General features: G+C 66.3%; 53 protein-coding genes and 1 tRNA gene (2 of these 54 cut by a window edge). 32 read left to right on the plus strand and 22 right to left on the minus strand.

The features are described 5' to 3' along the window. Together EV665_RS11855 and EV665_RS11860 are read left to right on the plus strand one after the other, a co-directional pair. A protein-coding gene (locus EV665_RS11855; protein WP_133034281.1) for an ABC transporter permease crosses the window boundary here: on the plus strand, positions 1 to 185 show its end. 541 nt of this gene lie to the left of the window's left edge; 185 of the gene's 726 nt are visible here — the last part of the coding sequence; its start codon lies beyond the left edge, outside the window; the stop codon is at positions 183 to 185. Then, the gene (locus EV665_RS11860; protein WP_133034282.1) at positions 178 to 969 is read left to right on the plus strand and encodes an ABC transporter ATP-binding protein; all 792 of its coding nucleotides are present in this window, start codon (positions 178 to 180) and stop codon (positions 967 to 969) included. Before EV665_RS11855 ends, EV665_RS11860 begins: the two co-directional genes overlap by 8 nt. Before the next feature lie 85 nt (positions 970 to 1,054). Here the strand turns inward: EV665_RS11860 and EV665_RS11865 are convergent, their stop codons facing one another. Further along, entirely contained in the window at positions 1,055 to 1,921 is an 867-nt protein-coding gene (locus tag EV665_RS11865; RefSeq protein ID WP_133034283.1) for a MurR/RpiR family transcriptional regulator, read from the minus strand. Positions 1,922 to 2,116: 195 nt separating this feature from the next. On the opposite strand from EV665_RS11865, the gene EV665_RS11870 reads away from it, so the two are divergent. The 11 genes from EV665_RS11870 to EV665_RS11920 all read left to right on the plus strand — a co-directional run bounded on the left by EV665_RS11870 (position 2,117) and on the right by EV665_RS11920 (position 14,534). After that, on the plus strand, positions 2,117 to 3,376 hold the full coding sequence (locus EV665_RS11870; protein WP_133034284.1) for an NAD(P)/FAD-dependent oxidoreductase: 1,260 nt from the start codon (positions 2,117 to 2,119) through the stop codon (positions 3,374 to 3,376). Positions 3,377 to 3,400: 24 nt separating this feature from the next. Then, positions 3,401 to 4,597 carry an amidohydrolase family protein gene (locus EV665_RS11875; protein WP_133034285.1) on the plus strand — a complete coding sequence of 399 codons (1,197 nt, stop codon included), beginning with the start codon at positions 3,401 to 3,403 and terminating at the stop codon, positions 4,595 to 4,597. A 45-nt stretch (positions 4,598 to 4,642) separates the two neighbouring features. Next, a complete protein-coding gene (locus tag EV665_RS11880; RefSeq protein ID WP_133034286.1) occupies positions 4,643 to 5,482 on the plus strand; it encodes a transporter substrate-binding domain-containing protein in 840 nt (279 codons plus the stop codon). Between the two features lie 72 nt (positions 5,483 to 5,554). Then, positions 5,555 to 7,054 (plus strand): amidohydrolase family protein, encoded by a 1,500-nt coding sequence (locus tag EV665_RS11885; protein ID WP_133034287.1) that lies wholly within the window; start codon positions 5,555 to 5,557, stop codon positions 7,052 to 7,054. 151 nt (positions 7,055 to 7,205) lie between these two features. After that, the gene (locus EV665_RS11890; protein ID WP_133034288.1) at positions 7,206 to 8,561 is read left to right on the plus strand and encodes an FAD/NAD(P)-binding protein; all 1,356 of its coding nucleotides are present in this window, start codon (positions 7,206 to 7,208) and stop codon (positions 8,559 to 8,561) included. 63 nt (positions 8,562 to 8,624) lie between these two features. Continuing rightward, positions 8,625 to 9,089: an RrF2 family transcriptional regulator gene (locus EV665_RS11895; protein ID WP_064329128.1), complete on the plus strand. Its 465-nt coding sequence runs from the start codon at positions 8,625 to 8,627 to the stop codon at positions 9,087 to 9,089. Between the two features lie 69 nt (positions 9,090 to 9,158). Next, the gene (locus EV665_RS11900) at positions 9,159 to 10,472 is read left to right on the plus strand and encodes an FAD/NAD(P)-binding protein (RefSeq protein WP_162853043.1); all 1,314 of its coding nucleotides are present in this window, start codon (positions 9,159 to 9,161) and stop codon (positions 10,470 to 10,472) included. 243 nt (positions 10,473 to 10,715) lie between these two features. Beyond that, positions 10,716 to 11,741, plus strand: a complete 1,026-nt coding sequence (locus EV665_RS11905; protein ID WP_064329130.1) for a sulfate ABC transporter substrate-binding protein — start codon at positions 10,716 to 10,718, stop codon at positions 11,739 to 11,741. Positions 11,742 to 11,746: 5 nt separating this feature from the next. Continuing rightward, entirely contained in the window at positions 11,747 to 12,613 is an 867-nt protein-coding gene (cysT, locus tag EV665_RS11910) for a sulfate ABC transporter permease subunit CysT (protein WP_064329131.1), read from the plus strand. After that, positions 12,603 to 13,463 carry a sulfate ABC transporter permease subunit CysW gene (gene cysW / locus EV665_RS11915; RefSeq protein WP_133034290.1) on the plus strand — a complete coding sequence of 287 codons (861 nt, stop codon included), beginning with the start codon at positions 12,603 to 12,605 and terminating at the stop codon, positions 13,461 to 13,463. The genes cysT and cysW overlap by 11 nt, the downstream gene beginning before the upstream one ends. An 18-nt stretch (positions 13,464 to 13,481) precedes the next feature. Beyond that, positions 13,482 to 14,534: a sulfate/molybdate ABC transporter ATP-binding protein gene (locus EV665_RS11920; protein WP_064329133.1), complete on the plus strand. Its 1,053-nt coding sequence runs from the start codon at positions 13,482 to 13,484 to the stop codon at positions 14,532 to 14,534. Between the two features lie 165 nt (positions 14,535 to 14,699). On the opposite strand, the gene EV665_RS11925 is transcribed toward EV665_RS11920, so the two are convergent. From EV665_RS11925 to EV665_RS11940, 4 genes are all read right to left on the minus strand, one after another. Then, positions 14,700 to 16,103 carry an amidohydrolase family protein gene (locus EV665_RS11925; protein WP_133034291.1) on the minus strand — a complete coding sequence of 468 codons (1,404 nt, stop codon included), beginning with the start codon at positions 16,101 to 16,103 and terminating at the stop codon, positions 14,700 to 14,702. A gap of 107 nt (positions 16,104 to 16,210) precedes the next feature. Further along, positions 16,211 to 17,068, minus strand: coding sequence for a LysR substrate-binding domain-containing protein (locus tag EV665_RS11930; RefSeq protein WP_133034292.1), 858 nt, complete (start codon positions 17,066 to 17,068; stop codon positions 16,211 to 16,213). Positions 17,069 to 17,185: 117 nt separating this feature from the next. Then, complete coding sequence (locus EV665_RS11935; RefSeq protein ID WP_133034293.1) at positions 17,186 to 18,424, minus strand: saccharopine dehydrogenase family protein; 1,239 nt, start codon at positions 18,422 to 18,424, stop codon at positions 17,186 to 17,188. A 36-nt stretch (positions 18,425 to 18,460) separates the two neighbouring features. Further along, positions 18,461 to 19,561, minus strand: a complete 1,101-nt coding sequence (locus EV665_RS11940; protein ID WP_064329136.1) for a carboxynorspermidine decarboxylase — start codon at positions 19,559 to 19,561, stop codon at positions 18,461 to 18,463. 533 nt (positions 19,562 to 20,094) lie between these two features. Here EV665_RS11940 and EV665_RS11945 point away from each other — a divergent pair. Then, positions 20,095 to 22,344, plus strand: coding sequence for a heavy metal translocating P-type ATPase (locus EV665_RS11945; protein WP_133034294.1), 2,250 nt, complete (start codon positions 20,095 to 20,097; stop codon positions 22,342 to 22,344). Next, entirely contained in the window at positions 22,341 to 22,910 is a 570-nt protein-coding gene (locus EV665_RS11950; protein WP_133034295.1) for an SCO family protein, read from the plus strand. Before EV665_RS11945 ends, EV665_RS11950 begins: the two co-directional genes overlap by 4 nt. A 6-nt stretch (positions 22,911 to 22,916) precedes the next feature. Here the strand turns inward: EV665_RS11950 and EV665_RS11955 are convergent, their stop codons facing one another. Continuing rightward, complete coding sequence (locus EV665_RS11955; RefSeq protein ID WP_064329140.1) at positions 22,917 to 23,333, minus strand: MerR family transcriptional regulator; 417 nt, start codon at positions 23,331 to 23,333, stop codon at positions 22,917 to 22,919. Positions 23,334 to 23,808: 475 nt separating this feature from the next. On the opposite strand from EV665_RS11955, the gene EV665_RS11960 reads away from it, so the two are divergent. Further along, complete coding sequence (locus EV665_RS11960) at positions 23,809 to 24,744, plus strand: L,D-transpeptidase family protein (RefSeq protein ID WP_133034430.1); 936 nt, start codon at positions 23,809 to 23,811, stop codon at positions 24,742 to 24,744. 14 nt (positions 24,745 to 24,758) lie between these two features. Continuing rightward, complete coding sequence (locus EV665_RS11965; protein ID WP_133034296.1) at positions 24,759 to 25,481, plus strand: L,D-transpeptidase family protein; 723 nt, start codon at positions 24,759 to 24,761, stop codon at positions 25,479 to 25,481. Positions 25,482 to 25,644: 163 nt separating this feature from the next. Here EV665_RS11965 and EV665_RS11970 read toward each other — a convergent pair whose 3' ends face one another. Next, the gene (locus EV665_RS11970; RefSeq protein ID WP_133034297.1) at positions 25,645 to 28,206 is read right to left on the minus strand and encodes a GcvT family protein; all 2,562 of its coding nucleotides are present in this window, start codon (positions 28,204 to 28,206) and stop codon (positions 25,645 to 25,647) included. A gap of 365 nt (positions 28,207 to 28,571) precedes the next feature. Next, a complete protein-coding gene (locus tag EV665_RS11975; RefSeq protein ID WP_133034298.1) occupies positions 28,572 to 29,141 on the minus strand; it encodes an XRE family transcriptional regulator in 570 nt (189 codons plus the stop codon). A 400-nt stretch (positions 29,142 to 29,541) separates the two neighbouring features. Between EV665_RS11975 and EV665_RS11980 the strand changes: the two genes are divergently transcribed. Next, entirely contained in the window at positions 29,542 to 29,688 is a 147-nt protein-coding gene (locus tag EV665_RS11980; protein ID WP_064496051.1) for a DUF1127 domain-containing protein, read from the plus strand. A 588-nt stretch (positions 29,689 to 30,276) separates the two neighbouring features. Here the strand turns inward: EV665_RS11980 and EV665_RS11985 are convergent. Both EV665_RS11985 and EV665_RS11990 read right to left on the minus strand, forming a co-directional pair. Further along, on the minus strand, positions 30,277 to 30,465 hold the full coding sequence (locus EV665_RS11985) for a YegP family protein (RefSeq protein ID WP_064329144.1): 189 nt from the start codon (positions 30,463 to 30,465) through the stop codon (positions 30,277 to 30,279). A gap of 105 nt (positions 30,466 to 30,570) precedes the next feature. Next, positions 30,571 to 30,644: transfer RNA gene (locus EV665_RS11990), tRNA-Gln, on the minus strand. A 237-nt stretch (positions 30,645 to 30,881) separates the two neighbouring features. On the opposite strand from EV665_RS11990, the gene EV665_RS11995 reads away from it, so the two are divergent. The 3 genes from EV665_RS11995 to EV665_RS12005 are packed head-to-tail and all read left to right on the plus strand — an operon-like array spanning position 30,882 to position 33,549. Beyond that, a complete protein-coding gene (locus EV665_RS11995) occupies positions 30,882 to 32,432 on the plus strand; it encodes a Ppx/GppA phosphatase family protein (protein ID WP_133034299.1) in 1,551 nt (516 codons plus the stop codon). After that, positions 32,429 to 33,166, plus strand: a complete 738-nt coding sequence (locus tag EV665_RS12000; RefSeq protein ID WP_064329158.1) for an RlmE family RNA methyltransferase — start codon at positions 32,429 to 32,431, stop codon at positions 33,164 to 33,166. Before EV665_RS11995 ends, EV665_RS12000 begins: the two co-directional genes overlap by 4 nt. Next, the gene (locus EV665_RS12005) at positions 33,166 to 33,549 is read left to right on the plus strand and encodes a VOC family protein (protein WP_064329159.1); all 384 of its coding nucleotides are present in this window, start codon (positions 33,166 to 33,168) and stop codon (positions 33,547 to 33,549) included. The genes EV665_RS12000 and EV665_RS12005 overlap by 1 nt, the downstream gene beginning before the upstream one ends. Before the next feature lie 34 nt (positions 33,550 to 33,583). Here the strand turns inward: EV665_RS12005 and EV665_RS12010 are convergent, their stop codons facing one another. Continuing rightward, a complete protein-coding gene (locus tag EV665_RS12010) occupies positions 33,584 to 34,993 on the minus strand; it encodes a DHA2 family efflux MFS transporter permease subunit (protein ID WP_064329160.1) in 1,410 nt (469 codons plus the stop codon). Positions 34,994 to 35,305: 312 nt separating this feature from the next. On the opposite strand from EV665_RS12010, the gene EV665_RS12015 reads away from it, so the two are divergent. Next, a complete protein-coding gene (locus EV665_RS12015) occupies positions 35,306 to 36,301 on the plus strand; it encodes an MBL fold metallo-hydrolase (RefSeq protein WP_064329162.1) in 996 nt (331 codons plus the stop codon). A gap of 69 nt (positions 36,302 to 36,370) precedes the next feature. Here EV665_RS12015 and EV665_RS12020 read toward each other — a convergent pair whose 3' ends face one another. Continuing rightward, complete coding sequence (locus tag EV665_RS12020; RefSeq protein WP_064329163.1) at positions 36,371 to 36,679, minus strand: DUF1476 domain-containing protein; 309 nt, start codon at positions 36,677 to 36,679, stop codon at positions 36,371 to 36,373. Between the two features lie 280 nt (positions 36,680 to 36,959). Here EV665_RS12020 and guaB point away from each other — a divergent pair, with 280 nt between their 5' ends. The 4 genes from guaB to EV665_RS12040 all read left to right on the plus strand — a co-directional run bounded on the left by guaB (position 36,960) and on the right by EV665_RS12040 (position 40,470). Next, positions 36,960 to 38,456, plus strand: coding sequence for an IMP dehydrogenase (gene guaB / locus EV665_RS12025; RefSeq protein ID WP_133034300.1), 1,497 nt, complete (start codon positions 36,960 to 36,962; stop codon positions 38,454 to 38,456). A gap of 147 nt (positions 38,457 to 38,603) precedes the next feature. Further along, positions 38,604 to 38,963: a hypothetical protein gene (locus EV665_RS12030; RefSeq protein ID WP_064329165.1), complete on the plus strand. Its 360-nt coding sequence runs from the start codon at positions 38,604 to 38,606 to the stop codon at positions 38,961 to 38,963. A gap of 129 nt (positions 38,964 to 39,092) precedes the next feature. Next, positions 39,093 to 39,512 (plus strand): MAPEG family protein, encoded by a 420-nt coding sequence (locus tag EV665_RS12035; RefSeq protein ID WP_064329166.1) that lies wholly within the window; start codon positions 39,093 to 39,095, stop codon positions 39,510 to 39,512. 82 nt (positions 39,513 to 39,594) lie between these two features. Then, on the plus strand, positions 39,595 to 40,470 hold the full coding sequence (locus EV665_RS12040; RefSeq protein WP_133034301.1) for a dienelactone hydrolase family protein: 876 nt from the start codon (positions 39,595 to 39,597) through the stop codon (positions 40,468 to 40,470). 22 nt (positions 40,471 to 40,492) lie between these two features. Here EV665_RS12040 and EV665_RS12045 read toward each other — a convergent pair whose 3' ends face one another. Together EV665_RS12045 and EV665_RS12050 are read right to left on the minus strand one after the other, a co-directional pair. Then, a complete protein-coding gene (locus tag EV665_RS12045; RefSeq protein ID WP_210234629.1) occupies positions 40,493 to 41,065 on the minus strand; it encodes a GNAT family N-acetyltransferase in 573 nt (190 codons plus the stop codon). Further along, positions 41,062 to 42,015, minus strand: a complete 954-nt coding sequence (locus EV665_RS12050) for a LysR substrate-binding domain-containing protein (protein WP_064332411.1) — start codon at positions 42,013 to 42,015, stop codon at positions 41,062 to 41,064. The genes EV665_RS12045 and EV665_RS12050 overlap by 4 nt, the downstream gene beginning before the upstream one ends. A 275-nt stretch (positions 42,016 to 42,290) precedes the next feature. Here EV665_RS12050 and EV665_RS12055 point away from each other — a divergent pair, with 275 nt between their 5' ends. Further along, entirely contained in the window at positions 42,291 to 42,587 is a 297-nt protein-coding gene (locus EV665_RS12055; RefSeq protein WP_064329168.1) for a DUF1127 domain-containing protein, read from the plus strand. 176 nt (positions 42,588 to 42,763) lie between these two features. Next, positions 42,764 to 43,249 (plus strand): GNAT family N-acetyltransferase, encoded by a 486-nt coding sequence (locus EV665_RS12060; RefSeq protein WP_133034303.1) that lies wholly within the window; start codon positions 42,764 to 42,766, stop codon positions 43,247 to 43,249. Between the two features lie 42 nt (positions 43,250 to 43,291). Here EV665_RS12060 and EV665_RS12065 read toward each other — a convergent pair whose 3' ends face one another. From EV665_RS12065 to EV665_RS12090, 6 genes are all read right to left on the minus strand, one after another. Then, positions 43,292 to 44,137, minus strand: coding sequence for a DUF937 domain-containing protein (locus EV665_RS12065; protein ID WP_133034304.1), 846 nt, complete (start codon positions 44,135 to 44,137; stop codon positions 43,292 to 43,294). 83 nt (positions 44,138 to 44,220) lie between these two features. After that, positions 44,221 to 45,594 carry a glutamate--cysteine ligase gene (locus tag EV665_RS12070; protein ID WP_064329171.1) on the minus strand — a complete coding sequence of 458 codons (1,374 nt, stop codon included), beginning with the start codon at positions 45,592 to 45,594 and terminating at the stop codon, positions 44,221 to 44,223. 164 nt (positions 45,595 to 45,758) lie between these two features. Further along, a complete protein-coding gene (locus tag EV665_RS12075; protein WP_133034305.1) occupies positions 45,759 to 46,496 on the minus strand; it encodes a 16S rRNA (uracil(1498)-N(3))-methyltransferase in 738 nt (245 codons plus the stop codon). A 10-nt stretch (positions 46,497 to 46,506) separates the two neighbouring features. Beyond that, on the minus strand, positions 46,507 to 48,009 hold the full coding sequence (locus tag EV665_RS12080) for an inorganic phosphate transporter (protein ID WP_133034306.1): 1,503 nt from the start codon (positions 48,007 to 48,009) through the stop codon (positions 46,507 to 46,509). A 241-nt stretch (positions 48,010 to 48,250) separates the two neighbouring features. Beyond that, the gene (locus EV665_RS12085) at positions 48,251 to 48,754 is read right to left on the minus strand and encodes an NUDIX hydrolase (protein ID WP_064329174.1); all 504 of its coding nucleotides are present in this window, start codon (positions 48,752 to 48,754) and stop codon (positions 48,251 to 48,253) included. Between the two features lie 81 nt (positions 48,755 to 48,835). Next, positions 48,836 to 49,630, minus strand: a complete 795-nt coding sequence (locus tag EV665_RS12090) for a FadR/GntR family transcriptional regulator (protein ID WP_064329175.1) — start codon at positions 49,628 to 49,630, stop codon at positions 48,836 to 48,838. Between the two features lie 142 nt (positions 49,631 to 49,772). Here EV665_RS12090 and EV665_RS12095 point away from each other — a divergent pair, with 142 nt between their 5' ends. Further along, positions 49,773 to 51,050 (plus strand): DUF3422 family protein, encoded by a 1,278-nt coding sequence (locus EV665_RS12095; RefSeq protein WP_133034307.1) that lies wholly within the window; start codon positions 49,773 to 49,775, stop codon positions 51,048 to 51,050. 92 nt (positions 51,051 to 51,142) lie between these two features. Here the strand turns inward: EV665_RS12095 and EV665_RS12100 are convergent, their stop codons facing one another. After that, positions 51,143 to 51,655: a hypothetical protein gene (locus tag EV665_RS12100; protein WP_133034308.1), complete on the minus strand. Its 513-nt coding sequence runs from the start codon at positions 51,653 to 51,655 to the stop codon at positions 51,143 to 51,145. A gap of 142 nt (positions 51,656 to 51,797) precedes the next feature. Next, positions 51,798 to 52,694, minus strand: a complete 897-nt coding sequence (locus tag EV665_RS12105; RefSeq protein ID WP_064329178.1) for a LysR family transcriptional regulator — start codon at positions 52,692 to 52,694, stop codon at positions 51,798 to 51,800. Positions 52,695 to 52,798: 104 nt separating this feature from the next. Between EV665_RS12105 and EV665_RS12110 the strand changes: the two genes are divergently transcribed. The 3 genes from EV665_RS12110 to glcF form a co-directional block, all read left to right on the plus strand. Further along, entirely contained in the window at positions 52,799 to 54,235 is a 1,437-nt protein-coding gene (locus tag EV665_RS12110) for an FAD-linked oxidase C-terminal domain-containing protein (RefSeq protein WP_133034309.1), read from the plus strand. After that, positions 54,232 to 55,431, plus strand: a complete 1,200-nt coding sequence (locus EV665_RS12115; protein WP_133034310.1) for an FAD-binding protein — start codon at positions 54,232 to 54,234, stop codon at positions 55,429 to 55,431. The genes EV665_RS12110 and EV665_RS12115 overlap by 4 nt, the downstream gene beginning before the upstream one ends. Before the next feature lie 180 nt (positions 55,432 to 55,611). After that, positions 55,612 to 56,136, plus strand: partial view of a glycolate oxidase subunit GlcF gene (gene glcF, locus EV665_RS12120; RefSeq protein ID WP_133034311.1) — the 5' end (the start) only. 774 nt of this gene lie beyond the right edge of the window; 525 of the gene's 1,299 nt are visible here — the first part of the coding sequence; its start codon is at positions 55,612 to 55,614; the stop codon falls past the right edge of the window.

Genomic DNA, 56,136 nt, shown 5'->3' on the forward strand with positions numbered 1-56,136 from the left:
GCCTTGCCGCAAAGCTCATCTCGCAGTCCTACCGGGCCGTGGAGGTCTTCGTCGTCGCGGGCCTCATCTATCTCGTGCTGAACTTCGCCATCACGCGCCTTATCGCGCTCATCGAATGGTGGCTGTCGCCCCATCTGCGCCCCGCCCCAACCGTGTCTTCCGGAGCTGCGTTGCACCATGCTTGAACCTGCGCCCCTTACCGCCGCCACCACGCCGGCCGTCTCCGTCCGCAACCTGCGCAAGAGTTTCGGCGCGCTGGAGGTGCTGAAGGGCATTTCCTTCGACGCGCGGGAGGGCGAGGTCATTTCCGTGCTCGGCTCGTCCGGCTCCGGCAAGTCGACCATGCTGCGCTGCATCAACATGCTGGAAGTGCCGAGCGAGGGCGAGGTCCGCATCGCGGGCGAGGCGATCCGCCTGAAGGACGGCCGTCACGGCCGCCAGCCCGCCGACAACAGACAACTGAGCCGCCTGTGCACGAATGTCGCCATGGTGTTCCAGAGCTTCAATCTCTGGTCCCACATGACGATCCTCGAAAACGTCATGGAAGCGCCGGTCCATGTGCAGAAGCGGCCGAAGGCGGAATGCCGGGAGGAAGCGCTGGACCTGCTTGCCAAGGTCGGCATCGCCGACAAGCGCGACTTCTACCCGAGCCATCTTTCCGGCGGCCAGCAGCAGCGCGCGGCGATCGCCCGGGCGCTTGCCATGAAGCCGAAGGTCATGCTGTTCGACGAGCCGACCTCGGCGCTCGATCCGGAACTGGTCGGCGAGGTGCTGCGCGTCATGCGGGCGCTGGCGGACGAGGGGCGCACCATGCTCGTCGTCACCCACGAAATGGCCTTCGCCCGCGACGTCTCCAACCGCGTCATCTTCCTGCACCAGGGCCTGGTGGAGGAGGACGGCGATCCGGCCGACGTCTTCACGGCGCCGCGCTCGGACCGCTTCCGCAAGTTCATCTCGTCCCATGGCTAGAGCAATTCCAGCAAAAGTGCGCAACGGTTTTCCGTCCGGAATTGCGCTGAAACAACGCGCTAGGGCATCGCGGGCGATGATGCCGCTATTTCGGACCCCGGCTGTAGCCGACGAAGCTCTCGTAGAGGCTGGCGACGCTGTTCAGCCGCTCCTCGACCGAAGGCCCCCGGTGGGCGAAGACGCTGTTGAGCAGCAGCTGCATCAGCGTCCACATGCCGGAGGTCGCGTCCCAGAAGAGGTTGAGGTCCGTCGGCACGGCGAAGACCTCGTCGCCGTAGCTTGCCGCCCAGTCGCAGTAGAGGTCGGTGACGATGGTGATCGGCATGCCGCGCTCGGCCGCCTTGGCGGCCAGCAATTGCGACTGGCGGGAATAGCGCCGGGCATCGATCAGCACCAGCGTGCAGCCGGCGGGATCCGTCAGCAGCACCTCGGCGAAGTTGCCGCCGGCAATGTCGACCAGTTGCACCTCGTCGCGCAGGTAGCGCAGCATGTGCACGAAGGCCTCGGCGAGGCCCCGTTCGGTCTGGAAGCCGGCGACGAACACCCGGTCGGCCTCCGCGATGCGCTTGGCCGCGCGGTTCCAAGCCTCGGTATGGGCGTGTTCGTAGACGCGCACGACCGAGGCGACGGCAAGCTCCAGGCTGCGGGCGAGGGCGGCGTCGGTGCTGCTCTTCTGCTGCAGGTCGCGCAGCCGGTCGCCGATGAGCCAGGGGCTGTCGCTGATGTCGTCCTTCAGCCGCTCCTTGAGGTCCTTGAGCCCGTCATAGCCGATCGAGCGGCAGAAGCGGCCGACGGTCAGCTCGCTGACGCCCACCTTGTCGGCGACGCTGCGCGAGGTTTCGAAGGGCAGGCTGCTGATATTGGCCAGCATGAAGTTCGCCAGCGCCTTGCCGGAGGCCGAGGCCTCCGTGAGTGCCGCGGTGAGCCGCTGCCGCACCGAGCTGTTGTCCATCCAGTTCTCGTTCCGCATGTCGCGCCCGTCCGCCCTTCGTCACCGCCTGTTCCCCGAATAGCACGATGCGCGGCAAGGTCCAGCACGGCCCGCGGCCTTCGTAGGAGGCCGGTTTCGGAAATGTTATATAGTTGACTTTTAATGAAATAAAGTCAGAAAACTAACATTTCTTCCCCTCCAGAACGGATTGCTGCCATGACCCCGACAGATCGCCCCGACAAAGACGTGCTCGTGCTTGGTGCCGGCATCATCGGTGTTTGCGTGGCCCTGCATCTGCAAAGGCGCGGAAAGTCCGTGCTGCTCGTCGATCGTCGCGCGCCCGGCGAGGAGACGAGCTACGGCAATGCCGGCCTCATCGAGCGGGCGAGCGTCATTCCCTACGGCTTTCCGCGCGAGATCCCGACGCTGCTGAAATATGCGACGAACCGCTCCGCCGACGTGCGCTTCCGCTGGACCTTCCTGCCGAAGCTCTTGCCCTGGATCGCCCGTTTCTGGCGCGAATCCTCCAGCCGCCGCCTGCGCCGGGCGGCCATGGACATGCTGCCGCTGATCGAGCGCTCCGTCGTCGAGCATACGGACCTGATGGCCGAGGCGGGCATCCTGCACCGCGCCCGCCGCACCGGATGGATGGAGGCCTACCGCACGGAAAAGGCCTTCGCCGCCGCCAAGGCTGCCGCCCGCGCGCTGGACGAATTCGGCATCCGCTACGATTTTCTCGGGCCGAAGGAACTGCAGGCGCGTGAGCCGCATCTTGCCGGCAGCTTCGCCGGGGCCGTGCACTGGCTCGATCCCGTGACGCTCGCCGATCCCGGCGGGCTGGTGAAGGACTATGCCGGCCTCTTCCAGCGCAAGGGCGGCGAGATTATCGAGGCCGATGCGGCGACCCTTGCCGAGGGCGAGGGCGGCTGGAGCATCCGCGCGAAGGGCGGCGAGGTGCGCGCCCGCGAGGCCGTGGTGGCGCTCGGCCCCTGGTCGGATGCGGTCTATCGCCGGCTCGGCTATCGCGTCCCGCTCGCCGTCAAGCGCGGCTACCACGTGCATATCGAGCCGGCGGGCGATGCCGTGCTCAACCATCCCGTCGTCGATGTCGAGCGCGGCTACCTGCTGGCGCCGATGACGAAGGGCATCCGCCTGACCACCGGCATCGAGTTCGCCGAACGCGACGAAGCCCCGACGCCGGTCCAGGTCGACCAGACCGAGCCCCATGCCCGTGCGATCTTTCCGCTCGGCCGGCGCGTCGAGCCGGCGCCATGGATGGGCGCGCGGCCCTGCCTGCCCGACATGCGCCCGATCATCGGCCCGGCGCCGCGCCACAAGGGCCTGTGGTTCGCCTTCGGCCACAATCACCACGGCCTGACGCTCGGCCCGGCCACCGGGCGGCTCCTGGCGGAAATGATGACGGACGAAAAGCCCTTCGCCGACCCGGCACCCTACGCAATGAGCCGGTTCGGCTGAATTTTCGGAGATTAGGAGACAGCAATGCGGGAAGACTTCGTTCTCATCAATGTGCGGCCGAATGGCGAGGCGGCGAAGGATGTCGTCGTCAGGGACGGGCGTTTTGCCGACATCGTCGCGCACGGCTCCCGCGCCTTCGACGGGATGCGCGTGGTGGACGGCGAAGGGCTCCTGCTGCTGCCCGGTCTCGTCGATGCCCATACCCATCTCGACAAGACCCTGCTCGGCATGCCCTGGTATCGCAACGATGTCGGCCCCGAACTGATCGATCTCATCGAGAACGAGCGCCGCATGAAGCGCGCGCTCGGCATCGATCCGCAGCGCCAGTCCGCCGCCCAGATCGAGCGTTCCGTCGCCAACGGCACCACCCATATCCGCACCCATGTCGATATCGACACGGAATACGGCCTTGCCGGGCTCGAAGGCGTGCTGGCCTCGCGCGAGCGTTACCGTGACATTGTCGACATCGAGATCGTCGCCTTCCCGCAGAGCGGCATGCTGATCCGCCCCGGCACGGTGGAACTGATGGACCGGGCGATGCGCGAGGGAGCGGACGTGGTCGGCGGGCTCGACCCGTCCGGCGTCGATCGCGACCCGAAGGGCCATCTCGACACGGTCTTCGCCCTTGCCGAACGCTACGGCAAGCCGGTCGACATCCATCTGCACGAGCCCGATTCGCTCGGCGCCTTCGCGATCGAGCTGATCGTGGAGCGCACGAAGGCACTCGGCATGGCGAACCGGGTGACGGTCAGCCACGGCTTCTGCCTCGGCATGCTCGCCGACAAGCCGCTGGCAAGGCTCGGCGGCATGATGGCCGAGGCCGGCGTGCACCTGATGACCAAGGGCGGTGCGGCAAGCCCGCGCCCGCCGGTGCTCGATCTCACCGAGATGGGCGTCAACATCGCCTCCGGCTGCGACGGCGTGCGCGATACGTGGCAGCCCTTCGGCAATGCCGACATGCTCGACCGCGCGGCGATCGTCTCCCAGCGCAACGATTTCATCAACGATGTCCACATCGAGCTGGCGCTTCGCCTCTGCACCTATGGCGGCGCGACGATGATGGCCATCGACGGCTACGGCCTTTCGGCCGGCTGCGATGCGAGCTTCGTGCTCGTCAGTGCCGAGACGCCGGCCGATGCCGTGGCATCCCGCCCGGTTCGCCGGACGGTCTACCGGAAAGGGGTTCCGGTTGCCCGGGACGGCGCGCTCGTCGCCGCCTGAGGCAAGGGGAAGGTTTTGGAACATAGGCTAGGAGGAACTGCCATTATGTTGAAGTCGCTTGGTAAGACAGTCATCGCCCTCGGGGTGATCCTCGGCGCATCCGCGGCGCAGGCCGAGGAGCGCACGATCACGATCGCGACGGAAGGCGCCTATGCGCCGTGGAACTTCACGGAGGCCGGCGGCAAGCTGGCGGGCTATGAGATCGACATGCTGGAGGATCTCTGCCCGCGCATGAAGGTCAAGTGCGAGATCGTCGTGCAGGACTGGGACGGGCTGATCCCGGCGCTGAACGCCGGCAAGTTCGACGCCATCGTCGCCGGCATGCTGCAGACCGAGGAGCGGGAAAAGGTCATCACCTTCTCGCGCAACTACGGCACCGGCTCGGCCGCTTTCCTGGTGCGCAAGGATTCGCCGCTCGCCGATATGCCGGTCGGCAAGCAGGTCGACATGGGCAAGGACAAGGAGGCCGCCAAGGCCGCCGCGGCGGAAATGCTGCCCTTCATGGACGGCACCGTCATGGGTGGCCAGGGCGCGACGACGGCCGGCCAGATCATGGCCGAGCTGTTTCCGGGCGTCGAGTTCCGCGAATACAAGTCGACCGAGCAGCATGACCTCGACCTCGAAGCGGGCCGCATCGACGGCGTGATGGCCTCGCCCGTCGCGCTCGACCGCACGCTGGAGAAGATCGGCGCCGACCAGGTGGTCTTTGCCGGCACCGAGTTCACCGGCGGCCCGCTCGGCGGCGGCCAGTCGGTCGGCCTGCGCAAGGCCGATACCGAGCTGAAGGCGATGTTCGACGCGGCGATCAACGCGGCGATCGACGACGGAACGCTGTCGCGCCTCGCCGTCAAATGGTTCAAGCGGGACATCTCGCCGAAGAAGTAATTCGGCATGGAAAGACCGGGCCGCGCGAAAGCGCGGCCCGCGCATGATCGATAGAACGATAGGACGAGCACCATGACGAGACTTCCCGTTTCCGGCCGCATCGACGGCCCGGTCCTTCTCACCGCCCGCTGGGTCGTCGGCCATCGTGATGGCCGCCATGTGATCTATGACGACGGCGTCGTCGTCTTCGAGGGCGACGAGATCGTCTTCGTCGGGCACGACTATCCGGGCGCGGTCGCCGAGCGCATCGACTACGGCAATGCCATCCTGTCGCCCGGCTTCGTCGATCTCGACGCGCTCTCCGATCTCGACACGACGGTGCTCGCCTTCGACAACCAGCCGTCCTGGAAGAAGGGCCGGGTCTGGCCGAAGAGCTACATGGACCGCGCCTACGAAATGTACACGCAGGAAGAGCTCGCCTTCCAGAAGCGCTACGCCTTCGCCCAGCTCATCCGCAACGGCATCACCACCGCGCTGCCCATCGCCTCGCTGTTCTACCGCGAATGGGGCGAGACGGATGCGGAATTCTCCGCCGCCGCCGATGCCGCGCATGAGCTCGGCCTGCGCGTCTATTTCGGCCCGGCCTACCGCTCCGGCAACAGCTATGTCGACGAGAACGGCAAGATCGCCTTCTTCTACGACGAGGAGCGCGGCTTCCGCAGCCTTGCCGAATCGCTCGCCTTTGCCGAGCGCATCGAGGGGCTGGCCTCGCCGCTGGTGCGCGCCATGCTGGCGCCGGACCGCCTCGAGACCAACACGCCGGACCTTTTGCGCCGCACGGCGGATGCCGGCCGCGATCTCGATATCCCGATCCGCCAGCATTGCTGCCAGTCGGGGCTCGAATTCGACCGCATCACCGGCGCCTACGGCATGACGCCGCTGGAATGGATGGATTCCCTCGGCGTGCTGAACGAGCGCATGCTGTTGCCGCATGGCGAATATGTCGCGGGCACGCGCAATGTCGATCGCCCCGGCCGCGACCTGGATATCCTGAAGAATGCCGGCGCGACGCTGGTGCATTGCCCGGTCGTCTCGGCCCGCCACGGCGGCTTCATGGACAGTTTCTCGAAGTTTCGCGACATGGGCGTGCGCATCGGCCTCGGCACGGATACCTGGCCGCCGGATTTCATCCAGAACATGCAGATCGGCATCTTGCTTTCGCGGGTGACGGACGGCTCGATCGAGAGCGTGCGCGCGGAACACTATTTCGACGCCGGGACGCTCGGCGGCGCCGATGCCCTGAGACGGCCCGATCTCGGCCGCCTGCAGGCCGGCGCGAAGGCCGACATCATCGTCATCGACATGGGCCACGACCGCATCGGCCATGTCATAGACCCGATCCAGACGCTGATGATGTCGAGCTCCGGCCGCGACGTCACCAATGTCGTCATCGACGGCAGGTTCGTCATGGTCGATGGCCGGATCCCCGGCTTCGATGCCAAGGCGGAACAGGCGCGGGCGCAGCGCCAGTTCGACGGCCTCGTCGCCCGCTATCCCGAGCGCACCTACGGTCATCCTCCCGTCGAGGAGATTTTTTCCTCCGCCTATCCGCGCCTCGGCCGGAAGGGATGAGGCCAATCCCAGGTTCCGGCGGGAGGAGAGCCGCCGGAACCTGCGCCGCATTCCGGCCGTTTCCCTTTGCGCACCGTGCTTGATAATAGTCTATAGATTTACTGGATAAATCTCGCTAGAGTGTCGGCACGGTCTTCGCAGGAGGAAATGCATGACGCTGCAAACGGATGTGGCCATCATCGGCTCGGGTTACTCGGCTGTCGCTTTGGCGCTGAATCTCGTCGATCTCCTGCCGCCGACGGCAAAGGTCAGCCTGGTCGGCAAGGCGGCCGGGCAGGGCCGGGGCATTGCCTATGCCACCAAGGCGGAATGCCACCTCCTCAACGTGCCGGCCGGCCGCATGAGCCTTTTTGCCGACCGGCCGAACCATTTCCTCGCCTGGCTCGCCGGGCAGGGCTATCCCTGGTCGGCCGACGATTTCGTGCCGCGCCGCATCTACGGCACCTATGTGCGCCATTGCCTCGACGAGACGATGAAGCGCACCGGAAACCGCGCCGCGCTCACCCTTGTCGACGCCGAAGCGCTGGGTGCCGAGGCCTTGCAGGATGGCGGGCTCGTCTTCACGCTTTCCGACGGGGAACGGCTGTCGGCCCGCGTCTCGGCGCTCTGCACGGGAGCCGGCACGCGCCGTCTGCCGCTGCCGGAGGCGGCGATCCCGGCCGCGGCGCGGCCCTTCGTCGTCGAGGATCCCTGGGCCGATGCCTGGTGGGAGCGTCTGCCGGCGGATGCGGATGTGCTCTTCGTCGGCACGGGCCTCACCACAATCGACCAGTTGCTGCTGCTGAAGCGCCGCGGCTTTCGCGGCACCATGCATGCCCTGTCGCGGCACGGCCTGTTGCCGCAGCCGCATCTCGCCCACCGGGCCGATCCGGTGGAGACGGTGCTCGTTCCGGGTGGGGGCGAGGTCAGCGCGATGCTCGCGGCCCTGCGCAGGCAGGCCGAGGGAGCGACGGACTGGCGCGCCGTCATGGATGGCCTGCGGCCAGTCACGCAGGATCTCTGGAAGGGCTGGACCGCCGCCCAGCGCAGCCGTTTCCTGCGCCATGCCGCCTCCTTCTGGAATGTCCACCGCCACCGCATGGCCCCGGCCGTCGCCGAGGAGATCGAGGCCTTGCGCCGGTCCGGACAGCTCGTCATCCACCGTGGCCGGCTGGACGCGCTGCGCCTTGCGGACGGACGGCTTGCCGCCGTTCTGCGCGACGGTACGCCGCTGGCGGCCCATCTGGTCGTAAACTGCACCGGTCTCGACCGATGTACGGTTGCCGCCTCGCCGCTGCTGACGAGCCTTGCCGATCGCGGCCTCCTCCAGCCCGATCCGCACGGCCTCGGCATCCGCGTCGATGACGCGGCGGCGGTTCGTGCCGGCGAAGGCGTCGGCAGGACACGCCTCTACGCCCTCGGCCCGCTCACCGCCGGCCATAGCTGGGAGATCACGGCCGTTCCCGATATCCGCGTCCAGGCGCGCGCCGTCGCAGCAAGCATCAATGCCGAGGTCGTCGCCGGATGACGAAGGGCTCCGGCGCCCCGAGCGGCGTGCCGGTTCCGCGCCTTCAGCGCGCGGCCTGACGCCATGATCGCGCTGAAATCGAAATACGCCCTGCGTGCGCTCATCGCGCTGGCGCGCGCCGGTCCGGGCGAAACCCTGCAGATCGGCACCATCGCCGCGCGCGAGGCGATCCCGAAGAAGTTCCTCGAACAGATCCTGCTCGACCTCAAGCATGCCGGCCTCGTCGCCAGCCGCAGGGGCCAGCACGGCGGCTATCACCTGCTGCGCGCGCCGCAGGAGATCGCCTTCGGCGAGGTGCTGCGCATCCTGGAAGGCCCCTTCGTGCCGCTCGCCTGCCTTGCCAATGGCGGGCACCGGCGCTGCGCCGATTGCCGCGACGAGCGCCTTTGCGCCGTGCGCCGCGTCTTCGCGAAGGTGGCCGCCGCATCCGGCGAAATCCTCGACGGCACGACGCTGGCGGATGTCCTGTCCGACCCTGCCGAAAGGCCGGACGGCGAGCGGCCGTCAATTATTCTAGTAAAAAGGTAGAAAATTATCGGACGCTACGCTATCATGGCGATCGGGCGTCTCGGATCATCGAGAGGGAAAGGACAGCGCATGTTCTTCGAAAGGGCCGTCAGGGAAGAGGGCGCGCGGCCGGCAGGCCTGCCGGTCATGCGCATCGCTGTCATCGGCGCCGGCCCGTCCGGCCTTGCCACGACCATCGCGCTGATGCGGCGGTTCCATCGCCCCTTCGAGGCCTGGCTGATCGATGCCGAGGATGCGCCGGGCGCCTTCGCCGACGGCGCGGCCGGCCGGGCGCTGACGACGGAACCGGCGCGCGATCTTTCCGTCGTGCCGGATCGTCCGGACGATTTTTGCGACTGGCTGAAATCGGGCCTGCTTTCCGGCGGCGCCGTTGCGGCGCTGCGCGGGGCGCAGGACCTGCATGTGCCGCGCAGCCTGTTCCGCGACTATGTCATGGCCCGTTTCGCCGAGGCGCTGAGCTTGCGCCGGGACGTGTGCATCCGTACCTTCCGCGGCACCGTGCGCCATATCGGCGATTGCGCGGAAGGGCTGCGCATCGGTTTTCGCGATGGGGAATGCGCAGATTTCGACCATGTCGTCGTCGCCACCGGTTTCGGCATCGCCCAGCGCGAGGCGGCCTCCTGGCGTAGTGCGCGGGCCGCCGCCGAACGGCTGTCGCAGGCAGAGGTCCCGCCGCCGCTGACGCTGGTCGGCAACGGTCCGCGCCTTGCCGCCATCCTGCTCGATCTCAGGGCCGAGGGTTATGCCGGCGATATCCATGTCGCGGCCGCCGCGGGCCGCCTGCCGCAGCCGCACGGCCAGGGTGAAGGCGGCATGACGCTCGGTGTGCCGCCCGCCACCCGCTCCCTGAAGGACGCCTTCCGCTATATCCGCAAGGAGTGTAGCGCCGCGGAGGCGCAGGGCGGCGGATGGCAGACCGTCGTCGACGCCGCCTCCGCTCGCCTTTCCGTCGTCTGGCGCCATCTGCCCCAGGCCGAGCGCAACCACTACCGACGGCATCTCCTCGGCCTGCACCGGCACTTTTCCATCCGCATCGCCCGTGACATCCATCGCCGCCTTGCCGGCGAGTTCGAGACCGGCCGCACCCGCTTCGTGCCGCCCTGCGATCCGAAATCCTCCGGCGAAAACACCATAGACTGTCGCGAGATACCGTCGGCCCGCGCGCTCGCCGGCTTGCTCGGCCGCGATGCCGCGGCGCTCACCGTCGATGATTGCGGCCGTCTCGTCAGCCATGAGGAGGTGCTGTGCGGCCTGTCCGTCGTGGGCGCCGTCGCCTCCAGCCTGCGGCCCGGCCCGTTCACCTTTGCCGAAACGGTGCGGCAGGCCTATCGGGCCGTGCTGGATATCCAGACGCAGGGCCTTGCCCGCGTCTCGCAGCGCTGAAGACGTGTTCGCCGCGAAAAAAGCTTCGGCGAGATGGCAAATCCGGTGGTTTTTCGCGGATGCATTTTGCTTGCGGGGGCGGATTAGCCGGATGAAATATTCGTCCTTTGCGGGATTCCACAGGTCTTCCGTTGCGTGCTTCCGGCCTGTTTGAAACCCGTTTTGCAAGTTGCAGAGGCGTTGTTGACTAACTCTACTAATTCACTAGGGTTTGTGTGGGATAAAAATCCAAGGAGGTTGGAGATGTCGATATTGGCCAAACGGTTCGGGGCTTTGATCGTGGGTGCCGGGCTTGCGCTCGGCGGGGTGACGGGGGCGTTCGCACAGACGACGCTGCTCAATGTCTCCTACGACCCGACGCGTGAGTTCTATAAGGAATACAACGAAGCCTTCGCCAAGCACTGGAAGGCGGAAACGGGCGAAGACGTCACGATCCAGCAGTCGCATGGCGGTTCGGGCAAGCAGGCGCGCGGCGTGATCGACGGCCTGGAGGCCGACGTGGTGACGCTGGCGCTCGAAAGCGACATCAACGCGATCGCGGAAAACACCGACAAGCTCGCCAAGGACTGGCGCGGCCGGCTGGCGAACAATTCCTCGCCCTATACCTCGACCATCGTCTTCCTGGTGCGCAAGGGCAATCCGAAGGGCATCAACAACTGGGGCGACCTGGTGAAGGACGACGTGCAGATCGTCACCCCGAACCCGAAGACCTCGGGCGGCGCCCGCTGGAACTACCTGGCGGCCTGGGCCTGGGCGAATGAGGAATTCTCCGGCGACCAGGACAAGATCAAGGCCTACATCGCCGAACTCTTCAAGCGCGCGCCGGTTCTCGATACGGGTGCCCGCGGGTCGCTCACGACCTTCGCGCAGCGCCAGATCGGCGACGTGCTGCTTGCCTGGGAAAATGAGGCCTATCTCGCAGGCGCCGAGTTCGGCGCGGATTCCTTCGACATCGTCTGGCCGCCGATCTCGATCCTCGCCGAGCCGCCGGTCACTGTGGTCGACGGCAATGTCGACGCCAAGGGCACCCGCAAGCAGGCGGAAGCCTACCTGGAATACCTCTACTCGGACGAGGGCCAGAATCTTGCGGCCAAGCACTACTATCGCCCGTCCAAGCGCGATGTGGTGGCGCCCGAGTTGCTCAAGCAGCTTCCCGACATTAAGCTGGTCACCATCGACGACCCGATCTTCGGCGGCTGGGTGAAGGCACAACCCGAGCATTTCGGTGACGGCGGCGTCTTCGACCAGATCTACAAGCCGGGGAACTGATACCTTTGACGACTTCTGCTGCTGCTTCTTCCGGGCGGTGGCGACTGAGACAGCCGAGCGTTATTCCGGGTTTCGGACTGACGCTCGGCTTTTCGCTCGCCTATCTGACCCTCATCATCCTCATCCCTCTGGCCGGCCTCGTCTGGCGCTCGGCCGGGCTATCGGGCGCGGAATTCCTCGCCATCCTTTCGGACCAGCGCACCCTCAATGCGCTGAAGGTCTCCTTCGGCACGGCCTTCATTGCCGCGCTCGTCAATGTCGTCTTCGGCGTCATCGTCGCCTGGGTCATCGTGCGCTACGAGTTCCCCGGCCGGCGCATCGTCGATGCCATCGTCGATTTGCCGTTCGCACTGCCGACGGCCGTCGCCGGCATCTCGCTTGCCGCGCTCTACGCGCCGAACGGCTGGATCGGCCAGGTCCTCAACCTCTTCGGCATCAAGGCGGCCTTCAATCCGACCGGCATCGTCATCGCGCTCATCTTCATCGGCCTGCCCTTCGTGGTGCGCACGGTGCAGCCGATCATGGAGGAGATCGACCGCGAGGTGGAAGAGGCGGCCGCGACGCTCGGCGCGGGCCGTTTCCAGACCATTTCCCGGATCCTGCTGCCGGGTCTCTCCCCGGCGATCCTGACGGGATTCGCGCTCGCCTTCGCCCGCGGCGTCGGCGAATACGGTTCGGTCATCTTCATCGCGGGCAACATTCCCTACGTCTCGGAAATCGCGCCGCTGCTCATCGTCATCCGCCTGGAAGAGTTCAACTACGGCGCGGCGGCGGCCATCGCCACCATCATGCTGGGGCTCTCCTTCGCCATGCTGCTGTTCATCAACCTCGTCCAGGCCTGGAACCGCCGGAGGTACGGCCATGGCGCATAGGTCCTTTCGCCTGCGCTCCCCGACGACGGAGGCGCCGCTTGCACGCTATACGCTGATGGCGGTCGCCTTCCTCTTTCTGGCGCTCTTCCTCATCCTGCCGCTCGTCGCCGTGTTCATCGAGGCCTTCCGCAAGGGCGCGGGCGAGTTCTTCCTCTCGCTCGACGATCCCGATACGCTGGCCGCGATCCGCCTGACGCTCACCGTCGCCGGCATCGCCGTGCCGCTCAACCTCGTCTTCGGCGTGGCGGCGGCCTGGGCCATCGCCAAGTTCGAGTTCAAGGGCAAGGCGTTCCTGACGACGCTGATCGACCTGCCGTTCTCCGTCTCGCCGGTCATTTCCGGCCTGGTCTATGTGCTGCTCTTCGGCGCCGGCAGCGCGCTCGGGCCCTGGCTCAAGAGCCACGGCATCGAGATCCTGTTCGCCGTGCCGGGCATCGTGCTCGCCACCGTCTTCGTCACCTTTCCCTTCGTCGCGCGCGAGCTGATCCCGCTGATGCAGGAGCAGGGCACGGGCGACGAGGAGGCGGCTTTGTCGCTCGGCGCCTCCGGCTGGCAGACCTTCTGGTACGTGACGCTGCCCAACATCAAGTGGGGCCTGCTCTACGGCGTCCTGCTCTGCAATGCGCGCGCCATGGGCGAGTTCGGCGCGGTCTCGGTGGTCTCCGGCCATATCCGCGGCCTCACCAACACGATGCCGCTGCATGTCGAGATCCTGTACAACGAGTACAATTTCGTCGCCGCCTTCGCGGTGGCCTCGCTCCTCGCCGCGCTCGCCCTCGTCACGCTCGTCGTCAAGACGGTGCTCGAACTTCACTACGGCGCGGAAATCGCCGCCGGCCGCAAGCATTGACCTGAAAGGCACGCCCGTATGGACGTCAGTGTAAAAAACATCCGCAAGGAATTCGACCGATACCCGGCGCTCAACGATGTCTCGCTCGACATCCGCTCCGGCGAACTCATCGCGCTTCTCGGCCCTTCCGGCTCCGGCAAGACGACGCTCCTGCGCCTCATCGCCGGCCTTGAGCAGCCGACCCTCGGGAAGATCTATTTCGGCGCCGAGGACGCCTCGCACCGGACGGTGCAGGAACGCCATGTCGGCTTCGTCTTCCAGCATTATGCGCTCTTCCGCCACATGACGGTCGCAGACAACATCGCCTTCGGCCTCACCGTGCGCCCGCGCGGACAGCGGCCGGACAAGGCGGAGATCCGCCGCCGCGTCGGCGAGCTCCTGGAGATGGTGCAGCTCTCGGGCCTCGAAAAGCGCTATCCGAACCAGCTTTCCGGCGGCCAGCGCCAGCGCGTGGCGCTCGCCCGCGCCATGGCGATCGAGCCGAAGGTGCTGCTGCTCGACGAGCCTTTCGGCGCGCTCGATGCCAAGGTGCGCAAGGAGCTGCGCCGCTGGCTGCGCGAGTTCCACGATCGCACCGGGCACACCACGGTCTTCGTCACCCATGACCAGGAAGAAGCCCTCGAACTTGCCGACCGCGTCGTGGTGATGAGCCAGGGCGCGATCGAGCAGGTCGGTTCCTCGGACGATGTCTATGATCGTCCGAACTCGCCCTTCGTCTTCTCCTTCATCGGCGACAGCGCCAGCCTTCCCGTCACCGTGACGGACGGCGCGATGCTCTTCCAGGACGAACCGATCGGCATTGCCCCGAAGCCGCGCGACATCCAGGGCGGCAACGGCACGCTCTTCTTCCGCCCGCAGGACGTCGCCCTCGTCGCCGATCCGGCAGCCCCCGCGCTCGAAGGCCGCGTGGCCACCTCCCGCCGCCTTGCCGGAACCCGCATCGCCGATCTCGACATCGGCAAGCCCGGCGAGGCGCACCATGTCGAGATCGAGGTGCCGCTGGAAGCGTCGGCTGCGACCGGCACGGTGCTGCGCTTCCGCCCGACGCGCTGGAAGACCTTCGCGGAATGAAAGAAGGCCGGCGCAGGACGCCGGCCTTTTTGTGCGGATCAAGTCCGCCAACCTCTCCTCCGTCATCCTCGTCCTCGGGTTCAACCCGAGGACGAGGATGACAATGGTGGATGGGGCGAGGGTGTGTGCGCAATCCGGGGGCGGCGCCAACCTCGATCCCGGTCGTCAGCTCGATGCCTTCCCCACGCCGCCGGAAACCAGGCGCCCCTTGTGGAACGTCGCGGTGCGGGCGGGCAGGCGGGCGACGGCTTCGGCCGAGCAGCTTGCCGTGGTCAGCGAGAAGCCGGCCTCGTCGCCGGGCTTCGGCCAGGCGCGGTTGCCGTCCTCGTCGAGCGGCAGCACGCCGCCGGTCGAGATAGCGAGTGCGCGCGACAGATGGTACTCGTCCGAGCCGCGATAGAGCTGGGCGTAGAGATAGGCCTTTTCCAGCATGTCGCCGCTGCCGAAGGGCGACCAGTGGTCGATCACGCTGTCGGTGCCGGTCATGACGAAGACGCCGGCCCTGGAAAGCTGCGGCAGCGGCATCATCAGCCCGCCGATCGGCACGGTCGAGGCGATGGTCATGCCGTTCGCCGCAAGCCGGGCCGCCGTCTCCTCCAGCTTTTCCGGCGACAGCGTCGTCAGCGCGAAGGCATGGCTGATCGTCACCTTGTCCTTCAGCGCCGGGTTCTTCTCCACCGTGTCGATCATGTAGTCGATCGCCGCGACGCCCGCCGGGCTCGTCTCGTGCAGGTGGATGTCGATGCCCTTGCCGGTATCGAGTGCGATCTGGAACATGGCGTCGAGCGACGTTTCCATGGCGCCGTCGACATTGGTCGGGTCGAGGCCGCCGACATAGTCGACACCCAACTGCATCGCCTCGCGCATCAGCCCGTCCACCTTGGAATGCAGGAGCCCGTGCTGCGGGAAGGCGACGATCTCGCAGGTAAAGTCGTCCTTGTGCTTTTCCAGCGCCAGCATCAGGTGTTCGAGGCTTTTCAGGCCGCTGACCGGATCGATGTTGCAATGGCTGCGGGCGATCGTGCTGCCCTTGGACTGCACGAGGGCGATGAGGCCCTCGGCGCGCTCGACGGAGGTCGGCAGCAGTTGGGGCAGCAGCGTCTCTTCGAGCGCGATCATGTCCATGATCGTCTTGCCCTGGCGCGGGCGCGGGGCCTGCCAGGGACCGCCATAGAAGGTCTTGTCGAGATGGATGTGCATGTCGCGCATGGTGGGCAGCGCCAACTGGCCGTTCGCCTGGTAGGTCGGCAGGCCCGCCGGCAGGCTCGCGCCGGCGCCGTGCAGCGCGGCGATCCTGCCGTCCTTGATTTCCAGCGTGTGGAGCGCCGTGCGGGTGGCGACGATCACGTCGCCGTCCTTCTCGAAACCCTCCTCCAGCCGCACGTCGGCGATGAGGTAATGGCTGTCTTGCACAGACGTCACGGTGTTCTCCTGACCGCAATCGGTCGTCTTGGCTGCGGCGTCACGGCTCACGCCGCCGGTCAAGCCGGCGACGGCGGCCGCGGTGGTGAGCTGGCCTGTGCGGCTCAGGAAGGCCCTGCGGCTCTGCGATACGGCGTGTTGCAACATCGTCTCCTCGTCAAGCATGGAATGGATGGTGCCATTCTAGGAAACGCGGCCGCCTGATGGCAGCGACATTTGAAAATGCTGGCTATTCGATTTCCCACTGGCGGGGCTCAGCGCACCAGCCCGCAGAAAGCGATGAGCCGTTCGGCAAGGTCCAGCGCCACGGGCGTGGCGGTGTCGCGGTAGAACAGCGCGAGTTCGAAATCCTTGACGGGCGGCAGGCGCTCGGCAGCGCCGAGCACGCGGTGCGAGGGCAGGCGGCAGCTTGCCGGCAGCAGGCTGATGCCGAGCCCCGCGGCGGACGCCGCGGCCAGTGCCGCGAGGCCCCCGCCGCTGTAGCTGACGCGCCAGCGGATGCCGAGCCTGTCGAGCGCACCGCACAGTTCCTCGCGGTAAAGGCCATTCACCGGGAAGACCGCGATCGGCACCGGCGACTGCTCGATGGCGGGATGCGCCTTGCTGTCGAGCCAGAGCAGCGGCTCCGGCCGCGCGGCGCGCGGCAGGTGCACCCGGCGCTGCTTGACGAGCACGAGGTCGAGCTCTTCCTGTTGGTAGGCGCGGTGAAGATCGGGGCTGAGCCCGCTCGTCACGTCGAGCCGCAGATGCGGATGTTCGCGCTTGAAGGCGGCGAGCAGGTCCACCGTCGGCACGGTGAAATCCTCGGGCATGCCGAGCCGCAGCACCCCGTCGCGCCACGGGCCGGTCAGCGCGTCATGCGCTTCCTCGTTGAGCGCGATGATGCGGCGGGCATAGCTGAGCAGCTTGATGCCTTCCTCGGTGAGATGCACTTCATGCGAGGTGCGCTCGAACAGCGCCCTGCCGAGCAGTTCCTCCAGCCGGCGCACCTGCTGGCTGACGGTCGATTGCGACAGCGACACCCGGTCGGCCGCACGCGTGAAGCTCGCGGTTTCGCAGACCGCCACGAAGCTGATCAGAAGCTGCGGGCTGAACATGGGGTAACGATTCATTCTTCCGCCGCCGCCGGTTGGTCCTGGCTCTTCGTAGCCGGTCGGCGCGCGTTCCACAACGACCGGGTCGTGCGGAGGGGCCGGCCGCGCGAGAGGAGGCGCGGCCGGTCTTGATGCTTAGAAGCTGACGGCGCGGTCGCCGTCCTCGTCCTTTATGCGGGTCGGCAGGCCGATCCGGTTCAGCAGGTTGATGAAGGGCTTCGGCGGCAGTTCTTCCACGTTGGCCATCTTCTTCACGTCCCATTCGCCGGTGGCCACGAGCATCGCGGCGGCGACCGGCGGCACGCCGGCGGTATACGAGATGCCCTGCGACCCGACTTCCTCATAGGCTTCCTTGTGGTCGGCCACGTTGTAGATGAAGACGGTCTTTTCCTTGCCGTCCTTCAGGCCCTTCACATAGTCGCCGATGCAGGTCTTGCCTTCATAGCCGGGGGCGAGCGACGCCGGATCCGGCAGCACGGCCTTGACGACCTTGAGCGGCACGACTTCGAGGCCCTCGGCGGTCTTGACCGGCTGCTCGGAGAGGAGGCCGAGGCTCTTCAGCACGGTGAAGACATTGATGTAGTGGTCGCCGAAGCCCATCCAGAAGCGTACGTTCGCGCCGTCCATGTTCTTGGCCAGCGAATGCACCTCGTCATGGCCGCAGAGATAGGCGCGGCGCGTGCCGACGACCGGCAGGTCGTAATCCTTGCCGATCTCGAACATCTTGTTCGTCTGCCACTGGCCGTTCTGCCAGGAATAGACGACGCCGGTGAATTCGCGGAAGTTGATTTCCGGGTCGAAGTTCGTGGCGAAGTATTTTCCATGGCTGCCGGCATTGATGTCGACGATGTCGACGTCGGTCACCTTGTCGAGATATTCGTCCTTGGAGAGCTTGGCATAGGCGTTGACGACGCCCGGGTCGAAGCCGGCGCCGAGGATGGCGGTGATGCCCTTCTCCTCGCATTCGGCCGCGCGCTTCCACTCGTAGTTTCCGTACCACGGCGGGGTCTCGCAGATCTTGCCCGGCTCCTCGTGGATCGCGGTGTCGATATAGGCGACGCCCGTATCCATGCAGGCGCGCAGTACCGACATGTTGAGGAAGGCGGTGCCGACATTGATGACGATCTCGGACCTGGTGGAGGTGATCAGCGCCTTGGTCGCTTCGATATCGAGGGCGTCGAGCGCATGGCCTTCGAGCACGCCGGCCTCTTTCATCGCCTTCTTCTCATGGACCGACGCGATGATCTTGTCGCACTTCGCCTTGGTGCGCGATGCAATGTGGATGTCGCCGAGCACGTCGTTGTTCTGGGCGCATTTGTGCGCCACGACCTGTGCGACGCCGCCGGCGCCGATGATGAGCACGTTCTTCTTCATTTCGGGTTATATCTCCTTCTACCCGTTCAGGACGCCTCAGGAGAGGCTTTCTTCATAGTCCGCGTAGGTGAATTCGCGGACGGTTTTGATCTCGCCGTCCAGTTCGCGGATGGCGATCGCCGGCATTTTCACGCCATTGAACCAGTTCTTCTTGACCATCGTATAGCCGGCCGCATCCTGGATGGAGATGCGGTCGCCGACCTTCAGTTCGTTCTCGAAATCGAACTCGCCGAAGATGTCGCCGGCCAGGCACGACTTGCCGCAGATCATGTAGCGGTGCGGCCCGGTGTTCGGGGAAAGCTTGGCCTTCTCCCGGTAGATCAGCAGGTCCAGCATGTGGGCCTCGATCGACGAGTCGACGATGGCAAGGTCCTTGCCGTTGTTCAGAAGGTCGAGCACCGTCGTTTCGAGCGTGGTCGACTTGGTGATCGAGGCTTCGCCCGGCTCCAGATAGACCTCGACGCCGTATTCGCCGGCAAAGCGCTTCAGCCGCTCGGCGAATTTTTCCAGCGGATAGGTTTCACCGGTGAAGTGGATGCCGCCGCCCAGACTCACCCATTCGGCCTTCTTCAGGAGCGGCGCGAACTTCTCCTCGATTACGCCGAGCATGCGGTCGAACAGGTCGAAATCGCCGTTCTCGCAGTTGTTGTGGATCATGAAGCCGGAAATGCGGTCCATGACCGGCTCGACCTTGTTCACATCCCATTCGCCGAGGCGCGAGAAGGGGCGGGCCGGATCGGCGAGATCGAAGCTCGAGGAGGAGATGCCGGGATTGAGCCTGAGGCCCCGGACGATGCCGGCGGCCTTGTCGGCAAAACGGTCGAGCTGGGCGATCGAGTTGAAGATGATCTTGTCGGCGTGGCTGACGACCTCGTCGATCTCATAGTCCGCATAGGCGACGGAATAGGCATGCGTCTCCTTGCCGAAGCGCTCGTGGCCAAGGCGCACTTCGTTGAGCGAGGAGGAGGTCGTGCCGTCCATGTAGTCGCGCATGAAGTCGAAGACCGACCAGGTGGCGAAGCACTTCAGCGCCAGCAGCGCCTTGGCGCCGGAGCGTTCGCGAAGAAGCGCGATCTTTTCCATGTTGGCGAGCAGCTTCGACTTGTCGATCAGATAATAGGGTGTCGTCAGGGACATGCTGGACCTGTCTTCTTGGAGTGTGCCGGCCGCCGGCAAAAGCCGGCAACGCGATAGAAACGCGAGGCGAGGGAGGCGCAGACCTCCCGCTCTCGCGTGGATTTCGGAAAGGGAGCCGGAAGTTACGGTATCGTCGTGCGGACACGGCGATATGACAGCGCTTTCGCGCTGTTGCCCCGCTCGCGGTGTCTCGTCGGGAAAAGAGCAGGCAGGCGCGGCGTCTTGACCGGCCGCACGGGGCGGGTCGGCGCAACGGCGTCAAAGCCAGAGCGTGCCGCCGGGGCACACATCGAAAAGCGTTCTTCCGTTCGGGGGGCGTCGACCGAGCCCATCCCCGATTGGAAGAGGGCGTCGCAAGACATGGCGTCCTCCCCAACCAGCAGATGAAACCTGCAATAAGTGGGGGCTCTGTAGCACAGCGCGGCCATGGATTTCAATGCACCTCTTTTTGCGCGATTTCGCGTTTTTCGCTCTTGCACCTCTAGTCGCTAGAGGTCGTAGAACCTCTTCACGAGACGAAAGAGGAATCTACGATGTCCGATGTGAAAGAGACCCGGTTCCGGGTGGGCGGCATGGATTGCGCCTCCTGCGCCAGCAAGATCGACACGGCGGTGCGCCGCATGCCGGGGGTTGCGGAGGTTTCCGTTTCCGTCACCGCCGGCACCATGCGCGTGCAGCACGATGCGACCAGCGACCTGGAGGCGATCCGCCGCAAGGTTTCCGGGCTCGGCTATTCGGTGACGCCGGCCGCGGAGGACGCGGAAAAGTCTGCCGCAGAACATGTGCACGGCCCCGGCTGCAACCACGACCATGGACACGGCCACAAGCACGATCACGGCCATGATCATGCCGGTCACGACCATAAGCCGAAGGCGTCGGCCGTCGAGGGGTTGCATGGCCATGACCATGGCCCCTCCGAAGGGCCGTGGTGGAAGGGCAGGAAGGGGCGGCTGACCATCCTTGCCGGCGCGGCGCTGGTCGTCGCCTACGGCGTCGGCCATCTCTTCCCGGCCATCGAGACCTATGCCTTCGTCATCGCCATGTTCGTCGGCCTCGTGCCGATCGCCCGGCGCGCCATCATGGCCGCGCTGGCCGGCACGCCGTTTTCCATCGAGATGCTGATGACCATCGCCGCCGTCGGTGCCGTGATCATCAACGCGACCGAGGAGGCCGCCGCCGTGGTCTTCCTCTTCCTCGTCGGCGAACTGCTGGAGGGCGTCGCCGCCGGCAAGGCACGCGACAGCATCCGCTCGCTCTCCGCCCTCGTGCCGAAGACCGCGCTTCTGGAAGACGGCGGCCGGACGACGGAGGTGCCGGCCGAGGGACTGGCCGTCGGCGCGGTCATCCTCGTGCGCCCCGGCGACCGCATTTCCGCCGACGGCACGATCATCGACGGCGAGAGCGCCATCGACGAGGCGCCCGTGACCGGGGAAAGCACGCCGGTGCGCAAGGAGGTCGGCGATACCGTCTTCGCCGGCACGGTGAACGGCGAAGCGGCCCTGCGCGTGCGCGTCACCGCGGCGGCGGCGGACAACACCATCGCCCGCGTCGTCAAGCTGGTCGAGGAGGCCCAGGAATCCAAGGCCCCGACCGAGCGCTTCATCGACCGTTTCTCCAAATACTACACGCCCGGCGTCGTGGTGGTCGCCGCGCTTGTCGCGATCATCCCCCCGCTCTTCTTCGGCGGCGTGTGGAGCGAGTGGGTCTACAAGGGGCTTGCCGTGCTGCTGATCGGCTGCCCCTGCGCGCTGGTCATCTCGACGCCGGCGGCGATCGCCGCCGCGCTTTCCGCCGGCGCCCGTCGCGGCCTCCTGATGAAGGGCGGCGCGGTGCTGGAAGGCCTCGGCAAGCTCACCGCCATCGCCTTCGACAAGACCGGCACGCTGACCGAGGGCAAACCTGTTGTCACCGACATCGTCGCCTTCTCGACTCTGGCCGACGAGGTGCTGCGCCTTGCCGCCGCGCTGGAGGCCGGCTCCAGCCATCCGCTGGCGCTCGCCATTCTCGGCAAGGCAGCGGCGGAGGGCATCGCGCCGCCGGTCGCAGGCGGCGCGCGGGCGCTCGGCGGCAAGGGTGTTGCCGCCACCGTCGAGGGCAGGGAGGTCTTCCTCGGCTCGCCCAGGGCCGTCGCCGAGACGGTGACGCTTTCCGACGAGGTGAAGACCGCCACCGCCGCGCTCAACGACGACGGCAAGACCGTCTCCATGCTGGTGGTCGACGGCGTGCTCGCCGGCGCCATCGCCATGCGCGACGAGCCGCGCCCCGATGCGGCCGCCGGCCTCAAGGCACTGAAGGATGCCGGTATCCGGACCATCATGCTGACCGGCGACAATGCCCGCACGGCAAAAGCCGTCGGCGCGGAACTCGGCATCGAGGTGCGCGCCGAGCTGATGCCCGAGGACAAGCAGCGCATCGTCGGCGAGTTGCAGCGCGAAGGCTATGTCGTCGGCAAGATCGGCGACGGCATCAACGACGCCCCGGCGCTCGCCGCCGCCAATGTCGGCATCGCCATGGGCGGGGGCACCGACGTGGCGCTGGAAACGGCCGATGCCGCCATCCTGCATGGCCGCGTCGGCGACGTCGCGCTGATGACGGATCTGTCGCAGCGCACCATGCGCAACATCGTCCAGAACATCGTCATCTCGCTCGGCCTCAAGGGCGTGTTCCTGGTGACGACCGTCGTCGGCATCACCGGCCTCTGGCCGGCGATCCTCGCCGATACCGGCGCCACCGTGCTCGTCACGCTGAATGCGCTCCGTCTCCTGCGGCCGATCAGGGGATGAGGCGCCGGACGCTCCTTGGCCTTGCCGCAGGTCTTGCCGCGATCGTCGCCGTGACGGTCGCGGCAAGGGCGCCGTCCGGCGAGGCCACAAAACGGCGTGTCTTCGAACTTGAGACCGTCGACGGCCAGCCCTTCCGCTCCGCCGATCTGGCCGGAAAACCCTATCTGGTCTTCTTCGGCTTTACCCATTGCCCGGATGTCTGCCCGACCGCACTCTTCGAACTGTCGGGCCTGTTGAAGGACATCGGCCCGGCGGCGGATCGCATCACGCCGCTCTTCATCTCCATCGATCCCGGGCGCGACACCGCGGACCTGCTGAAGCTCTACATGACCTCCTTCGATCCGCGCATCATCGCGCTTCGCGGCGACGCGGCCCAGACGAAGAAGGCGGCGGATGCCTTTTCGGCCTTCTACAGGAAGGTGCCGACCGCCTCGGACAGCTACACGATGGAGCACACCGTCGGCCTCTTCCTCATCCGTGCGGACGGGCGGCTGCAGGGCATGCTGGACATGCACGAGCCGCGCGAAACCCAGCTTCGGAAGCTGAGACTGCTTGCGGGCGCCTGACCGCGCTCAGTCGTGATCGTCGTGGCAGAGGTCGTGGTTGGCGAGCGCCCGGATGACGTAGCAGTCGCTGATCTGGTCGGAATGGCAATGGCTGGTGATGCGCTCCAGCTCGGCCTCCAGCTTGCGCAGCCGGGCGATCTTGCGCCGCACGGTGGCGAGCTGTTCGGCGGCGATGCGGTCGGCATCGCGGCAGGGGCGTTCGGGGTGCTGGCTGAGATCGATCAGCGCGCGGATGGCATCGATGGTGAGGCCGAGATCGCGCGCATGGCGGATGAAGGCGAGGCGCTCGCGCTCCTCGCTGGAATAGCGCCGCTGGTTGCCTTCCGAGCGCTCGGCAGGGGAGATGAGGCCCATCTGCTCGTAGTAGCGGATGGTGGGAACCTTGACGCCCGTGGCCTTGGAAAGATCGCCGATCGTCAGCATCGCCTCTGCCTCTTAGAATGTAGCTACGCCACAGATGTGCCGGGATTGTCGGCAAATCAAGTCTTCCTTGCCGTCGGCCCGGTCCGGTGCCCGGGAAAGTATCCGCTAACGATTTGTTGTTCGCCGTGTGATCGTCGCCCGACGAAAATCGATAGATCGGGACTTGATGCTCAAGGGGCTTGAGGTTTTATGCTCCCGCGGCGGCTGGTGCTTCGGATTCGGGGTGCATGCCGGGGCATGATGCCGCGCTGGGCCGCTCGCGGCCACAAGATTAACGAAGTTCTAAGCAATCGCTTGGAATCTGTATCCCGAGATGCGCCGCCCCTCGAACCGGCGCGCCCGGACCTCCAACAACCGAAAACGACCCATGTTTGCGCTTCGCCATCGTCTTTCCCGTGAAACCGCCCGCCTGCGCCTGCCGCTTCTTGCGCGGCTTGTCGCCGCCGCCGTCGCCGGCGGCCTGCTTGCCGGCTGTATGGCCATGGATGTCGCCTCGCTCGCCGAGGCGCCGCAGCTTTCCAGCAAGGTGAAGGCGGAGATGGCGAAGAAGAAGATGCGGCCGGAAAGCCCCGTTCTGGTGCGCATCTTCAAGCAGGAAAGCGAGCTGGAGGTCTGGAAGGTCGATGCGAGCGGCCAGTATGCGCTGTTCAAGACCTATCCGATGTGCCGCTGGTCCGGCAAGCTCGGCCCGAAGAAGAAGAGCGGCGACCGCCAGGCGCCGGAAGGCTTCTACCATGTCTCGGCCGGCATGCTGAACCCGAACTCGCAATATTACGTCTCCTTCAACCTCGGTTATCCGAACAGGCTGGAATCGGCGCTCGGCTATACCGGCGAGGCGCTGATGGTGCATGGAGCCTGCTCGTCCTCCGGCTGCTACGCGATGACCGACCAGGGCGTCGGCGAGATCTACGCCATCGTGCAGCGGGCGCTGGAGGGCGGGCAGCAGCGTTTCCAGGTGCAGGCCTATCCCTTCCGCATGACGACGCAGAACATGGCCAAGCACCGCGGCGATCCGAACATGCCGTTCTGGCGCACGCTGAAGGAGGGCTACGATGCCTTCGCCTTCACGCGCAAGCAGCCGAAGGTCTCCGTCTGCGGCGGCCGCTATGTCTTCAACACGGAATTCGACGGCGGCGAGCCGAGCGATCCGCTGGCGCAATGCCCGGCGGCGGTGAGCGAGCCGGCGACCGATCTCGTCGCCAAGCTCGGCGCGGAACAGAAGAGGCTCGATGCGGCGCTTGCCACCACGACGACGGTGTCGAGTTTTGCCTATATGGACGGCGGCATGCATCCGAGCTTCCGCACGCTCCTGAAGCAGCAGGGTGCGAAGGGCCTGGCCGCCCGCATCTCGCGCACGAAATATCCGGTCAGCCGGCCCGAAGCCGCCTTGGCCGATCCCTATGACGATTGACGCGAGGACATGTATTGACTGGTGAAAGCGTAAGCCGCCGATCCTTCCTGCTTGGCGGGGCGGGATTGGCAACCACCGTTCTGGCCGGCTGCACGACGCCGGTGCGCGAGCGGGTCGCCGTCGAGCCCGAACCGGTCGATACCAGCATCTACGCCGCCATGTACGGGCCGAAGCCGGACGAGCAGTTCCCGCTGCCGGCCATTCCCTACCAGAAGATCGACCGGCGCTTCTATCGCCAGATGGTGCCGAACCCGACCGGCGAGCGCCCCGGCGTCATCGTCGTCGATACGGCGAACCACTTCCTCTACCTCACCTACGAGGACGGCCAGGCCATGCGCTATGGCGTCGGCCTCGGCCGCGCCGGCTTCGAATGGGCCGGCCGCGGCGTCATCCAGTACAAGCGGCAATGGCCGCGCTGGACCCCGCCGGACGAGATGGTCGCCCGCCAGCCGGAGCTGGAGCCCTACAGCATCGCGAACGGCGGCATGGAGCCGGGCCTGAAGAACCCGCTCGGCGCCCGCGCGCTCTATATCTTCCAGAACAAGGAAGACACGCTCTACCGCATCCACGGGTCTCCGGAATGGTGGACGATCGGCAAATCCGTCTCCTCCGGCTGCGTGCGCATGCTGAACCAGGACGTCATCGATCTCTACGACCGCGTGCAGAACGGCACGCCCATCCTGGTGCTCGGCACCGCCGCCGTCGCGGCTGCGGGTAACGGCGTGACGTCGTTCTGAGACCGGCGGTTTTAACCTCTCTTCCGTCATGGTCGGGCTTGACCCGACCATCCACACCTCGCTCGCCGCCTGGATCCTCGGCTCAAGGCCGAGGATGACGGGGAGGGGGCGCGGTTTGTCAACAAAAGGGGCCGGCAGCCCCGTCGTTTGACGGGGCGGCGTTTTACGTGCGCGGCTTCAGGTTTTCCGGGTCGTACAGCGGCTTGTAGCCGATGCCGACCACCTCGACCGGGTAGGTCTCGGCGAAATACTCGATCTCAAGCTTGCGGCCTTCCTGGCAATAGGCGTGCGGAAGGTAGGCGAGCGCGATGTTCTTGCCGACGGTCGGGCCGAAGGCGATGGAGGTCGTGTAGGAGCGGCGGCCGAGCTCGTCGACCAGCACCTCGCCGGTCGCGGGGTCGATGACCGGCAGGTTGCCGAGCGGGTAGCGCTTGACACCGTTCCTGTCGGTATTGTCCGTCATGACGAGCGTGCACAGCATGGCGGGCTGGTGGTCGCGTGCCTTGTATTCCAGGTGCTTGGCCTTGCCGCGGAAATCCGCTTCCTTGACCTTCGGGCGGGCGAGATCGGCCTCGATGAGGTTGTACTGGGTGAGAAGGTCGGCGTTCTGGAGACGCAGGCTCTTTTCCATGCGGCGCGAATTGGCATAGGTCTCGACGCCGAAGGCCATGACGCCCGTGGCGCGCAGCGCATCCCAGACGGCAAGGCCGTCCTCGTATTTCATGTGCAGCTCCCAGCCCTGCTCGCCGACATAGGAGATGCGGAAGGCGGTGACCGGCCTGCCGGCGATCTCGATCGGCTTGATCGCGGCGAACGGGAAGTTCCCGATATCGAGGCCGGCCGGATCCGCCACCACCTTCTTCAGCGTCTCGCGGGCGTTCGGCCCCCAGATGCCGATGGTGATGAACTTCTCCGAGACGTCGGTGATGGTGACGTCGAGCCCGCGGTCTTCGGCGACGCGCTTCATGTAGTGGAAGTCGCGCGGGCCGGCATCGGCGCCGTTGACGAGGCGGCAGCGGTCGGCCATGCGGAAGACGGTGAAGTCGGCGCGCACCATGCCCTCGTCGTCGAGGAAGTGGGTGTAGATGCCCTTGCCGATATTCGCGTCGCCGCCGATCTTGGCCGCGCAGAGCCATTCCAGCAGCTCGACATGGTCGGGCCCTTCGATATCCACCATGTGGAAATGCGAGAGGTTGACGATGCCGCAATCCTCGCTCATCGCCAGATGCTCGGCATTCGACACGCGCCAGAAATGGCGGCTGTCCCATTCGTTCTCGCGCACCGGCACCCGGTCGCCGTATTTTTCCAGCAGGTGCTCGTTGGCGGCGTAGCCATGCGCACGTTCCCAGCCGCCGAGCTCCATGAAGTAGCCGCCGAGCTCGACCTCGCGCTCGTAGAAGGGCGAGCGCTTGACGTTGCGGCCGGTGGCATAGGGCTCGCGGGTGTGCACGGCCGGGAAGTAGATCTTCTGGGCAGCCTCGTAGGTGCGGCCCTCGATGAACTTCTCTTCGAGCTGGTGCGGGTAGAAGCGGGCATAGTCGATCGAGTTGTGGTCGATCTCCGTGCGGCCGTCCGTCATCCAGTCGGCGATCAGCTTGCCGTAGCCGGGGCCGTCCTTCACCCAGATGGCGACGCAGTACCAGAGGCCGCGCACCTTCTGGCTCTCGCCGCAGGAGGGGCCGCCGGCGGCGGAAACCTGCAGGAGGCCGTTGAAGGAATGGCCCTCGTTATAGCCGAGCTCGCCGAGGATCGGCGTCAGCTCCATGGCCTTTTCGAGCGGCTCGAGGATCTGCTCCATGTCGAGGTCGCGCTGCGAGGGGGAGAGGCGCGCCTCGTGCTTTTCGAGAATGTCGCGCGGATGGCACAGGCGCGGATTGGTGGTCTCGTAATAGCCCCACTCGATCTGGCCGCCCTCGGTGGTCTTCGGGTCGCCCGTATCGCGCATATAGGCGGAGTTGCCCTGGTCGCGCAAAAGCGGGAAGCCGATCTCCTTGCCGGTGCCTTCGAACTCGTTGTAGGGGCCGAAGAAGGTGAGGGGATGGTCGACCGGCATGACCGGCAGGTCCTCGCCGACCATCTCGGCGATCAGGCGGCCCCAGATGCCGGCGCAGACGATGACATGGTCGGCCATGATCGTGCCGCGATGGGTGACGACGCCCTTGATGCGCCCGCCCTCGACGATCAGCGACTGGGCCGGCGTGTTGCCGTAGACCTGCAGCTTGCCGGATCTTTCGGCGGCGTCGACCAGCTTGCCGGCAACCGTCTGCGAGCGCGGCACGACGAGGCCGGCGTCCGGGTCGAACAGGCCGCCCATCACCTGGTCTTCCTCGATCAGCGGGAACTTCTCCTTGATCTCGGCCGGCGAGACATAGTGCGCGCGCGTGCCGAAAGCCCGGGCGGAGGAAAGCTTGCGCTTGATCTCCTCCATCCAGGCATCGTCGCCGGTGCGCGCGACCTCCAGGCCGCCGATGCGGGCGTAGTGGCCCATCTTCTCGTAGAAATCGATCGAATACTGGGTGGTCCAGACCGAAAGATAGTCGTGGCTCGTCGTGTAGCAGAAGTCCGAGGCATGCGCCGTCGAACCGATGTCGGTGGGAACGCCCGACTTGTCGATACCCACGATATCGTCCCATCCCCGCTCGATGAGATGATGGGCGATCGATGCGCCCACGATGCCACCCAAACCGATGATGACGACCTTCGCCTGTTGCGGAAACTCTGCCATGTGCTGGACCCCGATGAAATATTGCGGCCGATTTTAGGGCCTGCTTGCCTGCCAGTGCAGCCTGTCTGCGACTCGCCAGCGACCAGTTCCGACAGTCGCCGGAGCCGGACCGGTCGCAGGCCCCTCCTGCCGGCGGCAAGACCCTAGCCGATCACCGGACGGGCGCAACGCTTTTCCTTGGTGGGCGTGCCTGCGGCGATCCCCGCCGCCGTGGCCGGGCTTGGTTCGACCTGCACACGCTGTTCGGGATGGTCCTTGCCGCGGCCCCGCTGCGCATCGAGCCGCCCGATCCGTCGACGCTCGTCCTGCCGTCGGTCCTTCCCGCCGCCACCGGCATGGCCTGGATGTCGCCGGCGGGCCGAGCCTCAGGAGATCACGTTGCGCACGAAGCGCACGGGCAGCGTGCCGGCATTGGCATAGGCATAGGCCTGGTCGGTCGCATAGATGGTGAAGCTGCCCGCCGGAAGCTCCTTCGCCGCGCCCGAAAGTTCGAGCCGCAGCGTGCCCTCGGTCACGAACAGCATCTCGTGCCAGCCGGCCGGATCCGGCTCGGCGGCATAGCGCTCGCCGGGCCCGAGCGACCAGAACCACATCTGCGCCTCCGTCGTCGCCGGGGCCGTGCCGAGCAGGATGGCGGTGCTGTCCGCCTCTGCCCCCCGCCACGCCACCTCGTTGATCTCCGCCGAGGGTGCGCAGGCCGGGTCGCGCACGAGATCGACGAAGCGCACGCCCATGGCGGCGGCCAGCTTGTCGAGGCTCGACAGGCTGATATTGGCATCGCCCCCCTCGACCGCCACGATCATGCGCCGGCTGATGCCGGAGGCCTGCGCCAGCGCCGCCTGGCTGAGCCCGGCCGCCTGGCGCAGACGGCGCAGATTGCCGGAGACATGGGCGAGCACGTCGCCCCGTATGTGAGCCTGCAGATTGTCGCTCATGGCGTTCCGTCGTCGAAAGGGCGGCGCTGCCGCGGGACGCCTTCTTAGAGCAAGTCCGGGCAAAGTGCGAAGCGCTTTTGCTGTGGTGATTTGCAAAGTCCGTAGATGACGCGGATGGGCATTTTTTGACATCAGCGGAGGGAAAATGGGCCTCCTTCGCCCGGTTTTGCCATGACGCCGGCCGAGAAAACCGTATTTTTCACAGAAAACAGCCGCTGCAGCAGTCATCCTGCCGGGGCGCAACCTTAACAGAAGATGACCAGACCCATGCGCCGAATGCATGGGTGGCGTGCTCGCTTGGCGCTGTTCTGCATTGCAGCATAAGCCTATAAGACGGCCATCGAAAGACGCGGCGCCACGGACCGGTGCCGAACAGAGAACCTCCGGAAAGGGGATCATCATGAACATGGCACGTTCCTTCAGCAATTGGCGCAAGTACCGTCAGACCGTCAACGAACTCGACCGCATGACCGCGCGCGAACTGCGCGACCTCGGCATCGAGCGTTCGCAGATCAAGGCCGTCGCACGCGCTGCCGTCGGCTTCTGACCGACACGCCGCCACCCGGCAGAATTCGAAGACACCCGCCTCCGGCGGGTGTTTTTGCATGTGCGAAGAGATTGCGGTGCGATCGGGCAATTCGACGGTATTGAGACATACGCTACGCGCATAACGCATAGCTGCCCTGCAAAACGATGCCTATCAAATAATCAGGAATCAGCTATAGTCATACTTATCGAAGCAACGTACCTCCTCCCACGACGCTTCGATGATTGCAGAAGGCCCACTCCTCCTCCCAGGGCCGACTGCGGGAATGGCGGCACTCCTCCTCCCAGTCGCCATTCGGTTCTATCGGAAAGCCTGCCGCACCTCCTCCCGCGGCAGGCTTTTCCATTTCGGGACCATCGTTTTCCTTCCTCAAAGCCAAAGATGCTCGCCGTCAGGCGGGCGCAGCGCGTCATCCGCTCCCGACGGTTCGAGAAAGCCGCGAATGCCCAAGACGGCTTCACTTTCCCGGACGGGCATTGAAGCTTGCGGGAAGCCAGCACCGTCTTTGGTCGTCATCGCGATATTGCGGCATCGAAACGCAAAAGGCCCGCCGGCGGAACCGGCGGGCCTTTCGAAGGACGGGATCGATCAGGCCTGCGACGTGGTGTTGTCCTCGACGGGCGCGCCGGGGCCGTTCTTCTTGATCGAATCGATGGCGTTCTGCGCGCTGGCCTTGCTGGAATAGCCTTCCGTGGAGAACATCACTTCGCTGTTATACTTGAAGCGGACGCGAAACTCGCCAGCCTTGTCCTTGTAGATCTCAAACTTGTGCGCCATGGGCTTTCCTCCACGCAGATGGGAATCACACAGAAGCAACGTGCCAGCCGGAAAAACCGCTGGCAAGGGAGCATGCAAAGCAGATCACTTGTTTCTGGGGGAGTTTGGCTGGGGAACCTGGATTCGAACCAAGATTAACGGAGTCAGAGTCCGTCGTTCTACCGTTGAACTATTCCCCAGCAGGGGCGAAGCCGGCTTGGCCGGTGCCTGTGAGGCGGGCTTATAAACAAAAGGCGGCGAGATGCAAATGGTTTTTTCGGGAAAAATGCATCTGCCCTGTCCCTGGCCGTGCATCGCGGTTCCGTCATAAAAAGAATTTGGCGAACGGGCCGGGCGCTGGTAATGTCGCGGCAACGAAGATCGAGAGAGCGCCTGCTTGCAGCTTTGAAGCTTTGCGCGGCGCCATAGGCAGTAACGTGAACGACCCCGACAGCGGCGTGAAGCCGCCCGTTTCCGGGGCGCGAGATGCGGGCGATGCGGGGCGACCGAAGCGGTCGCGCCGCCGCAAGGGCAAGCAGAAGGGCGCGACCAGTCCCTCTGCCGCGTCCCTGTCCGCAGGCCAGGCGGCCGGTTCGTCCGGATCGGCTGAGCGCCCCAAGGCCACAGACGGTGGCGATACCGCGCGCAGGAACAAGCGTCGCCGGCGCGGCAAGGCTGCCGGCGCCGAGAACGTGCGCCCGCTTGCCCCCGTCGGCCAGCGGGAAGCCTCCGGCGAGGACCAGCGCCAGGCGGAAGGCCGCAGGAGCCGTCGCAAGCATCGCGGCAAGAAGGCGGCTGCGCGTACCGTGCCTGTCGCCGCCGAGGCGGCTGTCCCGCATCCCGCGACCGCGCAGGCCGTCGAGACCCGGCCCGTTTCGCACGCTCCGGAACCGCGCCGGGAGGTGCACTCGGCTCCGCGACCGGCCGAGCGCGAGGGCTATGACGCACCGCTCTATGCCGCGCTCGACCTCGGCACCAACAATTGCCGCCTTCTCATCGCCCAGCCGACGCGGCCCGGCCAGTTCCGGGTCGTCGATGCCTTTTCGCGCATCGTGCGCCTCGGCGAGGGACTTGCGGCGAGCGGCCGGCTTTCCGACGAGGCGATGGACCGTTCCGTCGAGGCCCTGAAGATCTGCGCGGCCAAGCTGAAGAACCGCAACATCCGCCGCGCCCGGCTGATCGCCACCGAGGCCTGCCGTGCGGCGATCAATGGCGAGGCATTCCTGGAGCGGGTGCGGCAGGAGACCGGTCTCGACCTTGAGATCATCAACCGCGAGACCGAGGCGCGGCTTGCCGTGTCCGGCTGCTCCTCGCTGGTCGGGCGCGAGGCGAAATCGGTCGTGCTCTTCGATATCGGCGGAGGCTCGTCGGAAATCGCGGTCATCCGCATCGGCGAGAACCGCTCCAGCCGGCTCGCCAACCACATCACCCACTGGACCTCGCTGCCGGTCGGCGTCGTCACGCTGTCCGAGCGCCATGGCGGGCGGGACGTGACGCCCGAGAGCTTCGCGGGCATGGTGTCGGAGGTCGAGGCCATGCTGGCGAATTTCGACTGCCCGGGCGATGTGGTGCGCGTGGCGCCGGAGGATTTCCATCTCATCGGCACCTCGGGCACGGTGACGACGCTTGCCGGCGTGCATCTCGACCTGCCGCGATATGACCGGCGCCGGGTGGACGGCGTCTGGCTCTCGGACGACGAGGTGACGGCCATGCAGGCGCGGCTCCTCTCCTGGGATTTCTCCGCCCGCGCGGCCAATCCCTGCATCGGGCCCGACAGGGCGGACCTCGTGCTCGCCGGCTGCGCCATCCTGGAGGCGATCCGCAAGCGCTGGCCCTCGCGCCGCCTGCGCGTCGCCGACCGGGGCCTGCGCGAAGGCCTGCTCACCGACATGATGGCCGATGACGGCGTCTGGCGCCGCGGCCGCCACCGCCGCAATCATCGCGGCGGGCCCCGCAACCCGGCAAAGCCCGAAGGACAGGCGTCATGACCAAGCCCCCCGTCGGCGGTAACCGCACCGGCCGCAAGCTCGGCCAGAAGGTCAAGAAGGGCAAGCTGAAGGCCTCCTCGCGCCGCTGGCTCGAACGCCACATCAACGATCCCTATGTGCAGCGCGCCAGGCTGGAGGGCTATCGCGCCCGCGCGGCCTTCAAGCTCCTGGAGATCGACGAGAAGCACAACATCCTCGCCGGCGCGAAGCGCATCATCGATCTTGGCGCGGCGCCCGGTAGCTGGTCGCAGATCGCCGCCAAGGTGACCGGCTCGACGGATGCCGATCCGCGCGTCGCGGCCATCGACTTCCTTGAAATGGACCCGCTGCCGGGCGTCACCATCCTCCAGATGGACTTTCTCGAGCCCGATGCGCCGGAGAAGCTGATCGCGGCGGTCGGCGGCACGCCGAACCTCGTCATCTCCGACATGGCCGCCCCGACGACCGGCCACCGCCAGACGGATCACCTGCGCACCATGCATCTGTGCGAGGTTGCCGCGCATTTCGCCGTCGAGGTGCTGGCGGAAGGCGGTCATTTCCTGGCCAAGACCTTCCAGGGCGGCACGGAGCGCGAGCTGCTCAACATGCTCAAGCAGAATTTCAAGCAGGTCATCCATGTGAAGCCGGGTGCCTCGCGCGCCGAATCGGTGGAGATGTTCCTGCTCGCCAAGGGCTTCAAGGGCCGCAAGGCGAGGGACGGGGCGGCCGAGACGGAAGCGGACGCGGACGCCTGATGCTGCTCTATACCACCGTCGGCACGAACGATCTGGAACGCGCCGGCCGCTTCTATGATGCGGTGCTGCCGCTGCTCGGCTATATCAGGCAGAAGCAGGCGCCGGATGAGATCGGCTACGCGGGAAGGGATGACGTGCGCTGCCGCTTCTGGGTGGTGGAGCCGTTCAACCGTGAACCGGCCACCTTCGGCAACGGCGTGACCATCGCGCTCGTCGCCCCGACCCGTGCCGCCGTCGACGCCTTCCACGCCGCAGCCCTTGCCGCCGGCGGCATCGACGAGGGCGCCCCCGGCCTGCGCCCGTTCCACGCCAGCTTCTACGCGGCCTTCATCCGAGATCCCGACGGCAACAAGCTCGCCGCCGTCTGCGAGAGGACGGAATAGGCCGCGCCGATCCGCGGGATGGGGCGGGGTGAGGTTATTTCACCGCCGCCGTTTCTTCCTCCCGCGCCGGCAGGCGATGGCCGGAGACGGTGGCGCCGGCGTTTTTGGCCATGGTGATGAAGGGCAGGACGGCGGCGAGCGTCAGGGCGGAGATGATCATGAAGGCGGTCTGGAAATCCTCAAGTTCGAGCGGCGAACCGGTGATCGCGGTTTCGATTTCGAGGATCGCGCCGGCGACGGCGACGCCGAGCGCCAGGCTGATCTGCTGAAGCACGGCGCTCATCGAGGTCGCCTTGCTGGCATCCGCATCGGGAATATCGGCGAAGGACAGCGCGTTGACGCTGGTGAAGAAGAAGGAGCGGGCGAAACCCGCGATCAGGAGCACGCCGGCCATGAACCAGAAGGGCGTTGCGGGCGTGAAGAGGCCGTTCACGAAGGTGAGGATCGCCCCGCAGATGCTGGCGACGATCAGCGTCGTGCGGAAGCCGGCGAAGGTCAGAACGCGCTTGGCGAGGAATTTCGTGGTGATGGCACCGATGGCGCCCGTGAAGGTGACAAGGCCCGACTGGAAGGGCGAGAGGCCGAAGCCGACCTGCAGCATCAGCGGCATCAGGAAGGGCACCGCGCCGACCGAGATGCGGAACAGCGTGCCGCCGATGGAGGCGGCGCGGAAGGCGCTGTCGCGGAAAAGCCGGAGGTCGAGCAGCGGCGCCGGGTGGCGGCGGGCGTGGCGCACATAGAGCACGCCGCAGAGAAGTCCCACGAGGGTGGCGACGACGCCGATGACGGGCGGCAGGGCCGGCAGGCTGACGACCGAGAGGCCGAACATCGTGCCTGAGGCGGCCACCGCGCTCAGGACGAAGCCGAGCCAGTCGAGCGGCGGCGGCGCGGCGGCGCGAATATCCGGCAGGTAGATGCCGGAAAGCACGTAGCCGATGATGCCGACCGGCACGTTGATCAGGAAGATCCAGTGCCAGGAGAAGTAGGTGGTGATGAAGCCGCCGAGCGGTGGGCCTGCGAGCGGGCCGACGAGGGCGGGGATGGTCAGCAGCGCCATGGCGGAGACGAGTTCGGAGCGCGAGGTGCTGCGCACCAGCACGAGGCGCGCGACGGGCGTCATCATCGCCCCGCCCATGCCCTGCAGGAAGCGCGCGACGACGAAGGCCAGGAGGCTGCCGGAAACCGCACAGAGGATGGAGCCGGCGACGAAGACGAGGATGGCGAGGCGGAAGACGCGTTTTGCGCCGAACCGGTCGGCCATCCAGCCGCTGAGCGGAATGAAGGTCGCGAGCGACACCATGTAGGAGGTGAGCGCCAGCTTGAGCGTGATCGGCCCCACGCCGAGATCGGCCGCGATGGCCGGCAGCGAGGTGGAGATGACGGTGGAGTCCATCTGCTCCATGAAGAGCGCGACGGCAAGGATGAGCGGGACGATACGGTTCATCGGCAAATCGGGGTACGAGGCCCTTGCGCAGGCCCGCCCGTCTTCTGCGCCCCTCGTTGCGATCTGTCAAATCATGCGGATGGGCATCGAGGCCGGCCTGTGCAAAAGGGCGCGGCGGTCTTGCGGGGGCGACATGCAAGACGGCGAGCCAAAGCAAGGGGCACGCTGAACGGCCGGCCCCCCATTTGGGCATCACAAGCCCGTGATGCCGCGTGCCCGGATCGTGACAGCGCCCTAGATGGACGCGTGTCATCTTCATGCCGATGCCGGAGGTAGACCGGCAAGGCAGCCCTTCACCAAAGAGGAAGTTCCATGGGAGACCATTCGACAATCTCGCGCCGGTCCTTGTTTCTCGCCGCCGGCATCGGCACATTGGCCGCGCCGCTGGTGCTGAACCGCGCCGCCGCCCTCGCGCAATCGGAAAGCGACGCCACCGACAGGCGCGTAAGCCCCCTTGAGACCCGCAGCTTCAAGCTCGGCAGCTTCCGCGTGCTGACGGTGCGCGACGGCATGCGCCCCTCCGGCGCGCCGAACGAGACATTCGGCACCAACCAGTCCGCCGAGGCCGTCGGTGCGCTGCTGACGGAAAACTTCCTGCCGGCCGACAGCTTCGTCAACAGCTTCACGCCGACGCTGGTCGATACCGGATCGGAGGTCGTGCTCTTCGATACCGGCATGGGCGAAGGCGGGCGCGCGGACGGCATGGGGCGCCTTGTCGAAGGGTTGAACTATGCCGGCTACACGCCGGACCAGGTCTCCGTCGTCGTCATCACCCATATGCATGGCGACCATATCGGCGGCTTGATGGAGGGCGGCAAGCCGGCCTTCCCGAATGCGCGCTACGTCACAGGCCGCACGGAATATGATTTCTGGGTCAACCCCGAGCGCATGGGCACGCCGGCCGAACAGGGCCACCAGGGCGTGCTCGCCAAGGTGCAGCCGCTGGCGGAAAAACTCACCTTCATCGAGGACGAGGGCGAGGTCGTGCCCGGCATCCGCGGGCTCGACGCCTTCGGCCATTCGCCGGGGCACATGATCTTCCGCGTCGAATCGGAGGGCAAGGCGCTGATCCTGACGGCGGATACCGCCAACCACTTCGTGCTCTCGCTGCAGCGGCCCGACTGGGAGGTGCGCTTCGACATGGACAAGGCTCAAGCGGCCGCGACGCGCAAGAAGGTCTTCGACATGATCGCCACCGACAGGCTCGCCTTCATCGGCTACCACATGCCGTTCCCGGCGGCCGGTTTCGTGGAGAAGGCCGGCGAAGGCTACCGCTTCGTGCCGGTGAGCTACCAGTTCGACGTCTAGGAATTTCCAGCCTTCGCAATCGAAACGGCCCGCCTCGTCATGGGCGGGCCGTTTCAACGAAGGGATTTCTCAGTAGCCGCGCATGTCCCGGGCGACATCCTTCAGCATCACGACCATGCGGTCGCGCAGTTCCTCGTCGGGACAGTCGACGCCCGCCGAGCGAAGGTCGGCGCGGACGCGATTGAAGGCGCCATCCGGTGCGCCGACATCGGCCATGGCCAGTTCACGGGCATAGGCGTCGCCATCGGGGCGATGCATGGTATTGGCAGCCCACAGACCGAGAAGCGCATTGCGGCGCGCCTGGGCCTTGAACATGAATTCCTGCTGGTAGGCGAATTCGTCTTCGAGCGCGCGGGCTCTCTTCTTCAATGCAGACATCGATTTCCCCGTTCTTCTATTGTTGCTTTGAGCGCTGGCCTTGCTGTCCTGGCCACGAAAACGGTTATACACGCAAAGATTTAAAAGACCGGCAGGAGACACGGCTAAGAATTCGTCAATGCGGCAATGCGGTGAACCGGCCGCTTTTGCTATTCCCAATCCGTCATGAACGTGTTACCAGCCCTCGCCAACTTCCAAGAATTTCTTGCAAGCGACCGAGGCGGACAACTCCCAATGTTCCCCTTGGTGCGCAAGCTTTACCCTCAAAGGAACTTGGCCCATGGCGCGCATCATTGAAACGGCAACCGGTCTCGAAGCCCTGACCTTCGACGACGTTCTCCTACAACCCGGCCATTCCGAGGTGATGCCGGGCCAGACGAACATCGCCACCCGCATCGCGCACGATTTCGATCTCAACCTGCCGATCCTCTCCTCCGCCATGGACACGGTGACGGAAAGCCGCCTTGCCATCGCCATGGCCCAGGCCGGCGGCCTCGGCGTCATCCACCGCAACCTGACGCCCGCCGAGCAGGCCGAGGAAGTCCGCCAGGTGAAGAAGTTCGAGAGCGGCATGGTCGTCAATCCCGTGACGATCGGCCCGGACGCGACGCTTGCCGACGCGCTATCGCTGATGAAGGCGCATGGCATTTCCGGCATCCCGGTCGTCGAGAACGGCGGCAACGGCAAGGCCGGCCGCCTCGTCGGCATCCTGACCAACCGCGACGTGCGCTTCGCCTCCGACCCGACGCAGAAGATCTACGAGCTGATGACGCGGGAAAACCTCATCACGGTGAAGGAAACCGTCGACCAGCAGGAAGCAAAGCGCCTCCTCCACCGCCACCGCATCGAGAAGCTGCTCGTCATCGACGGCGACGGCCGCTGCGTCGGCCTGATCACGGTGAAGGACATCGAGAAGTCGCAGCTCAACCCCAATGCCTCGAAGGATGCGCAGGGCCGGCTTCGCGCCGCCGCCGCCATCTCCGTCGGCGACGACGGTTTCGAGCGCGCCGAGCGGCTGATCGAGGCCGGCGTCGACCTCATCGTCGTCGATACCGCACATGGCCATTCGCAGCGCGTGCTCGACGCCGTCACCCGCGTGAAGAAGCTTTCGAACTCCGTGCGCATCATGGCCGGAAACGTCGCCACCTCCGACGGCACCAAGGCGCTGATCGATGCCGGCGCGGATGCCGTCAAGGTCGGCATCGGCCCGGGCTCGATCTGCACCACGCGCATCGTCGCCGGCGTCGGCGTGCCGCAGCTTGCGGCCATCATGTCCTCCGTCGAGGCGGCGCAGGCCCAGGGCACCCCCGTCATCGCCGACGGCGGCATCAAATTCTCCGGCGACCTTGCGAAAGCGATCGCCGCCGGTGCCTCCGCCGTCATGGTCGGCTCGCTGCTCGCCGGCACGGATGAGAGCCCGGGCGAGGTGTTCCTCTACCAGGGCCGTTCCTTCAAGGCCTATCGCGGCATGGGCTCCGTCGGCGCCATGGCCCGCGGCTCGGCCGACCGTTACTTCCAGGCGGAAGTGCGCGACACGCTGAAGCTGGTGCCCGAGGGCATCGAGGGCCAGGTGCCTTACAAGGGCCCGGTCTCGGGCGTGCTGCACCAGCTCGCCGGCGGCCTCAAGGCCTCGATGGGCTATGTCGGCGGCAAGGACATCAAGGATTATCAGGAGAAGGCGACCTTCGTGCGCATCTCCGGCGCCGGCCTTCGCGAAAGCCACGCCCACGACGTGACGATCACCCGCGAAAGCCCGAACTATCCTGGCGCCGTCTGATCAATCGCCATAAGCTGATATGCCTTTCAATGCCCGGCTTTGCCGGGCATTTTCGCCTTCGGATCCTGCGCGAATCCAGTTTTGTTTTTCCACGCATGCGCTAGGATCGCGTCACCGGCAATCTCGCCGGTTTCACTGGGGGACAACATGAAGAAGATACTGGCTGGCGCCCTTCTGGGCCTGGGGCTGGTCGTGCCTGCGCATGCGCAGACGGTCAATGCCGGCACCTATGATGTCGAAGGCACGAATCTCGACGGCTCGACCTATGAGGGCACCGCGACGATCGAGCTGACGAGCGAGACGACCTGCTCGATCGAGTGGCACACCGGCTCGACCACATCGAGCGGCATCTGCATGCTCTATGGCGACGCCTTCGCCGCCGGTTACGTGCTCGACGATGCGGTCGGCCTCATCGTCTACCAGGTCAAGGGCGACGGCTCGCTGGAAGGCGCCTGGACGATCAGCGGCAAGGACGGTTCGGGCACCGAAACCCTGACGCCGCAATAGGGATGGCTTCCTTCGGCCTGCCGGGCCGGCCTTTCGGGTTGAGGCCAGCGCCGGAAACCCGTATGCATCGGGTCGCATTTCCCCGGAACTGCATGAAACGAAGACCTGCCGACAGGCCGAAGGATAACCATGTCTCCCACGGAAGCCACGATCTGGCCGATGATCGCGCATGTCGCGCTCGTCTTCTGCCTCTATCTGCTGCTCTCCATGCGCCGCATGCGCGCGGTCCGGGAGGGGCATGCGCGGCCGGAGCAGTTCCGCGAAAATCGCGAGGAGCCGGCCGAAAGCCTCGTCGTCAAGAACGCCATCGCCAACCAGTTCGAGCTGCCGGTGTTGTTCTATGCGGTCAGCATCCTGCTCTATCTCGTCGATGCGGACAATCCGGCGACGGTTGCCGGCGGCTGGCTCTTCGTGGCGCTGCGCTATGTCCACGCCTATGTGCATGTCACCGGCAATCGCCTGCGCCATCGCCGCCCGCTCTTCATCGCCGGGTTTGCGGTGCTCGGCCTTCTCTGGGTCTGGCTCGGCATCTGGCTCGCCTTTACCTGATCTGCCGGTAACGCAGTTGTGTTCGGCAGGTTTTCGCGCGCGGCCTATCTTATCCTGCGAAGAACCAGCCGGAGGATCCGCCATGGACAAGCCGCAGATCACGCAGGCGATGATCAACGCCTATGACGAATACACCCATCTGACGCTCGACCGCCGCCGTTTCATGGAGCGCCTGACGGCGCTTGCCGGCTCGGGTGCGGCGGCGGCGGCCATCGTCCCGTTGCTGGCGGCCAATTCCGCCAGCGCCGAGATCATCGCCTCGGACGACCAGCGCCTTGCCGCCAAGGATGTCGTCTATGGCGGCAGCTCGGGCGAGATGAAGGGCTACCTGGTGCGGCCGAAGGAGGCGACGGACCCGCTCGGCACCGTCATCATCATCCACGAGAACCGCGGCCTCAACCCGCACACCCGCGACGTCGCCCGCCGCATGGCGCTGGAAGGCTTCATCGCGCTCGCGCCCGATTTCCTTTCGCCCGCCGGCGGCACGCCGGACGATGAGGACCAGGCGCGCGAGATGATCGGCAAGCTCGATCCGGCGGCGACGGTGGCCAATGCGGAGGCGAGCCTGCAGTTCCTCGCAAAGCTCGACGGGGCGAATGGCAAGGTCGGCGCCGTCGGCTTCTGCTGGGGCGGCGGCCTCGTCAACCGCTTCGCCACCAGGTCGCCGGACCTGAAGGCGGGGGTCGCCTATTACGGGGCGCAGGCGGAGGCCGGGGACGTGCCCGGCATCCAGGCCGCGCTGATGCTGCACTATGCCGGGCTCGACGAGCGCATCAATGCCGGCATCGACGCCTATCGCAAGGCGCTGGAGGAAAACGGCAAGACCTTCGAGATCCACATGTATGACGGCGTCAACCACGCCTTCAACAACGACACATCCGCCGCGCGCTACGACAAGGCCGCGGCCGATCTCGCCTGGCAGCGCACCGTGGATTTCCTGAAGAAGAATCTCGCCTGAGCGGCCGAGGGGCCTGCCGGCTTCATGCCTCCGGCAGGTCGAGGCGCATGGCGCAGCGCGTGTCGCGCTGCAGCCCGTGTTCGGCCTCCAGGTCGAGCACCGCCTTGAGGCGCGGCGAGAGCGCGGCCTCGTCCAGCGTGCGGAAGCCGAGCCGCTCGTAATACGGGCAGTTCCAGGGAATGGTGCGGAAGGTCGTCAGCGTCACCGCGTCGAGCCCGCGCGCCGCCGCCGCGTCGATCGCGTGCCGGATCAGCTTTCGGCCGATGCCGAAGCCCTGGTGCAGGTGATCGACGGAAATCTCCCAGATATGCAGCTCCCGCCCGGCGATCTCCGCACTCAGGAAGCCGACCGGATGATCGTTTCCGGCCACCGCCGCCCAGTTCGTTCCCGTTTCGATGAGCGCGCGGTGCCGCTCGGCGCTCTGTACGTCGCCGACGGCGAGCCACGAGAAGGCCTCGATCAGCCGGAAGGCCTGCGCGGCCGAGCGCTCGATCTGGCGCAGCGCCTCGATTTCGTCTTGACGGGCAGGGCGGATCGTCACCGTCGACGGCCCGGCCTTGCCTGCGGGGATGCCGTCGAGGGGAAGCTGCGTCACCATCCTGGCAGGATATTGCCGGGCCTGAGCCGCTGCATGCGCGGGAAGAGTTTTACCTCGGCCTCCGGCAGGTCGTCGGCGGCGCTCAGCGGCGTGATGTTGTCGAGGCAGGCGGTGATATGGCTGGTGATGGCATTGGAGAGCGAGGGCGAAAGGCCCGGCCGCCGCATGATGCCGATCTGCACCGGCGCGAGCGGCGGAAAGCCGTCCGCCTGCGTCAGCACCTTCATGCCGGGGCGCAGCGCTGATTCGGGCAGAACCGAAACGGCCATGCCCGCCATCACGGCAGCGGCGACGACGGTCGACGACCAACTGGTGAACAGCACCTGGTAGTCGCGCCCGACCGAATCGAGCGCGGCGCAGGCGATCTGCCGCCACTGGCAGTCACGCCGGCCGACGGCGAGCGGCACCGGCGCGTTTTCCGGCATCGGGTGGTTGGCCGACATGACCCAGCAAAGCGGCTCGGTCCGCACGACGTCGGACTGGCGCTGGCGCGGATTGTGGGTGACGAGCGCGATGTCGAGCTCGCCCTTGGCCATCTTCTCCGCGAGGTCCACCGAGGGCTCGCAGACGATGAAGAGCTCGACATTCGGATGGGTCTTGGCGAACCGCATGATGATCTCGGGCATGTAGCGGTCGGCATAATCGTCGGGCGTGCCGATGCGCAGAAGGCCTTCGAGGCGGTTGTCGTCGAAGGCGGCGATGGCCTCGTTGTTGAGGCGCAGCATCCGGCGCGCATAGTTGAGCAGGCGCTCGCCCTCGGCGGTCAGCCGGTTGCCGCGGCCGTCCTTCATGAAGAGCTGCTTGCCGATGCGCTCCTCCAGGCGCCGCATCTGCATGGAAACGGCCGACTGCGTCTTGAAGACCCGCTCTGCGGCACGGGTGAAGCTGCCGGTATCAGCGATCGCGACGAAGGTCTGGAGCTGGTCTATGTCTAGCGGAGCGGACATAACGATATCCATAAGATTGTTTGATTGATACTATTAGAAACATTCGTTGGACTGATCAATGGCTTTCTGCGAAAAAGCAAGCGTCGAACGATTGACCTTTCCGCCGGGCCATCCTTCGACAGGATCTGCCGCCTCCCTCGACCTCCCGGTGACGGCTCTTCTTGCAAACCGACTTTGAGCCGCCGCCCGATCCCTGTGGGCGACGAACGATCACGAGTGCCGCGCGAAACCCCATCGAAGGACGATGGATCGCCGGGCCGGAAAGGAGAAATGCCATGCGCATGATCGACCGCAGACTGGAAATCGATATCCTCGCAACGCGCCGTCCGGCTTCGAGCCTCTTCGCCCGTGTTCGCAACGCCGCCTACAAGCTTGTCCGCGCCTGGCAGAATCGCCGCATGGTCAATCGCTTGAGCGAACTCGACGATCATCAGCTCTACGATATGGGGCTGTGCCGGAGCGATGTGCAAAGTGTCCGGGCCGCGTCCTTCTTCGCCGATGCGGGCCTGCATCTGACGATCGCGGCGCGCGAGCGCGCCCGTCGTCACCTGCGCAGCGGCCGTATGGATTGATTTCCGATGGTGCCGACCTATCTCCCGGGTCGGCACCTGACTTCCCCGCAGGGTGAGAGCCAATAGCCCTGCCGCTTGCCCGGCGTGCGACTCCCAAGGTCCACGTCGGGCTTTTTCAAAGATTCCCCGAGAATCGATTTCACCCTGGAATTGCCTGAAAACAAAGAGATAGCGCGATGATCGACGAGATTTCGATCCGTCCGGCGCGCCCGCAAGACTTCCCTGTCATGAGGGCCATACTGCGCGATACGTTCGAAAGCACCTGGCAGCCGCAGATCACGGAAGCCGCCGCCCGCCGCTATGTCGAGACGGATATCGGCGGACGCTTCGTTGCGCGCTATGGTGCGGACATGCTCGTGGCCGAGGCCGACGGGCAGGTTGCCGGTCTGCTCTATCACATTGACGATTTCATCGACGCCCTGCATGTGCCTTCCGCCTTTCAGCGCCGGGGCATCGGGCGCCGTCTGCTCATCCGGGCGGAGCGGGACATTGCCGAAAAGGGTTTTCGGCAGGCGCGGCTTGAAACGGATACGTTCAACGCGCAGGCCCAGGCCTTCTACAAGACGCTGGGCTACATCGAGATGGCGCGCTATCCGGACGAGGAATGGCAGAGCGGCCTCACCACCGTCCTGTTCGAAAAACCACTCGGCGGCATGGAATAGCCAGCCTGCCGGCGCTCGATGCCGGGGAGGGACGCCTGATACTCAGGCCTTCTTCCCGCCGTCCGTCTCCATGCCGTTGCGCATGGTCTCGAAGATCGATTCGATGTTGCGCTGATAATCCTTCTGCATTTCCAGGCCCGTGTCGAACATCGTGTTGACGAGGGTTTTCAGCGCATCCGCCGGCGAGCCCTCGGATGCGCCCGGCTTTTCGCTCGCCGCCGGCTGTCCGCCCATGCCCGTCATCATGTCCTGGAAGGCCTTGGCAAAGGGATTGTCGGCGAAGGGATTGGCGGGCGCAGCATCCTTCTTCGTGCCGAAGAATTCCTGGGCGGCCTGGGTGAAAGGATTGTCGGTGAACGGGTTGGTCGGCTCCGGCTTCTTCGCAAAGCCTGTCGCCTCGGCCCATTGCCGCATCATGTCGGCAAAGGGATTGGCCTGTGCCGCGCTGCCCGTGCCGGGGAAGAAGGGGGCGAGGGACTGCTTGAAGATGCCGCCCATCAGCGTACTCGCCATGGCCGGCAGCATCTGCTTGTAGATTTCCTGGCCGATGCCGGTCATCTGCGCCGCCTGCGCGGCGATGGCGCGGGAAACATCCTTGTTGCCGAAGAGATGGCCGAGAATGCCGTTGCCTTCCGCAAGCCCCTGCGGCGTGAAGGCCTTGCTGATGTCCTCGAAATATTTCGCGTGGTCGCCCGAGGTCAGCGCCGTCATGAAGGCGGCGAGGTCGTAGGGATTGGCGGCATTGCGCTTGAAACCCTCGGAAAAGGCCGGCGTCAACGCGGCGATGGCCTTGGCCGCCTGTTCCTGCGCCAGCCCGAATTGCCGCGCCATGGTCTCGACGGCATTGCCGTTCTGCGCCTGCATCATCATGTCGTAGAGCGAAAGCATAACGAACCCTTTCCCGTTGGCAGGCATGTGCCTGCACTATAACGGGAATTCTGGCCGCGCAAACCGCTTTTTGGTGTCGTGCCTCAGTACTGGTAGTCGGTGAAGACCGGCTCGACGGAGCCGTTCCAGCGGCCGTTGTAGAGCGCCAGCATGTCTTCGGCGAGCGTCGCCTTCTTCGCCAGCACCTCGTCGAGCGGGGCAAGGAAGATCGTTTCGTCGATGCCCTCGCCATTGACCCGGGCACGGGCGGCAAGGCCCTGGCGGGAGATCGAGACCACTTCGCGGGCGACATCGAGCAGCGGCTTGCCGCGGAAATCGGCCTTGAGGCCTTCAGCGGGCACGGCATCGCGCAGCGCCGTCACCTCCTCGACCGTCCAGTCGCGCACAAGCCGCTCGGCGGCATCGAGCGCGCCGTCATCGTAGAGCAGGCCCACCCAGAAGGCGGGCAACGCACAGATGCGCCGCCACGGGCCGCCGTCGGCACCGCGCATTTCGAGGAAGCGCTTCAGCCGCACGTCGGGGAACAGCGTGGAAAGATGGTTCGTCCAGTCGCCGAGGTTCGGCTCCCAGTCGGCGATCTCGCCCTTCAGCGCGCCGGCCATGAACTGGCGGAAGGTGATGTGCGTGCAGTCGTGGTACTTGCCGTCGCGCACGACGAAATACATCGGCACGTCGAGCGCCCATTCGACATAGTCGACGAAGCCGAAGTCCGGCTTGAAGGCGAAGGGGATGAGGCCGGAGCGGTTGTTGTCCGTGTCACGCCAGATGTCGCCGCGCCAGGAAAGAAGGCCGTTCGGCTTGCCCTCGGTGAAGGGCGAGGAGGCGAAGAGGGCGGTCGCCATCGACTGCAGCTTCAGCGAGACCTGCATCTTGCGGCGCATGTCCGCTTCGGAGGAGAAGTCGAGGTTCACCTGGATCGTGCAGGTGCGGTACATCATGTCGAGACCCTTGGTGCCGACCTTCGGCATGTAGCGGGTCATGATCTCGTAGCGGCTTTTCGGCATGCGGGGCGTTTCGGCGAAGGTCCATTTCGGGCTGCCGCCCATGCCGAGGAAGCGGATGCCGAGCGGCTCGGCGATCTCGCGCAGCGTCGCGAGGTGCTGGTTGGATTCCTTGCAGGTCTGGTGCAGGTTTTCCAGCGGTGCGCCGGAAAGCTCGAACTGGCCGCCGGGCTCCAGCGAGATGGCGCCCATGCCGGAGGGTTCGGCAAGGCCGATGATGTTGCCGGCATCCATGATCGGGTCCCAGCCGGTCTTGGCCTGCATGCCGTTCAGCAGCGCCGAGATGCTCGCCTCGCCGAAATAGGGCACGGGGCTGTTGTCGGCCGTAAAGAAGACGAATTTCTCGTGCTCGGTGCCGATACGGAACTTCTCCTTCGGCTTGCTGCCGGCGGCGAGGTAATCCGCCATGTCCGCGACGGTGCGGATCGGCGTCTGGTCGGTGGTGTCACGGGCCATGGGCGTCTTCTTCTGAACGGATGGCGCCCTGCGGAACGCCGGGCCTTGGGAGGGTGCTTGGACCGGAATTAGATGCGGTGCAAGCAAATTCCTTTCAAGGCAGATTCAAAAAAACCCATTCGACATTTTTATCAAAGCGCTTTCTTGCTTTCGCGCAAATCCGCTCAGCGCCAGTCGCCGATCGCCGCCTGGATGACGGCCATCGCCGCCACCGCCGCCGTGTCCGCGCGCAGGATGCGGGGGCCGAGCGGGATCGGCGTCACGAAGTCGAGATTGCGCAGCAGCGCGCGCTCCTCGTCGGAAAAGCCGCCCTCCGGGCCGACGAGCAGGGCGAGCCTGCGCTCCTCGATCGCCTGCAGCGCCGGCAGCGGGTTCTGGCTGCCGTGACCCTCGTCGCAGAAGATGATGCGCCGCTCGCGCGGCCACTCGGCCAGCAGCTCCTCAAGCTTCCTCGGTGCCGTGACCTGCGGGATCGCCAGGATGCCGCATTGCTCCGCCGCCTCGACGGCGTTCGCCTGCAGCCGTTCGAGGCTGGTGATCTTGCCCTGCACATGCTGGGTGAGGACGGGCTGCAGCACGCCGGCACCCATCTCCACCGCCTTCTGCACGATATAGTCGAGCCGGCCGACCTTCAGCGGCGCGAAGAGATAGTGGAGGTCTGACGGTGCCGGCTGCGGCCGGGTCTGCTCGACGGGGGTCAGGACGAGGCGCTTGCGGGTCGGGAAGGAGAGCGTGGCGTGCCACTCGCCGTCGCGGCCGTTGAAGAGCAGAACGGCATCGCCCTCCGCCATGCGCAGCACGTTGGCGAGATAGTGGAAATGGTCCTTCGACGCCTCGAAGGCCACGCCCGCGGCAAGGGCGTCGCCGACGAAGAGGCGCTGCATCCGGTAATTGGCGCGCATGGTCTGTCTCTCAGGTGAAAAGCGCGTTGAGGGCGAGGAAGACGATGGCCGAGAGGATCGCCGAGATGGGCAGCGTCACGATCCAGGCCGAGACGATCGTCATGAAATGGGAGCGCCGCACGAGGTAGCGCCGGCGCGTCTCGTGGAGGTTCACCGGCTCCTCTTCCTCGGGGGCGATGCGGCTGCCGCGGTTGCGGATATAGTCGATGCGGCGCCGGGAATTGCGCGTGTACCACTCGCGGAACAGGCCGACGCCGAAGACGGCGCCGATGGCGATATGCGTCGAGGAGACGGGAATGGCGAAGGCCGAGGCCGTCAGCACCGCGACGGCGGAGGATAGCGCCACGCAGAAGGCGCGCATCGGGTTGAGCTTGGTGATCTCGCTGCCGACGATGCGAATGAGGCGCGGGCCGAAGAGCAGCAGGCCGAGCGAGATGCCGAAGGCGCCGATGACCATGACCCAGAGCGGGATACCGGTTCCGCCTTCCGCGCCCGAACGCAGCGCCGAGACCACGCCGTAGAGCGGGCCGACGGCATTCGACACGTCGTTGGCGCCATGGGCGAAGGAGAGCAGCGCCGCCGAACAGATCAGCGGGATGCGGAACAGTGTGCGCAGCGACTGGTTGCGGTTGTCGAGCCCTTCCGCATGGCGCCGGACGATCGGCCGGGTGACGACATAGGTGGCGAGCCCGACGCCAAGGCCGATGAGAAGGGCGGTGCGGAAGGAAAGGTCGACCGTCCCATTGGTACCGCCATTGACGATGAAGGCCGCGAAGGCGCCCGCCATGACCGCGACCAGAACCGGCACCCAGGTCCTTGCCGCGCCGATCTTGTCCTCGCGGTAGATGATGAATTCCTTGATGAAGTAGAGGAACAGCGCGGCGATCACGCCGCCGAGGATCGGCGAGACGGTCCAGCTCACGACGATGACGGCGATCGCGTCCCATTGCACGCTGTGGAAGCCGCTCGCCGCCGCCCCCGCGCCGATTACGCCGCCGATGATGGCGTGGGTGGTGGAGATCGGCGCATTGGCGATCGTGGCGATGTTGATCCAGAGCGCGGCGGAGACGAGGGCCGCCATCATCGCCCAGGCATAGGTCTCGGGGGTCGGGAAGATCAACCGGTCGACGATGCCGGAGGCGACCGTCGCCGCCACGCCCTGGCCGGCGAGCAGCGCCCCGGCGATCTCGAAGACCGCGGCGATGACGAGGGCGACGCCGAGGCTCATGGCGCGCGCGCCGACCGCCGCGCCGACATTGTTCGTCACGTCGTTGGCGCCGATGTTCATGGCCATGTAGGCGGCGAGCGCGGCAGTGATGGCGACGACCAGAACGCCCGGCGTGCCGGTGGCAAAGCTGTTGGCGACGGCCATGGCGATCAGGAGGAAGACGAGGGCGATGCCGACGCCCGTCCACGAGCGCAGCACGAAATGCGTCGCCTGTTCGGTGAAGGTGAGTTTTTCCAGGTCCTTGTCCAGCGTCGGCTTGCGTAGCTGAACCTGTGAATTGGCCATTCCTGCTGCTCCGTTTTGGAGCCCTGACGCGACCGCCGGGATCGTCTGCCGGTGCTTTCGCCCTTCTCTTCATCGCCGGTCCGCGCCGATGCCTTGGCATCGGTTGGGCCGGTTCCTCGCGAGCGGACGAAAATCCCGCGGCGGTCCTCCGTCCGGAGGCCGTGTCAGGGGCTCTCAGCCGACAGGCACTATCGCCTCAGCGCATCGGCGGCAATATGACAAGGGTCGATCCGGGGCGTTATCAGGCGTCGGGCATGTCGTTCGCGGCGATTTCGGCGAGCATCTTGCGCTCGAAGGCGAGAATGAGGTCCTTGAGGCCCGGTTCCTGCACGCGGCTGGCGGCTTCCGCGCAGCTCACCCATTCGGCGCGCCGTTCGTCCTTCTCGGGGAAATTCTTGCTGAGGTCGCCGACGGCGAGCGGGAAGACGCGCACCCGGCAATCGACCTTCAGCCCGTGCGGCAGGCCCTTCAGGTAGTTGTAGCTGCCGATCGGCGTATCGTGGATGTCCCCCTTGACGCCTGCCTCTTCCCAGGCCTCGCGCGCCGCCGCAGCCGAAGCGCTCTTGCCGTCCATCGGCCAGCCCTTGGGAATGACCCAGCGACCCGTGTCGCGGCTGGTGATGAGGAGGATTTCGATCGCCGGCTTCTTCTTCCTCACCCGATAGCACAGCGCTCCATATTGTTCCCGGACGGGCCGGCGGAACATGAGATGGACGTCGCTGACGATACGGTTGAGAATGTTCAAAGCCCTTTTCATTCCTCTTGTCGGGATGCGCTGTTCGAGTCGGTTTAGCCTATCTTGCTTGCGCGGGATTTGCGGCGCAAGTCAGGCTTGTGGCGGAAGGCCGCGCTTTTGCATGCGTAACTGCGAAATTCTCTGCCATTCGCCGCTGCGCTCGGCCTCGCGGATGGCGGTGGCGATGTAATCCATGTGCGCCTGGGCGGCCTTTCGCGCCGCCGGCCCGTCACCGGCCATGATCGCCGCATAGATCGCCTCGTGCTGGGCGAGCAGGTGGCCACGCGCCTCCTCGGAGGAGAAAACGAGGTGGCGGTGGAAAAAGATCCCCTGGGCGAGCAGCCGGTAGCAGGCGCGCAGCGTGTGCAGCAGCACGATGTTGTGCGCGGCCTCGCCGATCGCGTTGTGCAGCTCCACGTCGGTTTCCAGCTCCGCATCGAAGGAGCCGCCCGCATGGGCCGCGCGCATCGCCTCCATGATGCGCGTCAGCATCTGCCGGTCGTATTCCGTGGCGCGGCGGGCGGCGAGCTCGGCGGTGATGCCCTCCAGTTCGCGGCGGTACTCGACATAGTCCTCCGTCGCGCGCTGGTGGCGGGCGATGAGGTCGACGACGGGGCGGGAGAACACCTGGCCGATGATGTCGGCGACATAGGTGCCGCCGCCGTGCTGGCTGACCAGCAGGCCGCGGGTCTCCAGCTCCTTCAGCGCCTCGCGCAGGATGGGGCGGGAGACGTCGAGACGCCTGGAAAGCTCGCGTTCGCCCGGCAGCCGGTCGCCGTCGCGCAGCACGCCTTCGAGCAGCAGCAGTTCGATCTGCCGCACGACCTCGTCGGCGGTGCGGCTGTGGCTGATGCGGGCGAAAAGGTCGAAGGCGGTGTCGGTCACCGGTGAACACTAGCAATGCGGGCCGAAACTGGTCAACAATCTTGTCCAGTCGGGAGGATCGGGCCTGCGTCAATGCGCCCTATCTCCAGGGGCCTGACATTTGTTAAGACTATGCTGTTGCACATGAGGGGACAGTGCAGACATGGCAAAAGGCAGCTTCGCCTTTCCGCAGGCGACCGCGCGTGCGCAGGCGCTGGGGGAAATTCACGCAAGACCATACGCGCTGGTGCCGTCGCCGCGCGTCATCTTCCAGCTCGCCTTCCTGACCGAAGGCGGCTCGGCGGTCGATCACGCCGTGATGGGGGAACTGTCGCGCTCGCGCGGCATCTCCCCGCCGGGGCGCGATTCCAGCCACCATGCGCTGAGCTGGGGGCAGGGCACGCTGCGCTGGGAACGGCACACCGAGTTCTCGACCTATTTCTGGGACGCGCCGGCGCCGGAAAAGTTCGGCGGCGAGGTTCCGGTCCATCCGTTCGGCGATAGCTTTTCGCCGCCCGGCACGCTGATCTCGGGCGTGCGCCTGGAAATCCGGCCGGACACGCCGGAAACCCGCGCGGCGGTCTCCACCTTCGACCCGACGAGCCTCTGTTACAGCGAGATCAAGAACGGCCAGGGCGCGATCCTCACCGACTTCCGCCAGAACGGCGACGGGCTGACGCAGATCCTCGTCATCGACCGCGGCATGACCGAGGCCGGGCGTGGCGCGCTCGTCCAGCGCCTGCTGGACATCGAGACCTACCGCACGCTCGCCATGATGGGCCTGCCGCTCGCCCAGTCGCTCTCGCCGGATATCCGCCGCATCGAGGACGGGCTGACCGGCATCACCAATGCCATGAAGCAGCATGCCCGCGAGAAGGCCGATACGCTGCTGACGGAGATCACCCGGCTCGCCGCTGAGCTGGAGGCCAATGCGGCGCTCAGCCTCTATCGCTTCGGCGCCAGCCGCGCCTATTACGGCATCGTGCAGGAGCGCATCCGCACGCTCGCCGAGACGGCGGTGTCCGGCTACGAGACCCTCGGCTTCTTCCTGGAACGGCGCCTGGCGCCCGCCATGCGCACCTGTCAGTCGGTGGAGGAGCGGCAGGCGAACCTGTCGCGGAAGCTCGCCCGCGCCACGGCGCTTTTGAGGAGCTGGATCGACGTGGAGCTGGAGCAGCTCAACACGAGCCTGCTCAACTCCATGGACCGCCGCGCGAAGCTGCAACTGCGCCTGCAGCAGACCGTCGAAGGCCTGTCGGTCGCGGCGATCTCCTATTACGTGGTCGGCCTCTTCGGCTATGTCGCCAAGGCGGCGCACGGGCTCGGCCTGCCGGTCAAGCCGGAAACGCTGACCGGCATCGCCGTGCCCTTCGTCATCGCCGGCATGTGGCTGCTCGTGCGCGCCATCCGCCAGCGCCATGCGGAAGAGGACAAACATTAGAGCAATGCCAGCAAAAGTGTGCAGCGGTTTTACGTCCGGAATTGCGTAAAAGCAAAGAGACCGGGCCGTAAAGCGTAGCGACCTGCCACCGCTCAGGTCGACAGGTCGCACTGGTAGCGCGGCACGCCGTCGGTGACGACAAAGCCGGTGTCCCAGCCGAAGCCGGCCTCGTCCTGCTTCGCGAGCTTTTCCTGTGCGGCAAGGCCCCGCTCCCTGAACGCGGCCTCGGCGGCTTCCAGCGCGTCTGCCGGAAAGATGACGGCGTGGTAGCTGAAGCCGCTGGCAAGCGCCGTGATATAGACCTCGATCTCCTTGACCGGCACGCCGCGCCAGGTGCCGCCCGTCACGGGCAGGACGATGTGCAGGTACTCGTCCTGCGGCCGGACGGAGGGCGGACCGAAGACGGCCTCGTAGCCGGCCGGAATGGCGATCGCGCCTTCCTTGCGGGCGAAGGCGTAGCTCGATTGCAGGAGGCCCGCCAGCGCGTCGCTGTAGTCGCAGGCATCGTCGAAACCCTGGAGCAGGTCGTCGAGCGGCCTTGCGCCGGCCGCTGCCGGAAGCGCCAGCCCGACCAGTGCCGCCATCATTGCCATCCTGCCGATCATCGCCGTCCTCTCCGCCGTGGGGCCGGCAGCTTAGAGCATTTCCAGCCGAAGCGAAGTCGCTTCGGTGTTGGATAATGCGGTAAAAGCAAGAATCCAGCGCAAGGGTCCGCCCGTGCCAATCGGGCCTGTGCGGCGACGGTGCTCAGCGCTCCCAATAGGGCAGGGGGCCGTAGAGGTCGGCGAGATAGTCGATGAACAGCCGCACCTTGACGGGCAGGAACTGCCGGCTCGGATAGACCGCCGAGAGCACCACGTTGCGGGAGCCCTCGTATTGCGGCAGCACCTGCACGAGCTCGCCGCTCTTCAGCGCCGGCCCGACATCCCAGGTCGAGCGCAGCGCGATGCCCATGCCGGAGAACACCGCCTCGCGCACCACCTCGCTGGAATTGGTGTAGAGCTGTCCCTGCGGGCGATAGGTGACATTGCCCTCCGGCCCTTCCAGCCGCCAGACGTCCTGGGTGTGCGGCGGCAGGCAGGCATGGGCGGGAAGCGCGTCGAGCGAGGCCGGCATGCCGTGGCGGGCGATATAGTCCGGCGAGGCGCACAACACGCGCCGCACCGAGGCGAGCCGCCGGGCGACCAGCGAGGAATCGGAGAGTTCGCCGATGCGGATCGCAAGGTCGAACCCGCCGCCGACGATGTCGGAGAAGTCGTCGGTCAGCATCAGGTTGACGACGAGCTCGGGATAGGCGTCCATGAAGCCCTTGAGATTGGGGGCGATATGCATGCGGCCGAAGGAGGTGGGCGCGGAGATCCGCAGCGTGCCGCGCACGGCGCCGGAGCGGCCTGAGACGAAGGCTTCCGCCTCCTCGATGCCGGCAAGGATGCCGACAATGCGGTCATAGAAGCCCTGGCCGGCCTCGGTCAGCGAGATCTGCCGCGTCGTGCGCTGGAAGAGGCGGGTGCCGAGGCGCTCCTCCAACCGCTTCACCCGCTTGGAGACGACCGCTGGCGACAGGCCGAGCGCCCGGCCGGCCGCCGACATGCTGCCCATGGCGATGACGCGGGAGAAGATTTCGAGGTCGCCGAGATTTGTCATTCCATCGCGTCCATTCTTGCCGAAACGGACAAAATGCTTAGCATTTGCACCCTGCAATAGGAAGTGGTAAAGAAAACAGACCACTTGATGCGGGAGGCCAAGACATGGATCAGATCGGGTTCCTGGAACCGCGGCCGGCGGTTCTTTCCCGCCGCCGGGAGATCGTCGCCGATCTCCTCGATCTGCTGCCGGAAGGCTGTCTGGTGCACGAGCCGCGCGAGCTCGTGCCCTTCGAGACGGATGCCTTCGTGTCCTATCGCCGCCTGCCGCTCGCCGTCGCCCTGCCGGAGACGACCGCGCAGGTCGCCGCCGTCTTGAAATACTGCCATCGCTACGGCGTGCCCGTCGTGCCGCGCGGCGCCGGCACCTCGCTTTCGGGCGGCGCGATCCCGCAGGAGGACGCCGTCGTCGTCGGCCTCTCCAAGATGGCGCGCATCCTGGAGGTGGATTTCGCCAACCGCACCGCGACGGTGCAGGCCGGCGTCACCAACCTTGCCATTTCCGATGCCGTCTCGGCCGACGGCTATTTCTATGCGCCCGATCCGAGCTCCCAGCTCGCCTGCACGATCGGCGGAAATATCGGCATGAATTCCGGCGGCGCGCATTGCCTGAAATACGGCGTGACCACGAACAACCTGCTCGGCGTCAAGCTCGTGCTCATCGACGGCACGATCGTCGAGCTCGGCGGCAAGGCGCTCGATGCCGGCGGGCTCGATCTCCTCGGCGTCGTCTGCGGCGGCGAGGGCCAGCTCGGCATCGTCACCGAGGCGACGGTGCGGCTCATCGCCAGGCCCGAGGGCGCGCGCCCGGTGCTCTTCGGCTTCGATACGTCGGAAGCGGCGGGCGCCTGCGTTGCCGATGTCATCGGATCAGGCATCATCCCCGTCGCCATCGAGTTCATGGACAAGCCGGCGATCGAGATCTGCGAAGCCTTTGCGAAGGCCGGTTATCCGATGGATGTCGAGGCGCTCTTGATCGTCGAGGTCGAGGGGTCCGAGGCCGAGATGGAGGCGATGCTTGCGGGCATCATCGAGATTGCCCGGCGCCACGGCGTCAAGGTCGTCAAGGAAAGCCAGTCGGCGACGGAGGCGGCGCTGATCTGGAAGGGCCGCAAGTCCGCCTTCGGCGCCACCGGCCGCATCGCCGACTATATCTGCATGGACGGCACGGTGCCGCTCGGCCAGTTGCCGTTCGTGCTGCGCGGCACGGCGGAGATCGTCGAGAAATACGGCCTGCGCGTCGCCAATGTCTTCCATGCCGGCGACGGCAACATGCATCCGCTGATTCTCTTCAACGCGAACGACCCGGAGGATGCCGCGCGCGCGGAAGCGGCCGGCAACGATATCCTGAGGCTCTGCGTCGATGCCGGCGGCTGCCTCACCGGCGAGCACGGCGTCGGCATCGAGAAGCGCGACCTGATGCGCCATCAATATGCCGATGTGGACCTTGCCCAGCAGATGGCGGTGCGCGCGGCGTTCGATCCGCAATGGCTGCTCAACCCGTCCAAGGTCTTCCCGCTCGAAGGGCGCCCCGCCGCATGACCCCCGTCCACGAACCGCTCTCCGAAGAGGCCGCCGCGCGCCTCGTCCAGGTCGCCGCGCTCTCCCGCACGCCGCTTGCCATTCGCGGCGGCGGCACGCGCAGCCTTGCCGGCGTGCCCGAAGGGGCCGAGACGCTCTCGACGCGCGGCCTTGCCGGCATCGTGGCCTATAACCCCGCCGAGATGACCATGACTGCCCGCGCCGGCACGCCGCTGGAGGTCGTGGAGGCGGCGCTTGCCGAAAAGCGCCAGATGCTCGCCTTCGAGCCCTGCGACCTGCGCGGCGCGCTCGGCTCCTCCGGCATTCCCACCATCGGCGGCGTCTTCGCCGCCAATGCCTCCGGCCCGCGCCGCTTCGTTGCCGGCGCCGCGCGCGACAGCCTGCTCGGCGTGCGCTTCGTCAACGGCAGGGGCGAGGTGGTGAAGGCCGGCGGCCGGGTGATGAAGAACGTCACCGGCCTCGACCTCGCAAAGCTGCTCGCCGGCTCGCACGGTGCTCTGGCGCTCATGACGGAGGTCACCTTCCGCCTGCTGCCGGTGCCGGAAACGGCGGCCACCATCGTCGTCTCCGGCCTCAACGACGCGGAGGCCGCCGCTGCCATGGCGACGGCGGTGTCGATGTCCGTCGAAGTCTCCGGTGCCGCTCATCTCCCCGAAAGCGTGCGCGGCCGCTTCGCCGGCGGCGCGCTGCCGGACGGGGCGGCCACCGTGCTGCGCCTCGAAGGCCTCGCCGCCTCCGTCGCCGTGCGCAGCGAGAAGCTGACGGCCGCGATGGCCCGCTTCGGCGCCGTGACGCGCCTCGATGCGGAGACGACGGGGCGCCTCTGGCGCGAGATCCGCGACGTCGCGCCCTATGCCGACGGCACGCCGCGTCCGCTCTGGCGCGTCTCCGTCGCGCCCACCGCCGGCCACCAGCTCGTCGCCGCGCTCCGCCTCGAAGCGGGCGTCGATGCCTTCTACGACTGGCAGGGCGGCCTCGTCTGGCTGCGCATGGAGGCCGATCCCGAGGCCGCGCTTTTGCGCCGCTACGTCAAGGCCGTCGGCGGCGGCCATGCGACGCTGCTGCGGGCCCGGCCGGAGGTGCTGGCGGCGACGGATACGTTTGAGCCGCAGCCGGACGCCGTCGCCGCGCTTTCGGCGCGTGTCAAGGCGAGCTTCGATCCGGCGGGCTTGTTCGTGTCGCGGATTGTGGGGTGATCGGGAAATGATCGATTTTGTCGCGGCCCCTCATCCCCCTGCCGGGACCTTCTCCCTGCAAGCGGGGAGAAGGAGGAAAACGGTGAGCCCGTCCTTCCTCGCCCCGTTTACGGGGAGAGGATGCCGGCAGGCAGGTGAGGGGCTGCGCCACGCAGGCCGGCATGAGAAGGACGCCCGCTGATGCAGACCAATTTCACCGCCGAGCAGCTTGCCGATCCGCATGTCGCGACATCGGAGAAGATTCTCCGCAAATGCGTGCATTGCGGCTTCTGCACCGCCACCTGTCCCACCTATGTGACGCTGGGCAACGAGCTCGACAGCCCGCGCGGCCGCATCTATCTCATCAAGGACATGCTGGAGAACGGCCGGCCGGCGGATGCCGAGGTGGTGACCCATATCGACCGCTGCCTCTCCTGTCTCTCCTGCACGACGACCTGCCCCTCCGGCGTCGACTACATGCATCTCGTCGACCATGCCCGCATGCATATCGAGGCGACCTACCGGCGCCCGTTCTGGAACCGGCTGACGCGCAACATCCTCGCCGCCGTACTGCCCTATCCGGGTCGCTTCCGCCTGGCGCTGAAGGCGGCCGCGCTCGGCCGGCCCTTTGCCGGTGTCCTCAAGCGCTTCAAGCCGCTCGAACCCTTCGGCGCCATGCTGGACCTTGCGCCCCGCTCCCTGCCGAAGGCCTCGGGCGACGCGGGG

This window comes from Shinella granuli, from assembly GCF_004341885.1.
Lineage (GTDB): Bacteria > Pseudomonadota > Alphaproteobacteria > Rhizobiales > Rhizobiaceae > Shinella > Shinella granuli.

Bases quoted from the DNA above. Each gene is read 5' to 3' on its own strand.
- EV665_RS11860 (WP_133034282.1), top strand. From the start codon at position 178: ATGCTTGAACCTGCGCCCCTTACCGCCGCCACCACGCCGGCCGTCTCC.
- EV665_RS11865 (WP_133034283.1), bottom strand. From the start codon at position 1,921: ATGGACAACAGCTCGGTGCGGCAGCGGCTCACCGCGGCACTCACGGAG.
- EV665_RS11870 (WP_133034284.1), top strand. From the start codon at position 2,117: ATGACCCCGACAGATCGCCCCGACAAAGACGTGCTCGTGCTTGGTGCC.
- EV665_RS11875 (WP_133034285.1), top strand. From the start codon at position 3,401: ATGCGGGAAGACTTCGTTCTCATCAATGTGCGGCCGAATGGCGAGGCG.
- EV665_RS11880 (WP_133034286.1), top strand. From the start codon at position 4,643: ATGTTGAAGTCGCTTGGTAAGACAGTCATCGCCCTCGGGGTGATCCTC.
- EV665_RS11885 (WP_133034287.1), top strand. From the start codon at position 5,555: ATGACGAGACTTCCCGTTTCCGGCCGCATCGACGGCCCGGTCCTTCTC.
- EV665_RS11890 (WP_133034288.1), top strand. From the start codon at position 7,206: ATGACGCTGCAAACGGATGTGGCCATCATCGGCTCGGGTTACTCGGCT.
- EV665_RS11895 (WP_064329128.1), top strand. From the start codon at position 8,625: ATGATCGCGCTGAAATCGAAATACGCCCTGCGTGCGCTCATCGCGCTG.
- EV665_RS11900 (WP_162853043.1), top strand. From the start codon at position 9,159: ATGTTCTTCGAAAGGGCCGTCAGGGAAGAGGGCGCGCGGCCGGCAGGC.
- EV665_RS11905 (WP_064329130.1), top strand. From the start codon at position 10,716: ATGTCGATATTGGCCAAACGGTTCGGGGCTTTGATCGTGGGTGCCGGG.
- cysW (WP_133034290.1), top strand. From the start codon at position 12,603: ATGGCGCATAGGTCCTTTCGCCTGCGCTCCCCGACGACGGAGGCGCCG.
- EV665_RS11920 (WP_064329133.1), top strand. From the start codon at position 13,482: ATGGACGTCAGTGTAAAAAACATCCGCAAGGAATTCGACCGATACCCG.
- EV665_RS11925 (WP_133034291.1), bottom strand. From the start codon at position 16,103: ATGTTGCAACACGCCGTATCGCAGAGCCGCAGGGCCTTCCTGAGCCGC.
- EV665_RS11930 (WP_133034292.1), bottom strand. From the start codon at position 17,068: ATGAATCGTTACCCCATGTTCAGCCCGCAGCTTCTGATCAGCTTCGTG.
- EV665_RS11935 (WP_133034293.1), bottom strand. From the start codon at position 18,424: ATGAAGAAGAACGTGCTCATCATCGGCGCCGGCGGCGTCGCACAGGTC.
- EV665_RS11940 (WP_064329136.1), bottom strand. From the start codon at position 19,561: ATGTCCCTGACGACACCCTATTATCTGATCGACAAGTCGAAGCTGCTC.
- EV665_RS11945 (WP_133034294.1), top strand. From the start codon at position 20,095: ATGTCCGATGTGAAAGAGACCCGGTTCCGGGTGGGCGGCATGGATTGC.
- EV665_RS11950 (WP_133034295.1), top strand. From the start codon at position 22,341: ATGAGGCGCCGGACGCTCCTTGGCCTTGCCGCAGGTCTTGCCGCGATC.
- EV665_RS11955 (WP_064329140.1), bottom strand. From the start codon at position 23,333: ATGCTGACGATCGGCGATCTTTCCAAGGCCACGGGCGTCAAGGTTCCC.
- EV665_RS11960 (WP_133034430.1), top strand. From the start codon at position 23,809: ATGGCCATGGATGTCGCCTCGCTCGCCGAGGCGCCGCAGCTTTCCAGC.
- EV665_RS11970 (WP_133034297.1), bottom strand. From the start codon at position 28,206: ATGGCAGAGTTTCCGCAACAGGCGAAGGTCGTCATCATCGGTTTGGGT.
- EV665_RS11975 (WP_133034298.1), bottom strand. From the start codon at position 29,141: ATGAGCGACAATCTGCAGGCTCACATACGGGGCGACGTGCTCGCCCAT.
- EV665_RS11980 (WP_064496051.1), top strand. From the start codon at position 29,542: ATGAACATGGCACGTTCCTTCAGCAATTGGCGCAAGTACCGTCAGACC.
- EV665_RS11985 (WP_064329144.1), bottom strand. From the start codon at position 30,465: ATGGCGCACAAGTTTGAGATCTACAAGGACAAGGCTGGCGAGTTTCGC.
- EV665_RS12000 (WP_064329158.1), top strand. From the start codon at position 32,429: ATGACCAAGCCCCCCGTCGGCGGTAACCGCACCGGCCGCAAGCTCGGC.
- EV665_RS12005 (WP_064329159.1), top strand. From the start codon at position 33,166: ATGCTGCTCTATACCACCGTCGGCACGAACGATCTGGAACGCGCCGGC.
- EV665_RS12010 (WP_064329160.1), bottom strand. From the start codon at position 34,993: ATGAACCGTATCGTCCCGCTCATCCTTGCCGTCGCGCTCTTCATGGAG.
- EV665_RS12015 (WP_064329162.1), top strand. From the start codon at position 35,306: ATGGGAGACCATTCGACAATCTCGCGCCGGTCCTTGTTTCTCGCCGCC.
- EV665_RS12020 (WP_064329163.1), bottom strand. From the start codon at position 36,679: ATGTCTGCATTGAAGAAGAGAGCCCGCGCGCTCGAAGACGAATTCGCC.
- guaB (WP_133034300.1), top strand. From the start codon at position 36,960: ATGGCGCGCATCATTGAAACGGCAACCGGTCTCGAAGCCCTGACCTTC.
- EV665_RS12030 (WP_064329165.1), top strand. From the start codon at position 38,604: ATGAAGAAGATACTGGCTGGCGCCCTTCTGGGCCTGGGGCTGGTCGTG.
- EV665_RS12035 (WP_064329166.1), top strand. From the start codon at position 39,093: ATGTCTCCCACGGAAGCCACGATCTGGCCGATGATCGCGCATGTCGCG.
- EV665_RS12040 (WP_133034301.1), top strand. From the start codon at position 39,595: ATGGACAAGCCGCAGATCACGCAGGCGATGATCAACGCCTATGACGAA.
- EV665_RS12050 (WP_064332411.1), bottom strand. From the start codon at position 42,015: ATGTCCGCTCCGCTAGACATAGACCAGCTCCAGACCTTCGTCGCGATC.
- EV665_RS12055 (WP_064329168.1), top strand. From the start codon at position 42,291: ATGCGCATGATCGACCGCAGACTGGAAATCGATATCCTCGCAACGCGC.
- EV665_RS12060 (WP_133034303.1), top strand. From the start codon at position 42,764: ATGATCGACGAGATTTCGATCCGTCCGGCGCGCCCGCAAGACTTCCCT.
- EV665_RS12065 (WP_133034304.1), bottom strand. From the start codon at position 44,137: ATGCTTTCGCTCTACGACATGATGATGCAGGCGCAGAACGGCAATGCC.
- EV665_RS12070 (WP_064329171.1), bottom strand. From the start codon at position 45,594: ATGGCCCGTGACACCACCGACCAGACGCCGATCCGCACCGTCGCGGAC.
- EV665_RS12075 (WP_133034305.1), bottom strand. From the start codon at position 46,496: ATGCGCGCCAATTACCGGATGCAGCGCCTCTTCGTCGGCGACGCCCTT.
- EV665_RS12080 (WP_133034306.1), bottom strand. From the start codon at position 48,009: ATGGCCAATTCACAGGTTCAGCTACGCAAGCCGACGCTGGACAAGGAC.
- EV665_RS12095 (WP_133034307.1), top strand. From the start codon at position 49,773: ATGGCAAAAGGCAGCTTCGCCTTTCCGCAGGCGACCGCGCGTGCGCAG.
- EV665_RS12100 (WP_133034308.1), bottom strand. From the start codon at position 51,655: ATGATCGGCAGGATGGCAATGATGGCGGCACTGGTCGGGCTGGCGCTT.
- EV665_RS12105 (WP_064329178.1), bottom strand. From the start codon at position 52,694: ATGACAAATCTCGGCGACCTCGAAATCTTCTCCCGCGTCATCGCCATG.
- EV665_RS12110 (WP_133034309.1), top strand. From the start codon at position 52,799: ATGGATCAGATCGGGTTCCTGGAACCGCGGCCGGCGGTTCTTTCCCGC.
- EV665_RS12115 (WP_133034310.1), top strand. From the start codon at position 54,232: ATGACCCCCGTCCACGAACCGCTCTCCGAAGAGGCCGCCGCGCGCCTC.